This window comes from Actinokineospora inagensis DSM 44258 (genome assembly GCF_000482865.1).
GTDB lineage: Bacteria > Actinomycetota > Actinomycetes > Mycobacteriales > Pseudonocardiaceae > Actinokineospora > Actinokineospora inagensis.
In genome coordinates this window covers 1-56,174 of the sequence record NZ_AXWW01000005.1, presented here as the reverse complement: position 1 = coordinate 56,174, position 56,174 = coordinate 1, and the positions used below count along the sequence as shown (strand labels likewise).

Below are 56,174 nucleotides of genomic sequence, written 5' to 3'. Positions count from 1 at the left end.
AGGAGCGAGCCGATGCGCTCGGCGAGCACCGCGACCTGCTGTTTCTCGATGGTCACGCTGACGGTGCGGGCGCTCTCGACGGCCTGCAGGTAGAACGTGCGGTCGCCGGGCTGCCCGACTGTGCCCGCTATGAAGCGGTCGGGCTGACGGAAGACGTGGATGACACGGGCCATGGCACCTCCGACCTTATGGGACATCGCGGCGTCGAGCAGGCCGTACACGCCGTCGCCCCCGCACCGGTCCACCGTATCGGGCCGGGTGGAGCGGGTCGGTAGGGTCCTGCCTGTGGTGAAGATCGCTCCATACGGTACGTGGGTGTCGCCCCTGGCCGCGGCCGATGTGGCCCGCGGCGGCGGGCGGCCGGGTTGGCTGCGTCGGATCGGGTCGCGGACCTGGTGGCTGCGCGGGTTGCCGCACGAGAACGGGCGGGTCGCGCTGTTCCGGCACGACGGCCCCGACAGCACAAACGGCCCAGACGGCTCGGCAGCGCGGCAGGTGTTGGCGGCGCCGTGGAACGTGCGCAACCGGGTGCACGAGTACGGCGGCGCGCCGTACCTGGTGCTGGGCGCGCGGGTGGTGTTCACCAACTGGGACGACCAGCGGGTTTACGTCACCGACCACGACGGCGTCGATCCCGTGCCCATCTCCCCCGAGCCGCCGACGCCGCAGGGCTGGCGCTACAGCGACCTGGTGGCGGGCCCGGACGGCACCGAGGTGTGGTGCGTGCGGGAGGACGCCGTGGACCACCGTGAGCTGGTGGCGTTGCCGCTCGACGGTGGCGAGCCGCGGGTGTTGGGGCGCAGTCACCACTTCATGTCGTCGCCGCGCCCCAGCCCGGATGGCAGGCACGCGGCGTGGATCGGGTGGGAGCACCCGAACATGCCGTGGGACGGCACGCAGTTGTGCGTGGCCGCGATCTCGGCGGACGGGACGTTGGGTCCGCACCGGGTTGTCGCGGGTGGGCCGCGGGAGGCGGTGTGCCAGGTCGAGTGGGAGTCCTCGGACGCGCTGCTGGTGCTGACCGACCCGCAGGGCTGGTGGAACCTGCACCGGATCGGCCTGGACGGCACCGTCGTCAACCTCGCGCCCGGCGAGCACGAACTGGGCGGGCCGCTGTGGCAGTTGGGGTACCGGTGGTTCGTGCCGCTGGGCCAGGGTCGGTTCGCGGTGCAGCGCACGGAGCGGCTGGCGATCGTGGACGAGCGGTCCGGCACGGTCACCGACGTCGACACGGACCTGTCGGTGTGGGTGCACCTGGACGCCGGGGCCGATGGGGTCGTGGTCGCGTCGGCGGCGGGCCCCAAGGACAACTGGGCGCCGGTGAGCCTGGACCTGTCGACCGGGGAGCTGACCCGGTTGGCCGAGGTGGAGCGGCCGCCCGCCGCCGAGTACCTGCCGGAGCCCGAGGCGCGGGTGTTCGACAGCCCCGACGGGTACCGGGTGCCCGCGTTGTTCTACCCGCCGACCAACCCCGATTTCGCCGGTCCGGCCGGTGAGCTGCCGCCGCTGCTGGTCTACCCGCACTCGGGGCCGACGGCGAACTGCACGGCCGAGCTGGACCTGGACATCGCGTACTTCACCAGCCGCGGTTTCGCCGTGGTGACGGTGGACTACGCGGGGTCGACCGGGCACGGGCGGGCGTTCCGGGAGCTGTTGAACGGGCAGTGGGGTGTGGCCGACGTGCGCGACTGCGCGACGGTGGCGACCGCGTTGGTCAAGGAGGGTCTGGCGGACGCGGCGCGGGTCGCGATCCGGGGTGGCAGCGCGGGTGGTTGGACCGCGGCGGCGGCGATGACCAGCGTGGACACGTTCCGGTGCGCCACGATCAGCTTCCCGATCCTGGACCTGACGCCGTGGGCGGACGGCGGGGTGGAGAGCCACGACTTCGAGTCCCGCTACATGGAGGGCCTGGTCGGGCCGTTGCCGGAGAGCCGCGACCGGTACCTGGAGCTGTCCCCGATCAACCACGTCGACCGGATCGCCGGGCCGGTGTTGTTGTTGCAGGGCCTGGAGGACCGGGTGTGCCCGCCCGCGCAGGCGGGTCGGTTCGTGGCGGCGTTGGACGGGACCGGGGTGCCGCACGCGTACCTGACCTTCGCCGGTGAGCAGCACGGGTTCCGCAAGGCGGAGACGATCATCGCCGCGCACGAGGCGGAGCTGTCGTTCTACGGGCAGGTGTTCGGGTTCGCGACCGACGTGCCGCCGGTGGAGCTGACCCGGTGAGCCGGGTGCGGCCGCCGCGGCTGCGGCCCGGGTCGACGGTGGCGGTCGTCGCCCCGTCCGGCCCGGTGGACGCGGCGCTGCTGGCCGCCGGGGTGGCGGAGCTGGAGTCGTGGGGGCTGCGGGTGCGGGTCGGTGCGCACGTGCTGGACCGGCACCCGACGCTGCCGTACCTGGCGGGTACCGACGCCGACCGGGCGGCGGACTTCCAGCGCGCCTGGTGCGACCCGGCCGTGTCCGCGGTGATCTGCGCGCGCGGCGGTTACGGGGCGCAGCGGGTGCTGGACCTGCTGGACTGGCACGAGTTGGCGGCGGCGGCGCCGAAGGTGTTCGTCGGGTCCAGCGACGCGACCTGCCTGCACGACGCGATCGGTGCCCGGCTCGGGGTGGTCACGCTGTTCGGGCCGATGATCGCCGGGACCCTGTTCGACGCCGAGGCGCGTGCGCACCTGCGGGCGACGTTGTTCGAACCGGAGGGCGTGTCGCGGCTGACGGGGCCGAGGACGGCGACGGCCGGGCACGGTGTGGCGCGCGGGGTCACCGTCGGCGGGAACCTGTCGTTGGTGGTGGGTGAGCTGGGTGTGGCGGGCACCGACGCCAACCGGGCGCCGGACGGCGCGATCGTGCTGTTGGAGGACGTGACGGAGGCGCCGTACCGGGTTGACCGGATGCTGACGCAGTTGTTGCGGGCGGGCTGGTTCACCGGGGTGTCCGGGATCGCGCTCGGGTCGTGGGAGCGGTGCGGTGACCTGGCGGCGGTGTCGGCGGTGGTGGAGGACCTACTCGGCGGGCTCGGCCTGCCCATGGTGTGGGAGCTGGGGTTCGGGCACTGCCCTGGCCAGCTCACCGTCCCGCTCGGGGTCGACGCCGTGCTGGACGCCGACGACGGCACGCTGACCGTGGTGGGCGCGGCGTTGGCCTGACCCGGCCGCGGCGAGGGCGAGCAGGCCGAGGGCGGACATGGTGATGGTCATCAGGTAGGCGTCCCGGTAGCCGATCTTGGCGGCGATGCCGACCAGTGGTCCGGCGATCATGGTCCCGGCGACGGTGGTGTTGCCGAACAGGGCGGTGACCGCGCCGGGTCGGCCGGGGTCGAGGGACTGGAAGTAGGAGATCCCGACCCCCATGACCGCGGCGATGACCACGGCGTTGAGCACCTGCGCGGCCGCGACCTGCCCGATGGTGGTGGTCATCGCCATGACGCCGTGGTAGGCGATGGCGACGGTCATCCCGACCAGGACGAGGGTGTGCTGGCTGAACCGGACCGCCATCGCGCCGAACGCCACCATCAGCGGGATCTCCAGGGCCGCGCACAGGCCCAGCACCAGGCCCGCGTCGGCGGCGGAGCCGCCCATGTCGCCCGCGATGAACAGCGGCAGGTTCATGATCCCCAGCGACCCGGCGCCCTGGATCAGCACGAACGCGGCGACGGCGAGGACGACCCGCCTGCGTGGCGGGGTGTGGCCGGTGGCGGGTTTGTGCTGCTCGACGCGCGGCTCGGGCAGGCGCGAGACGACGAGGGTGACCAGCACGTAACAGCCCGCGACCACCCCGAACAGCCCGGTGAACCCGCTGACGGCGACCAGCAGGGCGGCCAGCGGCGGGCCCGCGACCCACGACATCGACACCAGCATCCGCAGCATGCTGATCACCAGCGGCGCCCGCGCGGTCTTGGACCGTTCCAGCTCCAGCCCGGCGTAGGCGAACACCTGCGACATCAACGACGTGCTGGCGGCCACCAACGTGACCGCGACGGCCAGCAGCACCCAGTACTCGCGCACCACCACGTACAACCCGTAGCCGACCGCGCCCGCGGCGGCCGCGCCCATCATCAGCTTGGTCCGGATCGCCCGCGCGTCCGACAACCGGCCCAGCAGGCTCGTGACCAGCACGCTGGCGATCGGTCCTGCCAACAGGAACGCCCCTAGCGCGAACGGGCCCGCGTGCACCTCGGCGGTCAGGAACAACGAGAGGAACGGCACCCCCAGCGCCGAGGCCACCCCCACTGTGGCGGTCGTCGTCCCCAGGGGGAGCAACGACCGCGCACGCGCCAGCGGGCCAGCGACACCAGACACACGATCATCCTCACCGCCCGCCCACCCTCGCCGCGACCCTATTGCACCGCGTTCTGCACCACATTCACCGCCTTGATCACCACGATTTCACGCCCACTGGGATAGCGCCGTTCGCAATCCGGACAGACCCACCGGCGCCGGTGGGCTAGTCGGGGTGTCGTCTCCGTGGGTGTGGGCGGTGTGTGAGGATCGACGGCGTGCCCGCCCCCGAGATCCACCTGCGTCAGATCGCCCGCTGGTGTGAGCGACGCATTCCCGAGCACGCACGCCACCAGGTCCGCGTCGAGCACACCGTGCGCGGGTCGAACGTCACGATCCTGGAAGCCAGGGCGCCCTGGCGCGAAGATCTCGGATCCGAGTGGACCCACCGGCCGATCGCGCAGTTGCGGCACGACGGTGCCCACTGGCGGCTGTACCGACCCGACCGCAACTCCCGCTGGCACCCGCTCGACGACGTCGTGGCCCAGAGCGCGCCCGGACCGCTGCTCGAGGTCATCGACGAGCCTGGCCGCGCGTTCTGGTAACCCGCCCGGCCCCCGGACAGAAAACCGCTGGCGCCAAGCCCGGGGGGACTTGGCGCCAGCGGTGGGTCTTCGAGGGTCAGACCTTCGTCGGGACCTTGACCTGGACCAACTCGTGGCGGTCGTCGAACAGGCGCAGCGGGTCTTGGCGGAGGAGGGAAACACCCGCCAGGACCGACACGGCGAGCGCGCAGGCGATGAAGGGCCAGTTGTAGAGCAGGTCCTCCCCCGCCGGCGAATACGTCAGCACCAGGAACACCGCGGCGCCCACCACGACCGCGAGCCGCGTGCGCTGCCACGGCAGGGCGGCGGCGATGACGAAGCCCCAGGTCAGGTACCACGGGAGGGTCGCGGGCGAGAGGACGGCGACGGCGAAGAGGACGAACGCGGCGCGGCGGACGGCGTCGGCGCCGCCGTGGCGGGCGCGCCACCACTGGCGGGCGGCGATGACGAAGAACAGGATCCCGCCGAGGACGCGGGTGGTGTTGACGAACCAGGCCTTGTTCGAGTCGAAGAACAGGTCGGCGACCGTGTGCGCGAACTCGCCGACGGCGGTCGGCAGCGACAGCCAGTTGACGATCATCGTCGGGGCCTGCAGCGCCTTGACCCAGCCCAGGTTGACCCCGGCGAGCAGGGTGGCTGCGGTGAAGGTGACGACGGTGGTCGCGACCGCGGCGGCGACCGCGCGGGTGAAGTTCTTCCAGAAGGTCGACTTCAGGTGCCCGGCCCACACCCACACCAGGAACGGCAGCGCCAGCGCGGCGGTGGCCTTGACGGCGGCGGCGAGGGTGACCAGCGCGATGCCGAGGACGTGCTTGCGTTCGAGCACGCACAGCACGCCCGCGGCGAGGAAGCCGACCATCAGCAGGTCGTTGTGCGGTCCGCCGACCAGGTGGACCACGGTCATCGGGCCCGCGACGGCCAGCCACAGCGTGGTGGGCAGGTGGCCGCCGAGGTGGCGGACCAGACCGGGCAGCGCCCACACGAGCAGCCCGAGGCCGATCATCAGGACCAGCCGCATGAGGATGACGCCGAGGATCATGTTCGTGCCGGTCACCCAGGCGACGCCCTTGGCCAGCAGGATGAACATCGGGCCGTACGGGGCGGGGGTGGTCTGCCAGAACGGGTGCACGTTCTGCACGACCTGTTGCAGGTTGAGCACGATCGGGCCGACCGCGTACGGGTCCTGCCCGTAGAGCGGGAGGGTGCCCTGCGCGAGGTAGGAGAACACGTCGCGGGTGAACACCGGCGGGGAGAACACCAGCGGGGCCATCCAGCAGGCGGCGGCGACCAGCACCGGTCGGGAGCCGACCCGCCCGGCGAGCACGTGCCTGCCCAGCCGCACCCACGCCCACACGACCAGGCCGAAACCGAGGTAGAGGGTGGCGGTGGCGAGCATCTGGCCGTGGCCGTAGCGGATCCAGGACAGCGCGCTGTTGCCGAGGACCGGGTCGCTGATGAGGGTGCCCGCCGCGCCGAACGCGCTGAGCAGGATCATCAGACTGCCCGCGGTGCCGAGCGCGATGGTGCGCACCGGCAGCGGGTTGGGCCGCGTGTCGACCTGGTCGTCACGACCGTCCGGGACGACATCGCCCACGTCGACGACCTTGATGTCGTCGATGCCGCCGACGGTTCCCGCGGTGTCCGCTTTGTCCGCGCCCAGGGGAGGTTCCACGTCCGGGGACGGTTCTGTACTGGTGGCCATCGTTGGTTGAGGTTACACAGGGCCGATCGATCCAACCGCGTACTGGTCGGTTCCGGCGCCCACGAGCCGCGTGCGACTGGTCACACCAGGTTGACGGCCGGGTTCGCGTTGCGGGCGGCGCGGGGGTGTGACCAGGGTTGAGCTGAACGGAGCACACGCAGGTGAGGGAGGGTGCGTCGATGGCGGAGCCGGTCGAGGAGCTGTGCGCGCGGATGATCCGGTTCGACACCACGAACCGGGGGCACGGGCAGGGCGAGGGTGAGCGGGAACTGGCGGAGTTCGTCGCCGACCTGCTCACCGACGCCGGTCTCAAGCCGGTCCTGCTCGAGCGCGCGGCTCGCCGGTCGAACGTGGTGGCGCGGATGTCGGGGTCACGCCCGGAGTTGCCGGGTCTGCTGGTGCAGATGCACTTGGACGTGGTGCCCGCCGATCCCGACGAGTGGTCGGTGGACCCGTTCGCCGGTGAGATCCGCGACGGCTACGTGTGGGGCCGCGGCGCGGTGGACATGAAGGACATGTGCGCGTCGGTGTTGACCGTGCTCGGCAGGTGGGCGGCGGCGGGCAGGGCGCCGGAGCGCGACATCGTGTTCGCGTTCGTCGCCGACGAGGAGGACACCGGGTACTACGGGGCGCACTGGTTGGTGCGCGAGCACGCGGAGCTGTTCGAGGGGTGCGTGGCCGCGATCGGCGAGTCGGGCGGGCACACGGTCCCGGTGCGGCGGTCGGACGGTGCGCTGGTGCGGATCTACCCGGTGGGGACCGCCGAACGCGGCACGGCGCACCTGTTGTTGACCGCGACCGGTCGCGCGGGCCACGGTTCCCGCCGCAACGACGACAACGCGGTGGTGAAGCTGGTCGACGCGCTGCACCGGTTGGCGGGCCACGAGTGGCCGGTGGTGCTGAGCCCGGCGGTGGAGGCGTTCATCGAGCGGGTCGGCGCCGCGCTGGGCGTGCCGGTTGATCTGTCCGATGTGGACGGCACAATCGCCCGGTTCGGCCCGGCGGCGAAGCTGGTGGAGAACACGGTGCGCAACAGCACCCGCCCCACGGTGTTGTCGGCGGGCTACAAGGTGAACGTGATACCGGGAGTGGCGCGGGCGCAGGTCGACACGCGGGTGCTGCCGGGCACTGAGGCGGCGTTGTTGTCGGAGATCGACAAGCTACTCGGCCCAGGCGTGCGGCGGGAGTTCCTCGCCAACCAACCCCCGGTCCAGGCCCGCGTCGACTCCCCCTGGTTCGACTCCATGGCCGCGGCGGTGCGCTCGCAGGACCCGGCCGCAGTCGTCGTCCCGTACTGCATGGGCGGCGGCACCGACGCGAAAGCCTTCAGCCGCCTGGGAATCGAGTGCTTCGGTTTCGCCCCCCTCCTACTACCCGAGGACTTCGACTACCGCGCCATGGCCCACGGCGTGGACGAACGAGTCCCCGTCACCGGCCTACGCTTCGGCGTGGAGGTCTTGGACCGCTTCCTGTCGTCCTAGCTGGGGTTAGGGTGCCGGAGGTGACCGTGTCGAAGTCTGGTGGGCCGACCGCCGCCTTGCCCGTGGACCAGTACGTGGCGGGTCTTGCCCGCAAGCGGATGGCCGCCGGGGTGTTGTTCCGCGACAGGGCAGACCGGGTACTGCTGGTCCAACCGTCGTACAAGCCGAACTTCGAAATCCCCGGCGGCGCGGTGGAGGCCGACGAGTCGCCCTGGGCGGCCGCGACCCGCGAACTGGCCGAGGAACTGGGCTGGCACCGCCCGCTGGGTCGGCTGCTGGTGGTGGACTACGTGCGTCCCCAGGACTCCCGCCCCGAAGGCGTCATCTTCATCTTCGACGGCGGCGTCCTGGACGAGACCGACCTGATCGGGACGGTCTTCCCCGACGGCGAGATCCTTTCCGCGGGCTTCCACACCCTCATCGAGGCACGGGCCAGGGTGAAGCCACTGTTGGCCGACCGCCTCACCGCAGCGTTGCAGGCAGTGGACCAGGGCGTCACCGTCTTGTGCGACCACGGCAGACGCACCACCTGAACCCAGCGACGCGCCTGCCCCCGCGGGTGACGCGGCTACGCGGTCGTCGAAGCGGGACGCGGCGCCGGGATCACACTGTCGTCCCCGGTGCCGGTGTGGCGTTTGCCCGCTGCCAGGAACAAGCTGTCGTGGATGCCGTCGGCGTAGAGCAGTCCGCTCAGATCGCGGCGGATCTTGGCGGTCTGGCAGTCGGCGCGGAACCCGGCCGCACCCAGCAACAACGCCAGTTCGGCGTCGCGATGTCCGGCGTCAGCCCGGTAGGAGGCCACGGCGACGCCAAGCAGCGCGGTCACGAGTTGCGCGTGCGCGGCCAACCGACCGTCCGGTGCCCGGAAGAACAACACGAACACGGCGGCAGATCGCCACGAGCCTGCTGCGACACCCGACCGCGAACACCCTGCCGGGCCTGCGCGCGTTCGCCACGCGCACCGGCACACCCACGTGACCCAACATCACGCCGCTGGGACCTGCCGATCAGGCCGTCCGTCCACGAGGAGCGTCGGTGGAGGGTGAAACCCGCGTTGCGGAGGTTGGCCGCGCTGACCGAGTCGGGGCGGGCTGTCGCGACGGCTGAGGTGGTTCCCGCTTCGGCGGCGATTTGGAGTCGGTGTCGCAGTAGCCGTGACTGGGCGCCTTGGCCCCGATGTTCGGGCAGGGTCGAGGCACCGCCGAGCACGGCGACGTCGCCGTGGATTGTCATGGCGGCCGCGGCGATCGACGTTTCCTGGTCTAGGACAAGGAAACGTCACATGGTCGGGAATTGGTGCTCGGCCCGGATGAACTCGGCGACAACGCCGTCGACCTGGTATCCGGCCACCCGGAAGCACCCGGGCACAGCGGCGTCCCCGGCCGCGTCGCAGGCCATCCGGTTCGGCGGTGAAGTGCCCATTCCGCGTTGCTCACGTCCGGCGGCACAACTCCGGCATGCTCGGGTTAGCTGGCGGAGAGGGCGAGGTGTTCGTGGGCGCGTTCGGCGTCCATGAGTGGGGGGCCGGCGCGGCGGGTGGTGGCGCCGATGAGGAGGGCGGCGCGGAGTTGTGCTGCGGTGGCTGTTGGGAACAGGGACCACAGCAGGGATGCCGTGTTGGCCACCACCGCCGCCGCCACCCCGTTGCCGGTGGTGTTGCCCCGTGGTCCCGGTACGTCCTCCCCCGGTGCCAACACTCCGCGGGCGTCCGGGTCGTGTTCGACGAACCAACTCGGTCGTCCGGATGACGTGCATGAGAGCACTGGCACTGTCCACGGGTGTTCGGCGACCACGCTGTCGCCGGTGGTTATCACCAGCACGTCTCGCGCCTCCACGTCGTCGAGGGCTGCGCGCAGTGGTTCTTCGTCGCCCTCCCCCACGGCCAGGCTTACCAAGGCGATCCGCGCCTCGACGCCGCGTAAGACCTCTGCCAGCTCTCCCGGTGGCCGCCCGTGTCCCAGTGCCTTCGTCGTCATCGGCGACAAGGGGGCGATGGCCAGGCCGCCTTGCCCGCCGACTCCGGTCAGGTATGGGGCGTCCGCTGGTGTCGACACCAGTTCGATCGGCACTGAGCCGCGTCCCCGCCGTACCACCGGTGTCAGGCGCACGAGGTCGAGCAGTGGCGATCGCTCTTGGCCGTTCAATGCGGAGATCACGCTCGAACCACCCCTGCCAGTGCACGATCGAGTGACATCCGTGGCGGAGACTGTAGTCCGCCCGTGCAGATTCACGTGCACGCCGAGGGAGCACCACTCGGACGGACCAGTCCCGCGACGAGGTCACTCAGGTGATGCGGACCGTGTCCTGGGAGAAGTCGCGCAGGGCGGTGAGGATTTCGTCGCGGGGGCGGGCGTAGAGACGGGTGTCGAGGGGGAGGCCGGGGCCGGAGGCGACGGGCCAGGCGTCGCGGCGGTGCAGGCCCTCGACGCCGGGGGTGGCGGGGGTGACGCTGGGGCGGACGCGGAAGCGCAGGGTGGGGCCGTCGACGACGACGGCGCGCAGCGCGTCCCAGGGCAGGTGGGCGGCGCCCTGGGCGGTGGGGAGGCGGACGCCGGTGAGGTCGATCATCAGCGGATCGGCGCGGCGTTTGCGGCGGGCGATGTAAGCGCCGACCTTGACGCCCGACACGACCACCCCCGCGGCCGCGACGACGAGGCCGAGCCAGCCGACGACCAGCAGGGCGAGGCCGGTCACGACGAGGACGGCGCCGGTGATCACCCAGGGGCGCAGCGGGCGGCGCCAGGCGTCGTGGTCGACCTCGGCGATGAACAGTTCCCCGATCCCCGGTGGCATCCGGCTCCTCCCCCCTGGTTGTTCGGCGTGAGGCGACCCTACTGCGCCGCCCCGGGCGGCTCACGGGGGAATGACCGCCGTCACCCTCGTCCATCCGGGCAGAAGATCACCGAGAGGTCGTCAGCCGGGCGTAGCGTGATCGCATGTCCGAGTTCCGCACGTCGTTCGAGGCGGCCGACCCGGTCCCCACCTGGATCGACGCGCCCGAATCGGGCACCACGGCCACGGACGTCACGTTGCGCACGCGGGTCGGTACCGGTCCGGCGAACGCCCCCGCGGCGAAGGCGGGCGTGGGGTTCACCGGGTTGCGGGCGTTGCGGTACGAGGGCGAGGCGGCGGCGCCCGGGGTCGCGGTGAACCGGTTGTTCTGGTCGGACCAGGTAGTCGACGCCGACGCGGAACTGTCCTACGTGGTCTTCCCCGAGTTCACCGACCTGCGTTACGCCAGCACGTTCGTCGCGGTGGACCTGGTGTTCACCGACGGCACGCGCCTGAGCGCACTCGACGCGAGGGACCACCTCGGCTACCCGATCGCCGCGCGCGAGCAGGGCCGGGCGTTGTTCCCCGACCAGTGGAACTTCCGGTCGATCAGCCTGCGCCCCGCGGCGGGCAGGACGATCGCGCGGATCTTGCTGGCCGTGGACATCCCCGAGGCGCCCACCGCGTTCGCGGGCTGGCTGGACGACCTGGTGATCGGTCCCGCGCGGCGGCACCCCACCGAGCCGGTCGAGCGGATCGTCACCACGCGCGGCACCCACTCCAGCGGCGGCCTCTCCCGGGGCAACACGATCCCGGCGACGGCCGTGCCGAACGGGTTCAACTTCTGGATCCCGGTCACCAACGCGGCGGTGACGAACTGGTCCTACGAGTACCACCGCGGCAACACGGCCGGGAACCGCCCGGCACTGCAGGCGATCGGACTCAGCCACATGCCGAGCCCGTGGATGGGCGACCGGCACACCTTCCACTTCATGCCGACCACCGGCACCAGCGTCGCCCGCAAGACCCGGGCGCTGACGTTCGACCACGCGCGTGAGCACGCCCGCCCGTTCCACTACGAGGTCGAGTTCGACAACGGGGTGCGCGCGGAGGTCGCGCCCGGTGACCACTCGGCGGTGCTGCGGTTCGGCTACCCGCCCGGACCGGCGAACCTGGTCCTGGACAACGTCGGCATCAAGGGCCGGGTCGAGGTCGACGGGACCACGATCACCGGCTACACCGATGTCCGAAGTGGACTGTCGGTCGGCGCGGGCCGGATGTACCTGCACGCCACGGTGGACCAGCCGGTGCTGCGGGCCGAGCACCGGTGGCGGTGGCTCTCGCGCGACCGCACGGTGCTGGTCCGGTTCGCCCCCGGTACCCGGCAGGTGACGCTGCGGGTGGCGACGTCGCTGATCAGCCCGGAGCAGGCGGCGGCCAACCTCGACGACCGCGACTTCGACCAGGTGCGCGCCGAGGCGCGGCGCCGGTGGTCGGCGATCACCGACCGGGTCGAGGTCGACGGCGGCACCGACGACCAGCTCACCACGCTGTACTCGTGCCTGTACCGGCTGTTCCTCTACCCGAACTCCGGTTTCGAGGACACCGAGACCGGTCCGCGCTACTCCAGCCCGGTGAGCCCACCCGCGATCAAGGACGGGCGGATCCACGTCAACAACGGCTTCTGGGACACCTACCGCACGTGTTGGCCCGCCTACGCGTTGCTCGACCCCACCCGCGCGGGGCGGTTGGTCGACGGTTTCCTGCAGCAGTACCGCGACGGCGGTTGGGTGTCGCGGTGGTCCTCCCCCGGCTACGCCAACCTCATGACCGGCACCAGCTCCGACGTCGCGTTCGCCGACGCGCACGCCAAGGGCGTCCCGGGGTTCGACGTGCGCGACGCCTACGACGCCGCGCTGCGCAACGCGACCGTGGTGCCGCCGGACGAGAGCGTCGGCCGCAAGGGCCTGGACCGGTCGATGTTCCTGCACTACACGCCGATGTCGACCAACGAGGGCTTGTCGTGGGCGTTGGAGGGCTGTATCAACGACTTCGGCATCGCGACCATGGCCGCCGCGCTCGGCGACGCCGACAATCACGCCTACTTCCTCGACCGCGCGCGCCACTACGCCAACCACTTCGACCCCTCGATCGGGTTCTTCCAGGGCCGCGACGGGGCGTGGCGGTGGACGCCGCAGGAGTACGACCCGCGCGTGTGGGGCTACGACTACACAGAGACCAACGGGTGGACCGCCGCGTTCGCCGTCCCGCACGACCCCGCCGGGCTCGCGGCGCTGCACGGGGGCGCGGACGCGTTGGCCGACAAGCTCGACGAGTACTTCGCCACCCCGGAGACGGCCACCTTCCCAGGCTCCTACGGGCGTGCCATCCACGAGATGACCGAGGCGCGGGACGTGCGGATGGGCCAGTACGGGCACAGCAACCAGCCCGCCCACCACATCGCGTACCTGTACACGCACCTGGGGCGACCGTGGCGCACGCAGGAGTTGGTGCGTGACGTGCTCGCCCGGCTCTACCAGGGCAGCGAGATCGGGCAGGGCTACTGCGGCGATGAAGACAACGGGGAGATGTCGGCGTGGTACGTGCTCAGCGCGTTGGGCCTCTACCCGCTGCGGGTCGGCACCCCCGTCTACGCCATCGGGTCGCCGTTGTTCCGCCGCGCCGTGGTGCACCTCGACGGGGGTGACCTGGAGGTCGTGGCGCACAACAACAGCCACGACAACGTCTATGTGCAGCGGTTGCTGGTCAACGGTGAGCCGCACGAGCACGCCTGGATCGATCACGCCACCGTCGCCGCGGGCGCGCGCCTGGAGTTCACGATGGGGCCGACGCCGTCGCGGTGGGCGGCCGACCGGTTGCCGGAGCCGCTGGGCGAGCGGCCGCCCCTGGTCGACCTCACCGCCGGGCTGCCGGGTCCGTTGTTCGACGACACGGCCCGCACCGAGACCACAGTGGACGGTGTGGTCGACCTGCCGGTCGCCGGTCGGGTGCGGCTGTACACGCTGACCTCGGCGAGCGCAGGCCCGGACCCGGTGTCGTGGACGCTGCAGGGATCATCGGACGGGCGGGTTTGGCGGGACCTGGACCGCCGGGTCGACCAGGTTTTCCGGTGGCGGCTGCAGACGCGCCCGTTTCACGTCACAACGTCCGAACACCATCGGCACTACCGTCTCGTGTTCAACGCGCCCGCCCGGCTCGCCCAGGTCCAACTGCTGGCCGAGGACGGGGGCCGCGACACGGACTGACGGCACAGACCTGAGGTGAGCCCATGCTGCGCGTGGAGGCGGTCAGCAAGCGGTACGGCGGCGGCAACTGGGTGCTGCACGAGGTCGACCTCACCGTGGAGCCCGGTGTGGTCGCCGCCGTGGTCGGTGGCAACGGGTCGGGCAAGACCACGCTGCTGCGGCTCATGGTCGGGGTGACCCGGCCGACGCGGGGCAGCGTCACCGGCCGCCCGGAGGTCGTCGGCTACGTGCCCGAGCGGTTCCCGCCCAACGAACGGCTCTCCGCGCTGGCCTACCTGCGCCACCTCGGCCGCATCCGCGGCATGAGCGCCGAGGACGCCGACCGGCGCGCGGAGGAGCTGCTGGAGCGGCTCTCGCTGCAGGGCGGGTTCGACTCCCCGCTGCGGACCCTGTCGAAGGGCAACTCGCAGAAGGTGGCCTTGGCGCAGGCGTTGATCCGGCCACCGGGGCTGCTGGTGCTCGACGAGCCGTGGTCGGGGCTCGACGTCGACGCGCACGGGGTGCTGGCCGCCATCATCGCCGAGGTCGCCGCCGACGGTGGGGCGGTGGTGTTCACCGACCACCGCGAGTCGGTCACCCGCGCCAACGCCTCCCTGGTGCACCGCATCGCCGACGGGCGGGTCGCCCCGGCGGCGGACCTGGAACGCGAGGTCATGGAGGTCGCGCTGACCGCCACTGGGGCGAGGGAGACCGAGGACCCCGAGTGGTCCGGCCTCGACGGCGTGCTCACCGCCGCCACCCACCAGGGCAGGCTGTTCGTCCGGGTCGACCGCGAGCACTCCGACGCCCTGCTCACCGTGGCGCTGCGGCACGGCTGGTCGGTCGACAGCGTCACCCCCGAGAAGGCCCATCCCGCGAAGGCGGGCCCCGACGAGGCCACCACTGAGAGAGCCGCCCGATGAACGCGCTCATCCGCTACAGCTTCGCCACCACCGTGCACAACCAGCGCTTCCTCGCCCCGGTCGTGCTGTTCTTCGCCTGCGCGGGTGTCGCGTCCGGCAACAACTCCGGCCCGCTGCCCGGGGTGTACGCGCTCAACGCGGGCGCGCTGCTGCTGTGCGCCGCCTGGCTGACCATCGCGGTGATCAGCGTCGAGGACCCCGCGCACCGGGCGATCACCGTCGTCGCCGCGAACAGCCACGCCAGGGTGCTGGCCGCCTCGGTCGCGGTGACCTGGTTGATCTCGCTCGCGTTGACCGTGCTCGGACTGGCGCTGCCGCTCGCGCTGCAGCCGCGCCCCGTCGGCGCCGGTGACCTGCCGGTCGGGCTGCTGGCGCACCTGCTGTGCGCGTCGATGGGGATCGCGATCGGGCTGCTGTGCTCCCGGCTGGTGTTCACCCGCCCCGGCTACGCGCTGCTCACCGCCATGGTGCTGGTCGCCGCGTCGCTGCTGACCACCGGGTCGCCGCCGAACACCGTGTTCAAGCGGATGGCGACGGCCACCGACTCGCTGACCGTGCTGCCCACCGTCGCCGTGCTGCTGCCGGTCGGGCTGGCCGTGCTGGCGGTGGCCGCGGTCGCCACGCACCTGGTCTCCGTGCGGCGGGACTGACTCCCGGACCGGCGAATTACGCCCTCGATCGGGTGTTCGGCCGGGTTGTGACCTCCTCACCCGACGCCGAGCGGGTACGTAGGAAAGGTACGTTCGCTGAACTACCTGAGGAGTTGTCCTCGATGCGTACCGTGTTCACCGGCGCCGCACTGCTCGGCGTCGTCCTGGGGGGAAGCGTTCTCGGGGGAGGTGCCCTGGCGGCCACGGGGGTGAGCGGAGCCGACTCCGCCCGACCCGACGGCGTCGGACTGGCCACCGCCCCCGGCGCGTCGTTGACCCTGACCATCCACTGGGACCGGGCAGCCGGCGGCCAGGACAAGACCGCCCACCTCTACTGCGACCCATCCGACGGCAGCGACCACGCCGACCCGGCCGCCGCCTGCGCCGCGCTCACCGCCGTCCGCGGCAACCTCGACGCGCTACCCCGCGACGAGAGCAAGATCTGCACCTACAACTACGACCCGGTCACCGTCACGGTGAAGGGCACCTGGCGCGGCACCGGCATCGACTTCAAACGCCGCTACGCCAACCAGTGCGAGGCCATCGCCGAGAGCAACCAGGTCTTCGGCTTCTAGCCCCGCGTCACCGAGCAGTCGACGATCGCGGGGCCGGTCACCACCTGACCGGCCCCGCTTCCTGCCATGAACACGCGTCACTGCCTGCCGGGCCAGTTCGATCGGCAGCAGCATGGCCGCGGTGGGCAGCACGGCAGTCGAGCCGGCGGCCGCCACCATCCGCCGCTGAACACCGGATGCGGCGGCGACCTGGTGGGCAGCAGTCTGATCGCGATGGGCCGGCAGGCTGCCCGGGTTCCAGCCCGCCAGCACCGGCAAGCGCCGACGGACGCCTCGGCGACCACGACATCACCCACCTCGTCGCGTCCCGCCGCTACGCCAACCAGTGCGAGGCCATCGCCGAGAGCAACCAGGTCTTCGGCTTCTAGCCCCGCGCGATTCGCTCTCGCTGTGCGTGCCCGGTCACCGCGACCGGGCACGCACAGTGCTTCTGGCGGCGATCAGCTCCGGGGTGTCAGCGGCGGGGTGTCAGCGGCCGGTGGAGCCGCCCACGGTGGCGTCGCCGGAGTCGCCCGGGGTCTCGTCCGGTGTGGGCTCGGGGGGCACCACCCCGGCGAACTCGCGGCCCGCGTCGTTCATCCGCAGCACGAACGGGCGGGTCTCGGTGTAGCGGACCACGCTGACCGAGGCCGGGTCCACCACGATCCGCTGGAACGTGTCCAGGTGCTGGCCCAGCGCGTCGGACAGGATCGACTTGATCACGTCGCCGTGGCTGCACAGCAGCCACACCGCGCGCTCGCCCTGTTCGGCGGTGATCCGGGCGTCGTGCGCGCGCACCGCCCGCACCGCGCGGGCCTGCACGTCGGCCAAGCCCTCCCCGTCCGGGAACACCGCGGCGGACGGGTGCTGCTGCACGACCTTCCACAGCGGCTCGGCGAGCAGGTCCTTGATCGCCTTGCCGGTCCAGGAACCGTAGTCGACCTCGGCGAAGGCGTCGTCGACGACGGGGGTCAGGCCGCGGGCGTCGGCGAGCCCGGCGACGGTCTGCGCGCAACGGGGCAGCGGGGAGCGCACGATCGCGCTCAGCGACACCGCGGCGAGCCGGTCGACCAGTTCGGCCGCCTGACGTTCGCCGGTGGGGTCGAGGAAGACGCCCTCGCTGCGGCCCGCCAGCACACCGGAGCCGTTGGCGGTCGAGCGGGCATGTCGGAGTAGGACGACGGTGGCCACGGCCGAACAGCCTAAGCGGTGCCGATCAGGTCGCCGGGACTACCCCGGTCGCGAGCAGTCCGCACAGCAGCGCGCCCACCGCGATCCGGTACCAGACGAACAGCATCAGGTTGTGCTTGGAGACATACCGCAACAGCCACGCGACGCAGGCGTAGCCCACGACGAACGACACGACGGTGGCGGCCACGGTCTGCGGGACGCCTGCCTGCACACCGGGGCCGCTGCGGTCCATGACGTCCGGGATGGAGAAGATCCCGGCGCCGAACACCGCGGGGATGGCCAGCAGGAACGAGTACCGGGTGGCGGCCTCGCGGGTCAGCCCGATGCCCAGGCCCGCGGTCAGCGTGCCGCCGGAGCGGGACACGCCGGGGATCAGCGCCATCGCCTGGGCGAAGCCCATGACGAGGCTGTCGCGCAGGGTGAGGGTGTCGCGGCGCTGCTTGGCGGTCTCGTCGGCGATGGCCAGGAACACCGCGAACACCATCAGCACGGTGGCGGTGATCCACAGGTTGCGCAGGTCGGTGCGGATGACGTCCTTGAGCGCCACGCCCAGCAGCGAGATCGGGATCGACCCGATGATCACGTACCAGGCCAGCTTGTAGTCCGGCTCGCGGCGCGCCGCGGCGGAGAACACGCCGAGCACCCACACCTTGAGCAGCCGCCAGATGTCCTTGGCGAAGTAGATGATCACCGCGGTCTCGGTGCCGAGCTGGATGACCGCGGTGAACGAGGCGCCCGCGTCGTCACCGAACCAGAGCTCGGAGACGATCCGGATGTGCGCCGAGGAGGAGACCGGCAGGAACTCGGTCAGCCCCTGGACGATGCCGAGGACGATTGCTTGAAACCAGGTCAACTACCGACTCCCGCGAGATCCAGAGCGTCCACGGCGACCCGCAGGGCCGCCTTGCTGCGCTCCAGATCTTGCAGGACCGGGGAAACGGTGAGTGTGGTGACCCCCGCTTCGGCCAGCGCCCGCATCTTCTCCGCGATCCGCTCCTTCGGGCCGAGCAGCGAGGTCGAGTCGAGGAAGCCGAGCGGGACCGCGGCGGCGGCACCGGCGTAGTCGCGGGCGAGGTAGCGGTCCTGGCACTCGGCGGCCTCGGCCTCGTAGCCCATCCGGCAGGCGAGGTTGTTGTAGAAGTTCTGCTCGCGGCTGCCCATGCCGCCGACGTAGAGGGCGGCGTAGGGGCGGACGGTGTCGGCGGCGGCGCGCCAGTCGTCGTCGACGACCAGCGGGCTGGTGGGCACCACGTCGAACCCGGCCATGGTCTTGCCCGCCTTGGCGCGGCCCTTGGCGATCAGGTCGAGCGACTCGCGGCCGTGCTCGGCGGAGAAGAAGATGGCCAGCCAGCCGTCGGCGATCTCGCCGGTCAGCTCCAGGTTCTTCGGGCCGATGGCGGCCAGGTAGATCGGCAGGTGGTCGCGCACGGGGTGCACGGTGAGCTTGATGGCCTTGCCGGGGCCGCCGGGCAGCGGCTGGACGAAGTGCTCGCCCTGGTAGTCGACCCGTTCCCGGCGCAGCGCGGCGCGCACGATGTCGACGTACTCGCGGGTGCGGGCCAGCGGCTTGTCGAACTTGACCCCGTACCAGCCCTCGGAGACCTGCGGGCCGGACACGCCGAGGCCGAGGCGGAACCGGCCGCCGGAGAGGGTGTCGAGGGTGGCGGCGGTCATCGCGGCCATGGTCGGGCGGCGCGCGGGGATCTGCAGGATCGCGCTGCCGATGTCGATGCGCTCGGTCTGCGCGGCGACCCAGGCCAGCACGGTGGGCGCGTCGGAGCCGTAGGCCTCGGCGACCCAGGCCACCGAGTAGCCCAGCCGGTCGGCTTCCCTGGCCAGCTCCAGGTTCGCCGCGTCGTTCCCGGCACCCCAGTAGCCCATGTTCAGTCCGAGTCGCATGGGCCGAGGTTACTCACCAGTAGACCGGGTTGGCCAGTGGGTCGGCCGGGCTGGATCCCCCCGGCACGGCCTAGGCTCGCTGCTCGTGGAACAACGACACCTCGGGCGCAGCGGACTGCGGGTCTCCCGGATGGGCCTGGGCACGCTGACCTGGGGCGCGGACACCGACGCCGACGCGGCCGCCGCGCAACTGGCGCTGTTCACCGAGTCGGGTGGCACCCTGCTCGACACCGCCGACATCTACGCCGACGGCGAGGCCGAGCGGATGCTGGGCGCCCTGCTCGGCGACCTGGTGCCGCGCGAGCACGTGGTGCTGGCCACCAAGGCCGTCGCCCGCCGCCACGACGGCCCGTTCGGCGGCGGCGCCTCGCGGGGCGCGCTGCTCTCGGCGCTGGAGGGGTCGCTGCGGCGGTTGCGGGTGGACCACGTCGACCTGTGGCAGCTGCACGCGTGGGACGAGTCGGTGCCGCTGGAGGAGACCCTGGCCGCGGTCGACACGGCGGTGGCCGCGGGCAAGGTCCGGTACGCGGGCGTGTCGAACTACTCGGGCTGGCAGACCGCGACGGCGGCGGCCAGGCAGGCCCGCGCGGGCGCGCTGGTCAGCACTCAGGTGGAGTACTCGCTGCTGGAGCGCGGCATCGAGCGCGAGGTGGTCCCGGCGTGCCTGCACCACGGACTCGGGGTGCTGCCGTGGGCGCCGCTGGGGCGTGGCGTGTTGACGGGCAAGTACCGCGCGAACACCCCGGCGGACTCGCGGGGCGCGTCGGCGGTGTTCGCGCCCTATGTGGAGCGGCACCGCACGGACCGGGCGGCGCGGATCGTGCAGGCGGTGGCCACGGCGGCCGACGGGCTGGGGACCTCGCCGCTGGCGGTTGCGCTGGCGTGGGTGCGGGACCGGCCGGGGGTGGTGGCGCCGGTGGTGGGCGCGCGCGACGCGGCCCAGTTGCGCGGGTCGCTGGCGGCGGAGGAGTTGACGCTGCCCGCCGCGATCAGATCGGCGTTGGACGACGTCAGCGCCGTGGAGTTCGGCTACCCGGAGCGGCGCCTGCACTAGGCCCGCCGTCGAGGTCGTCGATCGTGTCGTCGGCGGTCTCGTCCGAGCCGGGGGTGAAGTAGTCGCGCACCTCGGGCCGGTACAACAGGTGCCCGGCGGCCAGCACCAGCAGCGCGGAGAGGGCCAGCGCGGCGACGCCGAGGGGGCCGTCGACCACGCCGAGCATGAGCAGCAGCGCGATCCCGGCGACCAGCAGCGAGGCGACCCTGGCCCAGTCGCGGCCGCCGCGGATGGCCAGCGCGAAGCCCAGGGCCAGGCACAACGGCAGCAGCGCCGCGGACACGTCGTGGTCGGTGCGGGCGCTGATGACGGCCAGGTGTGCGGCGGTGAGCCCGACATTGAGCAGGAGCAGCACGCTGGCGGCGCGGACCGGGGCGGGCGGGTCGGTGGGGTCGAGGTCACCGAAGATGGGCAGGTGCATGGGGTCTATCGCCATCGCCGCCTCCCTGCGCTCGTGCCTGCAGGGTCGGCCCGGACACAGCCCGTGTTACGGGTTGGTGACGACATCACTCTTCAGGCGTAACAAATGTCCCTTGGTCAGTGAAATCCGGCCGTCATGGCGTAGTGACCCCGGGCCGTCCGACCCGAAGTGTGCCGACACACGCGGACGGACGTGGCCGCGACGGGCCGGGTGCGGGATGCTGGACAGATCCGTCCCCGCCGTGCCCGGAGGTCTGCTTGCCCCGCGTGGTTGTCCTGGCTGTGTCGGCCGCCTTGGCCTGTGCGCTCGTCGCGGGCTGTTCGTCGGATGACCAGCCCAGTGACGAGCTGATGGTCACCGACAACCCGGTCGCCGCGACCCCGGCCCGCTCCCCCGCCGTCGCCACTCCCCCGGCCGGGACGGTGCTGCCGCTCACCGACGCCGTCACCGCCCTGGCCACCGACCCGTCGTCGCGCACCCTGGCCGTCGCCACCGGCGCGCAGGTCCGCCTCTACGACCTCGACGCCCTGTCCACCGCGCCGCGCGTGGTGACGCTGCCCGGCCCGACCGGTTCCCTGACCTCCGGTGGGGACGGTGTGCTGCTGGCGGCGGTGCCCGGCAAGGTCGTGCGGATCTCGGTGCCCGGCGGCGGTGTCAGCGAGTCCGCTGTGGACGGGTCCGTGGTGGACGCGGCGGCCTACCAGGGAGGCACGCTGGTCGCGGTGCGCGACCGCAAACAGGTCACGGTGCTCGACGGCGACAAGACCCGCACCATCTCCGGTGGACTGCTCAGCGCCGACCAGGTTTACAGCGTCGGCTCCGGCGCGGCCGTCCTCGACCGGCTGCGCAACGCGGTGTTCCAGCTCGACGTGGCCAACGGGACCATCGGCCAGGGCCTGCGCGCCGGGCAGGGCGCCACCAACGGCGTCGTCGACAAGTGGGGCCGGGTCCTGGTCACCGACACCCGCGGCGGCGCCCTGCTGGCGTTCTCGCTCAACCCGCTGCTCATGCGCCAGCGCTACCCCGTACCCGGCTCCCCGTACGCGATCGCCTACGACCCGAACCGCGACCTCGTGTGGGTGACGCTGACCGCCACCAACGAGATCGTCGCGTTCACCGCGGGCGGCGACGAACCCGTCGAACGGCACCGCTACCCCACGGTCGCTCAGCCCGACGCGGTCGCGGTCGATCCAGCGAGCGGACGCGTGGTCGTCGCGTCCGGCAACGGAGGAGGTGTCCAGGTGGTGCAACCATGAGCGACGCGGTCACCGACGGCGACTGGGAGTACCTCCCGCTGCGGCTGCCCCCCGACGTGTCCCGGGTGACCGCGGCCACCCAACTCGCCATCCACGCCGAGTTCAGCGGCTGGGAACTGTCCACCGTCCGCCTCTACGCCGACGGCACCCGCAAGGTCTGGCTCCGCCGCAAGGTCCGCAAAGCGGGCCTGCCCGGCGTGATCGTCTAGCCCCGGCTCAGTCGCCGTCGCCGCCGGTCCGCTCCGGCTGCTGGTCGATCCCGTTCCACACGGCCTTGGCGCCCGCGTCCCCCACCCGGTACACGTGCACCCCCGCCGCCACCCCGGTCGCGATGCTCAGCACGGCCAACGCGATCACCGCGGGCTTGGTCCACGCCCGCGCCGGGATCGTCTCCACCACCATCAACGCCGCCACCGCGATCAACAGGCCCAGCGCGAACCAGATCAGCAGGTCCCCGAGCTCGCTGTGCGCCTTGATCAGGTCGCTCTCCGGCAACCGCCGCTCCAACGACTCCCCACTGTCGGTCGCGATCGGCGTCAAGATCGTCCCCACCGCCGCGAACCCCACCACGATCCACCCGATCCGCCGCCGCGCCGCAGGCCACACCGCGATCACGATGGCGCCCAACACCGCCAACGGGATCAACACCACGACCGCGTGCACCACCAACGCGTGCACGGGCAGCCCATTGATGAACTCCGGCATGCCTACCTCCCACTCGCGGATCTTGCCCAGCCTTACGCATCACCGTGGGGACCGGTTCACCATGCTTCCACGGCGCAGTCGGCCGTCCAATTCAGCCGCGCGGTCAACTCGTGAACGGGGTACCAGATCGCTCCGCGCATTTCCCATTCGCCCGATTCCGGCGCGGCTAACGCACCGACGCGACGATGGCCGCCATGTCCGGGTCGGCCCCCGCCTGCTCCAACGCCGTCCGCAGTGCCCGTTCGTAGGCGGGTTTGGCCGCGCGTTGCCGGTCGCGGCCCTCGTCGGTGATCACCGAGTAGATCCCGCGTCGGTCGTCGGCGCACATCGACCGGGCCGCCAGGCCCGCCTGCTCCAACCGGGACGCCAGGCGGGACACCGAGCTCTGGTTCAGTCCGATCGCCTCGGACAGCGACTGCATCCGCAGCTCCCCGTCCGGCGCCACCGCCAACCGGGTCAGCGCGCGGTACTCCGACAACCCCAGCCCGTGCGGCGCGAGGGCGCGGATCAGCTCCTGCTCGACCCGGCTGTGCAGGGCGACCAGCCGGTCCCACGACATGCTCACGGTTCATCTCCCAGGATGCGGTTGAACCCAGGATAACTGCATGAGCAACCTCTGCACGTGCACACAGTCGGCGCTGCCACACCCACCCCGAAGTACGGATGATCTTGCTGTCCGCGCAAACCCGACGAAATCCACCACTCGGGTGAGTGTCACCTACCCGGTGGCGGCCACCCAGGCGCGCAGGGCGTGCAGGCGGGCTTGGGCCGGGGCGGACAGGGCACCCCGGGCGAGGGCGTCGGCGATCGCCAGGTCCACTGTGGAGCGGTGGCCGGTGCGGATCAGCCAGTTGGTGGCGGTGAAACCGGGTCCGGTGGCCTCACCGTGGTGCAGGGCGATGTCGATCCAGAGCCGGACCGCCTGCGGGAGGGCGCCGAACTCCGCGACCTTGATCGATACCTCCAGGCGGAGCGGGGCGGGCAGGTCGCGGTCGAGGACTTCCCGCACGACGTGATCGGCGGCGTGCACACCTTGAGCGGTGAGCCAGGCGGCGGTGATCTTGGGGAGTTCGGCGTTCTCGGTGTTCATGGCGTGGAACAGGGCTCGGCGGAACATGTCGGCCGCTTCGGGGCGACCCGCTTTGTCGAGTTGCACGGCCAGTCGGTTCAGGTCGCGACACTCACCGCCGTCGATGCGGGCCACGCAGGCAGCGAGGAGTTCGTCGCGCAGGTCGGGCGGGGCAGTGGTGCCGAGGTCGTCAACAACCTCCAGCAGGACGCGCGTTGGTGGGCGGCAGGCGATGACCTGACGGAGGAGCCGGGCCGCCGTGGCGGAATCCCCCACCCTGTGCAGCACCGGTGCCGCCTGTGCGATGTGTTGGGGTGACCGGTGTTGAACATCCGCGAGGACGTACTCGCGGTCATCCGCTGTGCCACCACGCACGAGTGTGTCGACGACCCACCAGTACTCGTACCGGTCGAGAGAACCTCGTTCGACAAGTTCACGCAAGTACGCGCGCACCTGGTCACGGTGGCCTCGCACGGACAGCGCATACGCGAACTGGGCGCGGTCGTACACCTTCAGGTACTGCTCGGTGAACACCGACGTCGCCAACTCGTCCGGCTCATATCCGCCTGCCAATGCGATCGTGACGGCCTTGTCAGTCTGAGCGCGAGTCAGGTCACCGGGGCAGGTGAGGCTGCGGGCGGCGAGGTGCGCGGCGACAGGAGGGTTGTGCTCGCGGATCAGGTCGGCGCAGGCCAGCAGGTGCTGTATCGAACGGGCGGCGGCGTTCTTGACGATGGTGGACACGGCGGTAGCACCCTCGACCGCGAGTAGCACGGTCGCCGCCTCGGTGAACTCCGAAATCCGGTTCTCGGCGGATAGTGAGCGATGCGCGGCCCACGCGGCATCGTCGGGAAGGTTCAGTTCTTCGAGTCGCGCGGCGATGCCTGCCCAGGTGTACCGGTCGTCTTCCGAGACTCGGCGTCCCCAGGAGTCCCGGAATCGCATCGGCACGGACACGGTCGAGTCGCAAAGGGGAACAAGGTGCGGGTCGGTGTCGGTGCGTGGGTCCGCCCGGATGGCGGCGACGAACTCGCGGGCCAGTTCGGTGGCCTCGGTCGTCAACTTGGCGTCCGCCAGGACCGCGATATGGGCGAAGGTCACCACATAGTCGTGACGCCGGGTCCGGGCAAGTCGGCTGACCAGTCGCTCAATCCGGCGACCGCTGTCGGCGGTGAGGCTGTTGATGCCGTCCGCGATCCACACTAGGACGTCCGGCTCGACATCGGTAGCGAACTCGGTCAACCAGTCCGCCGCAGCGACGCGGTCGTCAAGCAAGCCAATCGTAGTGGCCGCCTCGACGCGCGTGTTCGGAAGCAGGTCTGCGTTGTCGCGCACGCGCGCCACTCGCCGCAGCACGATTTCCCGGTGCACACCGACGGTCGAGAGCACATCGCGCACCCGCCGCATAGCGGTATCAGGATCAGCCAAGACCGCGCCCGCGACCACGAGCGCGTCCACCAAGCGGTCGATGATCTCGGTGGCGACGTGGGCGTCCACCGGAAGGTCGCCGGTCAGCAGTTTGCCCGCGAGGAGCACGTGGTCGGTGCCGCGTTCCAGGAGTCTGCGCAGCACCAAACCCAGTTCATTGCCCCGGAGTCCCCACAGCAAGAAAGTGAACAGGGCGTGGTTCTGCCTGACAGGGAGCAGGCCGCGCGCGATCCAGTCGTCCATGTCGGTGAACTCGGGGCCGATGGCGCGGGCGTGGCTGCGGGCGGCGAGGAACTCGGCGAACGACTGGTGGGAGAAACGCAGGGTCTCCTCGGTGCGGACGAACACGCCGCTGCTGGTCAACAACGCGCGCATGTCCTCCTCCCAGCCTGACGGCGGCTCCCCGGTCTGGGCGGCCAAAACCCAGTCGCGCGCCGCGTCGAACAGGGGTGTGTCGGTGTCGAGGCGGACGACGGCGAGGGCTTCGATGAGGTCGACGCGGTGGTCGTCCACCCAGGTGGCCAGCGCCAGCCGGTCCGGGCTGTGTTCGAGTGTCCGGCGCAACTCGTCGCGGGTGCGGCGGCCGCTGGTGTCGTCGGTGAGCAGGTAGTCCATGAAGCGTTGGTAGAGGCTGGCCGTGCTGCGGGGCAGTTCGCGGTGCGGTTCGAGGGTGTGCGCGATGGCGGTGATGGTCGCCAGCAGCGGGTTGCGGACGAGTTCGCGCAGCCTGCCGTCGCCGACCTGCCGGACGAACTCGGCGGCGCGGTCCCGTGCGGTCAGCGCGTTCTGGGCGCGGAACCAGGCGGTGGCGAACTCGTCCAACTCCGGCGCCCCGAACGGTTGGATCGTGTACGCGTGCGCGCCGACCTGGTCGAACGGGGCCATCTCGGTGTTGGGCAACGGGCGGGTGGTCACCACCATGCGGTAATGCTCGGACCGACGCATACGTATGGTGATCGCCCGGATGACCTGCTCCCGGGTAGCCCCGTCGGCGATCTCGTCGAGCCCGTCGATGAACACCAGCCACCGCGCCCCGAACGCGCGACGGGAGAACAACGCCGGGTCCGGCGCGCTGGTCAGCAACCGCCCAACGGTGTCGCGAACCCCATCGGCGAGCAGTTCACTCCACGTCCGGTCAGCGGCCAACGCGCGGGCGGGCACCCGCAGCGGCAACACGGGTTCGGTCAACGGCGGTTGGGCGCCCTCGACACCGAGCCAGCAGTCGCAGATCTGCTGCACATACATGTGCCCGAGCGTCGACTTGCCCGCCCCGGGCTCTCCCATGACGATCAGGTGCCCGCCCCGGTCCAGCGCCTCCCCCGCCGACAACGGCCGCTCCGCGCCCTCCCCCGACCCGCGCCCGTCCTCCCCGACCCCGGCGTCGTCACGGGCCCGGATGCGTTGCTGCACATACACTTTGGCGAGCTCGGGCCGTCGCACCCCGAGCAACCGGTACGGCAGCGTGTCCACGGCCTCGCGCTGCGCCTCCAGCAGATCAGCCAACGCAGGCGTGATCTCCGGCAACGCCCCCCACCCCGCCAACGGCGGGTATTCGGCCGGATCCACCGGCCCCGCGTTGACCACAATCCGGCCAATCCGCCGCGCTTGCACAACCGGACCGCCGAACTGCCCACCACTGATCTCGTTGTGCGTGTCCGCCATACCAGACCCCCACCGTGTGCCAGCGGACTTCACCGGATCAGAAGTCGCTGTCGGTTGACGACCATTTCCTTGGGTGAATCAACCCCCTTGTTCGCCGGCAAATCAATGTCGAAGCGCCGGCAGGGGCCTGAGCCCCCACCGGTCGCGTCAGCAGGTGCGCAGGAACCGGTCGAGTACCCGGGTGCCGAACTTGAGCGCGTCCACCGGCACCCGCTCGTCGACCCCGTGGAACAGCGCGGTGAAGTCGAGATCAGCCGGGAGCCGCAGGGGGGCGAAGCCGAAGCAGCGGATGCCCAGCGCCTGGAACGACTTGGCGTCGGTGCCGCCGGAGAGCATGTACGGGACGGTGCGGGCGCCCGGGTCCTCCGCCATGATCGACGCGGACATGGCGTCGACGAGGGCGCCGTCGAAGGTGGTCTCGACCGAGGGAAGGCTCGTCACCCATTCGCGTTCGATGTCCGGGCCGAGGATGTCGTCGAGCTCGCGCTCGAAAGCCTCCCGCCTGCCGGGGAGGACGCGGCAGTCGACCACGGCCTCCGCGACCGACGGGATCACGTTCGCCTTGTAGCCCGCGTTGAGCATGGTCGGGTTGGCCGTGTCCCGCAGGGTCGCGCCGACCAGCCGCGCGACCGCCCCGAGCTTGGCCACCGAACCGTCGAGGTCGTCTTCGTCGAACGCCATGCCGGTCATCTCGGTGACGGCGGCGAAGAACTCACGCACCGAGTTCGTCAACACCAACGGGAACTTGTGCGTCCCCAACCGGGCGACAGCCTGGGTCAGCTTGGTGACCGCGTTGTCCTCGTGCACCATCGACCCGTGCCCCGCGCGCCCCCGGGCCCGCAACCGCATCCACGCGATGCCCTTCTCGGCCGTCTCCACCATGTACGCGCGCACGCCGTCCTTGACGGTGATCGAGAACCCGCCGACCTCGCTGATCGCCTCGGTCGCCCCCTCGAACAACTCCGGCCGGTTCTCCACCAGCCACTGCGCCCCGTACTCGCCCCCCGCCTCCTCGTCCGCGACGAAGGCGAAGATCAGATCCCGCGGCGGCACCACCCCGTCCCGCTTGAACCGGCGGGCGGTGGCCAGGGTCATCCCCAACATGTCCTTCATGTCGACCGCCCCACGCCCCCACACGTACCCGTCCTGCACGGCGCCGGAGAACGGGTGCACCGACCACTCCGACGGATCGGCGGGCACCACGTCCAGGTGCCCGTGGATCAGCAACGCCCCCCTACCGGGGTCCGCCCCCGCCAGCCTGGCGACGACGTTCCCCCGCCCCTTCCCCCCCGACTCCACATAGGTCGTCTCATACCCCACCTCGGCGAGCTTCCCCGCCACATACTCCGCCGCGGCCCGCTCCCCCACCACCGTGGCCGGATCCCCGGTATTCGTCGTGTCAATCCGGATCAACTCACTGGTCAACAACACCGACTCGTCCTCGGCCAGGGTGCTCTGCTGCTCACTCACCCCGCCTTCCTACCACCCCCACCCCCACCCCAGCGCCCCGGTTTGGGAGTGGTCCACAGCATCGGATAAGGTATGCCCACACCACGCGGGACACCCCGCGAGTCCGGGTGGCGGAATGGCAGACGCGCTAGCTTGAGGTGCTAGTGCCCTTAACGGGCGTGGGGGTTCAAGTCCCCCCTCGGACACGCACGCTATTCACCCGTGGAGCGGCCGTCATCTCGACGGCCGCTTCGTCGTTGAAGTACCTGATCTCCAGCCCCATCGCGTCGTACAGGCTGGCCAGGTTGCCGGGGTCGGCGTTGTCCACCATGGCTTGGACGTCGCCGAGTGAGTCGATCATGGCGTAGATCTCCGCCGCGCTGACCGTGCCCGGCTCGGGCGCCTCCCTTAGTTCTGCCTGTGCGGCTGCCTTCTCGGCTTGGGCCTGGTTCATCGCGTCAACCAAGGCGGTCGGGTCGATCCCGGCGCCGATGGCCTCCTGGTAGCGCCGCAACCGCCCTTCGGCGTCCTTGAGCCGCTTCCGGGCGGCCTCGTGGTCTGCCGCGCCGCTTGGTGTCACCTGGGCATCGAGAAGGGCCTGCACGGTGGCATCAACCCGGGCCGGGTGCAGGACTTCCACCAGCCATTCGTTGACGATCTTCTGCAACGGCTCCTCACGCAGGTACACCGTGGGCGGGTGGCTGGCCAGTGCCGGTGAACCGGGCGCGAGAGTGCGGGCGGGGCAGCGGTAGTACATGCCGTGCTTACGCGGACTGCCTTCCATCTTCCGCGTACACACCGCGCAGCGGAGATGCCCACGGAACAGGTAGGTGCGTTTCGTCGGCCGCTCGGCGCGTTCGTTCCTGGCTGTGGTGCGCAATCCACCGGCGGACTTGCCGCGCCTGCGCAACTGCACCTCAGTGAACACCTCAACCGGCACGATCACCGGGTGCGCCTGCTCCCGCGACCGCACCACCTTGTCCGCGTCCGCGCGCTTGAACCGCACCACGTGACCCGCGCCCACGTCGTCCGGGTCGAGCAGCATTTCCCGCCGCATCCACCGACCGAAGAACGCATAGCCGGTGTAGCGCGGATTCTCCAGAATCGACCGAACTGTGGTGGCCTGCCAGCCATCCGCGATCCGGTGCCGGTTCTGCTCCGGCCGCGCCGCTGACGGGCACGCGATGGCCTCCCGGTTGAGGGCGTTGGCGATGGCTCGGTCGCCTTTGCCGTTGAGGTAGTCAGCGAAGATCCGCTCCACCACTTCGGCCGCCTGTTCGTCGAGTGCAAGCACCCGCAGGCGGAACCCTTCGGCTGCTTTGCGCGGGTTCGGGTGTGGACCCGCGTCGACCACTCGATATCCGTAGGGCGCCCGACCGCCCTGGTAGCGGCCCTCGTTGACCACCTGCGCGTCCATCGCCGCGCGAACCCGGGCCTGGACGTGCTGGCGCTCGGACTCGCTCATGCCACCGAGGACGCTCATGAGCATCTTGTGGGAGGGGTTGCGCGCGTCGTACTTGCCACCCAACTCCGGCACCCACAGGTCCACGCCATAGGCGGCAAACCGGGGTGCGATCAGCGAGAACTGATTGCCGAACCAACACCGCGTGCCCTCACCGACCACCACACCGGTCCAGGCACGGCGCGGGTCCTTCAACGCCGCGAGCAACCTCGACGCCGCCTCCCGCCGCTCCCACGGCACCGAACGAGACTGACCGATGTCGAAGAAGTCCGCCACGATCTGTCCGCCCAGCGGCCCCACGAACTTCTCGGCGTTGCCGCGCTGCCAGCCGTGAGACGTCTCGGGGTCCTGGTTGTCCTCGGTGGAGCACCGGCCGTAGAACGCCAGATTCCCAACTGCGTCGCTCATCGGGTCTGCGGTGGCCTCCACACCGAACAACTCATCGAACCGCGTCCATGGGCTACTGGTCATCGCGATGCCTCCCCTCCGGATCTCCCATGGTGGTGTAGTCGACGAGAATCGCAAGCAGGATCAGGTAGGCCCTCCTGTTGAGCACAGGAGGTTCACTCGGACGACGCACCGTCAAGCCGTGGCGGTACACGGTCAGCATTCGGGGCTCTACCCGCCTACCGCCCTGCTCAGAGCCAATTCCGGTGGCTCTACCGGCCTCTACCCGAGTAGACCTCATCGGCCACCCCGGTAGGCGTCCCACGCCTCGCGGACGAACAGGCGCCGGTACCCGTTGCGGTTGCGGCTACCGATCTTCACCTGACCCGGCCGCACCTCCAACGGCGCCAGCACGGCGGCCAAGTCCTCCGCCGTCCAAGCCCGGTAGCGCTCGTGCAGGGTGGCCAACCTGGACAGCAGTGTCTCGGTCCACACGCGATCATCGGCGCCGAACGCCGTCAACACGTCGTCGACAGCGCTGCGGTCCACCGAGTCCGTCTCGACTTGCTTTGCCAGGGTGGCAACATCTATGCGGGGCAGCCCCCGCGCGGCACGGTGCGAACCGTTGAGCCGCGCACGAGCGGCAGGCACCAGACGGATCTTGTTCAGGATGGGGTCGCGAGCCCCGGCGGCGTGGACGTAGCAGACCCCCGCGTCCTCGGGTGTCTCACCGGTCGCGGGGTTGAGCCGGTCCGGGCGCCAACCGTCGGCGATCATGTTCGCGCCGAGGACCAGGCGGACGTCCGCATGTCGGCAGGCGTGCAGGATCTTCAAGGCGGCGATCTCCGCGACGGCAGCACCGAGCGCATCCGAGGTGGCCTCGCTCGCGGCCAACACCAGCGTCACCCGAGCCTTGCGGCCGATCCGGATCAGGTCGACCGCGAGCGCCTTCGCCTGGTCGGACAAGCGCGGGTACTCGTCGCAGAACACCACCACGGCGGGGCGCTCCGGGGACACGTCCCACGCGTCGCCCATGCCCAACTGGGTCAGCAGCCGGGGGCGGACCTGCGCCATCGCCACCGCCTCCCAGAGCGTCCTCGATACCCGCCCGATCCCGTTCGACTCGGCTGACACCGCCGCCGAGTACCTCAAGTCCGTTGCCGGCTGGGTCCAAGTCCCACACCACCGCGTCCGCGCAGGCAGACACCACGTCGGCCAGCGTCCGCAGGGTTTGCGACTTGCCCGCACCGGGGCCGCCGATGACCACCGCATGCACGCCGTACAGGGACAACCGCAGGTCATCGCCGCTCATCCGCGCGCCGACCACGTGGGAATCCTTGATCGACAACGACGCCGGGGCGTGGTCTGGTGCAGTTGTCACCCCGGCAAACGGGTCTCGCTCGGCGAGTCGCAGCACGACACGAGCACGTCGGCCGCGATCCGGTGCGGCGAGCACCCCGCCGGACGGGAGATCAAGGGTGGTCTCCAGCTCGGCGACCTTGGCCACCAGCCCGGCCGGTGTCCCGCGCTTGAGCACCACGGCGGCCTCCCACCCCCACGGTGTCCGCCGCGTGCTCTCCACCCCGCGCAACTCGATCCCCTCGGCGCCCACCGCACGTGCCACGCAGTCGGCCGCCTGCCCCCGGGTATGGGCGTCCGCGATCGGGAACGGGTCCCTCGGGCCTGGGGCCTGCTCAGCCTCGGGACGCACCGTGGGTGGCCTTCGCGTCCTGCCAACCAGGGCAAACACGCCTGTGACCAGCGTCAACGCCGACCAGGAGATCGCCGATCCGTACCGATGTGCCAGAACCGCCGTGGCTCCGACCAAAGCGACGATCAGACCTACGACCAGCCACAACCGCCGATACGCGGTCCGTCGCCAGGCGTCACGAGCGCGCTTGAGCCGATGCGCCCGCGCACCCTCCACCTCCAGTTCCCGCACCAGCGGCCCGTACTCGCGATGAGCCAGCACATACCGACCAAGGCACGACGCCAACCACGAGGCGCCGACGACGGCGAGCCACAACACCCTGGCCAGCCACGGCATTCCGCGCAGAACGATCCACCGTGCACCTCGCCATAGGCCGTGCCACACCAGGCCCGGAGCGACGTACAGCAACCAACCGCGCGCTTCCAGCCAGCCGGAACGGACAGGCCGTCCAATGATGGCCGGGTACGCCAGCGACGACCAGCCTTCACAGGCCACCGTCCGCGTAGTAGGTCGACGCTTGTTCGACCTCGTCGATGAACTCGCGCGCGACCTTGGCCGCTTGGGCCGCTTCCCGCGCGATCTGCCGGTACAGCCAGGCACCACGGCTGGTGCCTGCGAAGCACTCGAGTTCCTCACCCAGGTAACCCAGGTGGAAAAGCCAGCTCTGAAGGTGTTCCCAGCGTTCCACGGTTCGATCTCCGTCTACTCGGTTCGAACCGGCGTTGTCGCCAGCTCGTGAATCCGAGTAAACGGTCGGAACAACCTCGATTAGGCCAGTCGCGCGCATTATGTGTATGCGCGCGAGTTCTCGCTCAATGCGCATGAAACTTATGCGCGACTCGCATCAGATCGAGAGCGCGTCCAGTGTCTCACGGAACGACTTCGCCAGAGAATCGAGCGCCTTGCGCCCCTTCTCGGCCGATGCCTTCGATGGGAATCCGACAATGCCCGACTTCGTGTAGCCCGCCATGCCGATCAGGTGCAGGTGCGGCCTGTCTACGGCGTCATAGTCGGCATCGGCGTAGCCAACACGGACAAGATCCGAGTGCGCGTGGAGCAGGATGGAGGTCTCCCACTCACCGCCGTGCATGTCTTCGTGGGAGTCAGTCTCCATGCCCGCCGCCTCCCGAGCAGCGTCAACGTCGTGCTTCCCGGGGAACAGTGCCACCGCCGGACCGGCTGTGTTGGCCTCTTGGGCGATGTTCGACAGCACGTAGTTGCCGCCGTGGCCGTTGACGAGCACCAGGCGGGTGATCCCGGACGCGGCCAACGACGCACGGACATCGGCGATGACCGCGATCAACGTTGCCGCGCTGATGCTGACCGTTCCGGCAAATCCCGCGTGCTCGTGAGAACACGACATCGTGATCGGCGGCAAGCGGAACAAATCGTATTCGGCGGCAAGCCGACCGGCGATAGTCTCAGCGACAACCGTATCCGTGATGAGTGGCAAATGATCGCCGTGTTGCTCAAAACTCCCGACGGCGAGAATCGCCACCCGCGCGCCGCGCTGGGCCTCATCGGTCGACGTCGCCGCAGTAATCACGCGCACCTTCAATCGCAGACTCTATGACCCCAGCGACTTTACCAGCCGTCGAACTCGCATCGCTTCCTCATCGGCACCCGACGACTCCAGCGCGGCCGGAATGCGCCCCAACTGCACCGCGATCCGATGTGACCTGGTCTCCAGCCCGATCGTGGTCGCACTGCGTGCCACCTGCACCGCGTGATCTGCCTGAGCCTCGACAGCGTGCGCCATGGCCAACCTGGCCAGGCACAAGCCCAGATCCCGCCGGAACTCGGCTTGCCACCCTGACAACCCTTGCCTGAGTGAGTCGATCGCCTCGTGCGGACGCCCCAACTCAACCCAGCACTGGGCCGCCTCCATCTCCAAGTACTCCGGCGTGCAGTAGTGCCCCAGGTCCATCTCGGAGTCCGACGACCGCTCGGCCAGCTTGAACGCCACATCCAGGACCCGCGCACACCCCGCCACATCACCCTTCTGCGCGTACACGTGGGCCTGCTGGCGCAGCGCCAACGCACGCAGTCGGGCGGTGAGCTTGGTGGACTGGGTCAGCGCGGCGTTGGCCAACTTCAACGCCAGGTCGTGCCGCTTGGCATCGGCCGCGATGTTGCTCCGGCGCATCAGGATGTAGGAGGCCAACTCGTCGTCCTCGGCCTCCTGCGCGAAGTCCAACGCTTCCCCGGACACCTGCATCGCGGCGTTCAGCGTGCCGGTGTCCTGGTAGATCCAGCCCGCGAACTCCGCGTACCGAGCCGCGACCCGGAGCAACTGCGCCCGATCCCTACCCCGCGCCTTCTGCAACAGTTCCTCGATGAATCGCAATTGTTGCGGTACAACCTGAACCAGCGACCGGGGCCCTGCAAGGTTGTCCGTGCTCGCGTAGTGGTCGAGCGTCTTCAGCAATGTGTCGGCGATGGCAGACCCAGTGTTGATGCTCGCGGCCGGGACCAGCGGCCCGTCTGGCAAAGCCAGGACTTCGTCCGAGCGCGGCAACGGGATCGAGCCAGGCTCATCCGGCAATGAAAACCACAGAAGATTTGCGGGCATCTTCAGTGCACGCGCGTAGTGGATCAATTTTGCCAGGGTGTCAACTTTGTTCCGACCCGACTCGATCCGGCTGAGTTGAGATTGCGTCACGGTGCCCAGCCACCGGCTGACCGTTTCCTGCGGCAGCGCCTTGTGCCCGTGCGCTGGGTGGTAACGGTAGGCGCGCACCACCGCGCCCATCTCCCTGGTCGCGAACGCGTCCTTCATCTGGTCGGTCGTCCAGAAGTCCAACCCCAGGTCCGGCGCGTGGTCGGTCCCAACGCCGCTGACCTGCCGGCACGGCGCGCACATGCTGACCCGCGTGTCCCGCGCCAGCCTGCCGCCGCACCTCATGCAGTACCGGCCCGACATCGGCTCTCCCACCCGCTGCGGTGATCTCAACTCCACATTAGACCCGAGAAGCACACACTATGCGTTGCGCGCATAAAGATCATGCCTTCGGGGTGCCGAAACACATCGGCGCTGTTCATAACGTCGCATCAGTTCCCGTTGGACAACCCGAACAGGCGCCGATGCGACACCACAACAACGCCCTCCGCGATTATCGCCTGGCGTTTGCCCTCACACTTTCGGAGTACCGCAGCGCCACTGATACCACCGTGCGTGAACTCTCCGAGACCTGCGAGATTCCCGAACAGACCATGCGCAGCTACGAGAAGGGCACCCATCATCCCGACCTGCCGCGCATTGTCACCCTGGCCCCGGCCTTGAACGCGCGTCCGGCCGCCCTGCTCTTGGCCGTCGCCGACCGCATCCACCGCGCCAACGGCCTCGAACCGACGTCCAGCATCCTCCGCGCCGTCCTCCTGCACGGCGGCCTGTCGCTTGACCAGGTGGCGGCCTTCGATGCCTGACACCCGTATCCACGTCCCCTACATCACCTCGTGGAGCACCGAGACCCCCGTCATCCCGACGGTGATCCGTCACCCGAACGGCGTCGGCATCGCCTACGCCGACGAAACGATGGGCGATCGCGACCGCTCGGGCATCCTCTGGGTCCGCGTCCCCTCCACCCCCGGCACCGGCCGCCCCCTCTTCGGCAAGGTCCACTCCCTCCGCCAACGCCGCGCGATGCGGCGACTGCTGTGCCAGGTCTGCGGTGAACCCGCCGACCAAGCCCCCGACGGCGTCCTCTGGCTCCTGCTCGACCACCGCGCCGACTGGCCGGGCTGGCCCAACCGCATGGGCGTCACCGAACCCCCGATCTGCCGCCCGTGCGCCGAACTGTCGGTCCACGCGTGTCCGGCCTTGCGGGACGGATATGCCCTCGTGCGGGCGCAGGTGTACGACATCGCCGGGGTCCAAGGCATGCGCTACCGACCCGGCAACACCGGCGTCGCCGCTGTCGATCTCGCCATGGTCGCCCATTCCGACGCGGCCGCACCCTGGGTCTTGGCATCCAACCTGGTCCGCGAACTCCGCGACTGTGTGATCGTGGACTGACCGATGTCGCCGCGCGGACGACTCCTCGGCCTCTCCCATGAGGCTGAAGCGTTGATCGTCCGCCACGGCCCCGTCTACGGCCTGTTCGCCCACCGGTGGTGCCTCAAAGGCGAGCTGCCGGACGGCACGCACGCGACCACGATTTTCGACCTTGCCCATGACCAGCGGGCAGTGTGGATTCACCCCGCTGCGGTCTCCACCTTCAGCGTCGTTCTCAATCCAGGAGCAGTGAAGGCACTCGCCTCGACCTGCGCCATCCCGGGATCTGACGTCGTGTTCCGTCACGCCACCGCAGTTGTCGCCGTGGCCCAACCAGCACAAGGACACATCACCATGGCCGCCACCAGCACCTGCCGCCGGCTGGACCTGACCTTCGGGGGCACGCCGCCGCCGCGCTCTCGATCATCGCCGCCGAACTCACCGAGGCGCCGCGTCATGCTCACTGACCGCCGGGCCAACCCGGCCCGCTCGTTGCCGTCGTGGTTGCTGGGCCAGGAAATCGGTCGCCTGATGCGAGCCGCCGGGTACAGCAACGGCGACCTCGCCGCCACATTGGGCTGGACCCCCACCAAGCTGTCCCGCCTGATCGGAGGTCAACGAGGCGTCGCGCCTGCCGACCTGGTCCACCTGCTCGTCACCTGCGGCCTTACCGATCCCGCCGACCGCGACCGGCTCCTGGCCCTAGCCGCCAACCATGGCGCGTCTTACCACTGGTTCAACCAGCGCGACACCAACCACTACGCGGACCTGTTCACCGATCTCGAACTCCACACCACCGTGATCACCTGCTACGCCCCCACGACCCTGCCCGCCATCCTCCGCGGCACACCAGGAACCTCACTACGCCGGTACACCCCTACCGACCGATCGCCGCTACTTGATCACCCCTCCCTGGCCCGGTTGACCCTGCTCACCACCAGAAGCGCCCTCACCGCACCCGACGTCGACCAAGACCGCGTCAACGACCTACTTGGCCTGGCGAGCAGACCCCACATCGCCATCCGTCTCTGTTCCCCCAGCGTGACCCCACCCTGCTGCGACACCCCCTTCACCCTGATCAACACGACCGCCTGCGGCGCGCTTGTCCGCCTGCGCATCAACGGAGGCGCGCTCTACCTTTCCGACCGCGACTCCCTCCGCGCCTACGAGTCCACCGCCGCCCTCTTGCGCGTCGACGCGCTCACCGCCGACCAGTCCCACCACGCCATCACCCAGTTGTCGACAACCGCGAAGCTGTCAACCATCACCGGAGAGCAGACCTCATGAGTCACACCACCGTCACCCACGACCTGGTCACCTTGGCCGCTGCCCTCGGCCACCACCTGGTCACCTACGCCCTGCCCAACCCATTTCAAGTCGACCTGTCCGTCCGCAACAACAAGAAGTTCGACCACGAAATCACCGTCACCATCAACACCGCATCTCTCGCCGAAACTGCCACCCAGCTCCTACACTGGAACAACACCCTCCACAAATCCCTACCCACCCTCACCGGCGACACCGAATACAAATCCCCTCAAATCACCATCTCAGGCAACATCGCAGACAAGATCACCCTCTACGTCACCGCCACCCTGGCTGCCGACATCGTTGAGGAATACCGCGACCGAACCATCACCGACACAGCGGTCATCACCTGGCTGCGCGACGCCGCACGCGGAAGCAAATGACCACCCAAAACTGGAGTGCCGTCGCCCACACCATCACCCAGAGAATGGAATTTCTCAACCTCAGCCAAGAAGAACTCGTCTACCGATCAGGCGTCTCCAAAAACGTCATCCGAGAACTACGGCGCGCCATCATCCGCCGCCGAGGCACCCGCACTCTCGAAGCCGTCTCCACCGCCCTCGGCTTCCACCCCACCCACCTCGACGCCATCGCCCACAACCGCCAACCACCCATCCCCCGCGAACTCGCCACCCTCGACCCCTTCGCCGACAACCTCCGCCTACTCCACAACCACTTGGAACAAGCAGCCCACTACATCACCAACCTCATCAACCTCCTCGACAACCTCATCGGACGCCCCGAACCCACCGAGCACGACCCTGACCGCACGGAACGACCTGGATGATCACCCAGAGACTCGAACGAGTCCGCGCCAGCAAACCTGCTATTCCCGACCGCCGTTCCACGCGATATCCCACACAGAAGCCGAGGAGCAGTGGACGACACTTCGGAGCTCATCCTCAATGGTGATCTCCGGCCAGATGCGACACGGCACGACAGTCCAGATGCTTGCAGTAAGGGCGACGGGTGAGTAGTGCGTCCCTCGCTCCTCGGACACGCTTACTACCCCTACCAGACCGGATGCTGACATCGAGCATCCGGTCTTCTGCGTTGTATAGCAGTTCCAGGTCAAGAGCGGTGTACAACTCCTGCAGCCTGGCGGGGCTGGCGTCGTTGATCTCACGGCCGATGGTGTCGAGGTAGTCAATCATGGCGTCGATCTCGGCGGGACCAACCGCGTGGCTGATGGGCAGGGCGTCCAGTTCGGTGCGGGCGGCGTCGTGTTCGGCTTGTCCGCTGTTGACGGCATCGACAAACGCCGCGGGGTTGGCTCCGGCCTCGATCGCGGCGCGTAGTCGCCGGAGGCGGGTCTCGGCGTCCTTGATCCGCTTGCGAAGCTGTTCGGTGCGGGTATCTGGCGCGTTGCCGTGGACACCGACGAGTGCGGCGACAGTCGCATCGCGGTTCTCCGGTGCCAGAAGGCCGCCGATCCAGCCGTTGAGTTGCGGGAGAACAGCGCTTTCGGGCAGGTAGATGTTCTTGGGGTGAGTGACCAGAATCGGCGAGCCGGGCACGATGGAGCGGGCCGCACATCGGTAGTAGATGCGGCTTTGCCGGGGTGTGCCTTCCATTCGGCGCTCGCAGTGAGCACAGCGGACTCGGCCACGCAGTGCGTAGACCCGCTTGGTCAGCTTCGGACCGCGTTCCAGCTTGCACCGCGATTGCAGGCCACCGGCTCCCTTCGAGCGGCGGAGCAACTGAACTTCGGTGAACGTCTCCACCGACACGATGGCCGGGTGGGCTTGGGTTCGGGACCGAACGACGCGGTCCGGCGAAGCGCGTCGGAACTTGACGACGTGCCCGGCGGCGACGTCGTCCGGGTCGGCCAAGACCTCGTGCTTCACCCAGCGTCCGAAGACGGCAAAGCCGGTGTAGCGGGGGTTTTCCAGGATCGCGCGCACGGTGCCGGGCCTGCCAGCCGTCGGCCAGGCGGTGCCGGTTCTGCTCCGGTCGCAGGGCAGAGGGGCACGGGACGTCGTCCTGGTTCAGGCCGTTGGCGATCGCACGGTCGCCGTTGCCGTCGAGGTAGCTGGCGAAGATCCGGCGCACGACCTCGGCCGCCGGTTCGTCGACCGTCAGTACCCGCAGGTGAAACCCTTCGGCGGCCTTACGTGAGTTCGGATGCGGGCCGCCGTTTACGGTCAGGTAGCCGTAGGGTGCCCGGCCGCCCTGGTGGCGGCCCTCGTTGACGACCTGGGCATCCATCGCCGCGCGGACCCGGGCCTGGACGTGTTGGCGTTCGGATTCGCTCATGCCGCCGAGGACGCTCATCAGCATCTTGTGGGAGGGGTTGCGCGGGTCGTACTTCCCGCCGAGTTCGGGCACCCACAGGTCAACGCCGTATGCCTCGAACCGAGGTGCAATCAGGGAGAACTGGTTGCCGAACCAGCACCGGGTGCCTTCACCGACCACCACACCCGACCAGGTGCGGGCCGGGTCCTTGAGCGCGGCCAGCAGCCGGGAACCCTGGTCACGGCGTTCCCAGGGCACGGAACGGGACTGGCCGATGTCGAAGAAGTCCGCCACGATCCGACCACCGAGCGGCCCGACGAACTTCCCGGCGTTGCCGTGCTGCCACCCTCGGGACGTCTCCGGGTCCTGGTTGTCCTCGGTGGAACACCGGCCGTAGAACGCGAGGTCACCGATGCCGTCGTCGACCAGGTCGGTGACCTCGATGCCCATCAACTGGTCGAGCGTCGCCCATGGGTCGGGGCTGATTTCAAAAGTCATGATCGACCTCGTCGGCAGGCTCGGTGGTGGTCAGTTCGACCAGTATGGCAAGGAGTGCTCGGGATGCGCGCTGGTTAAGTGGAGGAAGCTCGACAGGAACGCGTACCTGGACCTCGTCGGTGCTGCTCATGAGTCGTGCCCGGGTGAGCTGAAATCGGTGGATGATGCCTGGGTGATGGCGGTACGGATGTCTGCCGTGAGGTAGCCGCGGACGCGGCGGGTCTCGCCGTCGTCCGTGGGGGTGCGGTTGCGCAGTGGCTTGCACCCGAGAGTGGCCATCTGGCGTGCGAAGGCGGTGGGTTCGACGTCGAGGGCATCGACGAGTTCGGCGGTGGGGACGAACTCGCGGGTGTCCAGGTCGTCGCCGAGGTAGCGCACGACGGCGTCCAGGGGTTCTGGGAGATCGTCCGGGGGTGTGCTGGCCTCGATGGCCCTGACTGGGACGTGGTCGAGTGCTGGGGTGGTGTCGGGTCCGGCGGCGTGGCCGGTGAGGGTGCCTGCGGCTTCGCGCAGTTCTCGGCCGCGCACGCAGATGGTTCGCCAGTCCTCGTTGGGCATGTAGTAGGTCCGGACCGTGACGGCCAAGCCGTCCGAGTGGGTTTCGCCGTCCGGGCGGAGGATGCCGACGCCTTTGTGGGCGGCGAGCAGGCGGCTGCTGTCATAGCCGCGGGTGTTCATCTGTTCGCCGAGGACGATGTTCGAGTCGCGCCAGTCCATGACGCGCAGGGCGAACCGGGAGCCGAGTACGGCGCGCAGGCCGGAGGGGATGGTCTTGGAGTCGGGGCGTTGGGTGGCCAAGACCAGTACAAGCCCGGCGGCGGGGCCTTTCTTAGCCAGCCACGTCAGCAACTCGCCGATGTACTCGCCTGCGGTCGCACGGCGGTCCTCGATCTTGATCGGTGTGCGGTCCTCTAGTGGGACCTGGACCTCATCGACGAACAACGCGGTGATCGGCATGTCCCGCGACATCGCTGGTGTCACCTTCGACTCCGGGCAGATGGTGTCGTCCAGAGTGCGCATGTGGCGGAAACGGGCCTGCACCTCGCTGACCAACTCGATGAGCCAGCCGACCAGGGTGAGGATATGTTCGGTGTCGTCGCCGGACATGAAGCGGTGGGCGACCTGCGCCGAGGCGTCCCAGTCCTTTCCGGCCTTGAAGTCGGCTACGTACAGGCGGGTGTGTGGATCGAGGACCAGGCCGGCGGCGGCGAGCCGGGCGGCGAAGGTCTTGCCCTGTCGAGGAATCGCGCCGATCAGGAGGGACGTCCACACCAGAGGCAGATCGATGCGCCGGTCTCGCGCGTCGCGTCCGAATGGGACCGGTTGCCAGGCGTCCCACTTGGCAGCGTCGACCAGCGGGGTTCGGACCGGTGGTGTCGCGTAGGGATCTGCGTCGGCGACCCACATCGCGACCCGGCCCGCGTGTCCGCCGTTGCCGCGAACCCGTTCGACGCTGAGCTGGACCTCGTCGACAGCCAGCGCGGACGCCAGCGCGTCCCGGTTGCGGATGACGTCGGCAGCCTTGCGGGTTGCCGGTAGGTCAACGGTGACCGACCAGCCCGCGCCGTCGCGCCGGGCGCGTTCGACCAGTCGCAGCGTCTCGTCCTTGCCGATGAGCTTGGCGTCTCGGAAGGCGTCGATCAGGACTTGCGGGTCCATTGTCCAGGTCAACGCCCGCGGTCCGGCCAGGACCGCGCGGCGTCCAGGGCTGCCTTCCTTGCGTCGGCCGAGCATGGCCAAGCCGACCGCCGCTCCGGCGATGACCTCCCACAGGAGTCCGTAGAGCAGGTCCAACACCGCCAACAGGACCACGCTGACCACAGTCACGGCGGCGGTGACCTTCCAGCGGAATAGGGTCAACGCCCGAATCGGCTCGAACTTGTCGGCCAGCTTCTCCGATGCCTCGGCTGCCGCGCGGTAGTCCCGGACCGTCACCCAACCCCGCCACCACCGGACCACGGCGACCGCGCCGCGAGTTGTCGCCCCGGCAAACAGCCACGGCGCACGAATCAGCAGCGCCAGGGCATCGCGCCAGGACTTCAACCACACCGGTATCCAGGGTGAACGTTGCCACCACGACAACTTGGTGTTCATCGGCGCCGCCTTGAAGACGTGTCGACGGTGGTGACGGTCAGCGCCTTGGTCAGGGCATACGCGGCGAACAACGCGGGCACCCCGAGCACGGTGAGCAGCAACCACGGGCTTCCGGGGGGCGTGATCACCACCCATTGGACCGACACGATCACGCCGGCGTTGAACAGCACTCGCCCGAACAGTGACAACAACCGAGCACCACTTCGGGTCGCCTCTGCCGCCGCCTGGGCACGTCGCGCCCCGGACCGCCAGACCGCGAACAGGACCAGCAGGACGCCCACACCAGCGCTGACCTGGGTAATCGTCAGGTTGATCATGCCTGCGGCCCTCGCTCATACCGCTCGCCCCGGCGCAACCAGTGCAGGTGCAGTGCCCGGCGGTCCTCATCTGTCATCCCGCCGAACACACCGACAGTCGACTCGCCGGACGTCCGCAGTTCCAGTTCCAGGCACTCGTCCTGCACCGGGCAGCCCGCGCACAATCGGCCCGCGATCTCCCGATCTGTCCCCGACCAGTCCGGCGAACCGGTGTTCCATGCTCCGTCTCGCCGGACCGCCGAGTCCAACACCGATGTCGGCACCCAGCGCAGCCGGTCCAGCCGCCACGCGATGCCGATCAGCCACAGGTCATCCACGGCGCACCCCCGCCGCGTCCAACCACCGCGCGACCTCGCACGCGGGCACCACCAGCCACCCGCCTCGCCGTGTCGACCGCAATGTTCCCAGCCGGATCGCCCGGTGCACTCGCCATTGCGGTGCGCCGAATATCCGAGCCGTCTTCCGAATGGAGTAAAAGCCCACGATTGACCCCAAAGGTTGAATGATTTCAGCAGATTTACGCTGAAATCAGCTCCGTAACCGACGTGTTAGTCCGACGCGCCGCGCGAAATGGGCGGGCGTCGCCGCGAGAAGGCGTTAAGGCGCTAATGTCAGCGCTGACGGCGGAGCGCGGAGGAATGCGTGTCGGAAGACTGGGCGGCGGTCGCGAAGACCATCAACGAGCGCGTCAACGTGCTCGGGTGGCGGCAGCGGGAGCTCGCGGAGCGCTCGCAGGTGTCCCAGGCCACCGTCCGCGAACTCCAGCACCACACGGTGGAGCGCCGCCGCAGCGCCCGGACCCTGGAAGCCCTGTCGATCACGCTCGGCCTGCACCCCCAGCACCTCGACGCGGTGCTGCACGGGCGAACACCGCCGAGCGCGGACGAACCCGCCGACCGCGAGGACCGCCTGGTGTCGCGTTTGGACTCGCTGGAACAGCGCATCGCCGAACTGTCCGAAGTACTCAACGGCATGCGAACCGACTTGACGACCGTCGTCCGCAACACCAGCGACGAGTGAGATCCGGGTGATTTCCACACCACTGATTCAAGGCTGAAACCGCGGTCATCCCCATGCACAAGCACTGCACGAATACCGCAGGAACACCGCACAAGTCGGGGGAACACACATGGCGAATGCCAGCGCGTGGACCGGTCGAACGGCGTGCGCGCTGCAGGATTCCTTGCGGTTGAGCCAGGAAGCATTCGCGACGCATCTGGGGATTTCGGCTCGCACGGTCGCGGCCTGGCACCAGAAGCCGAGCCTCAAGCCGCAGTCGGAGATGCAGCAACTCTTGGACACGGCGCTAGCGCAGGCACCGGCTGACGTCCGCGCACGGTTCGCCGAACTGACCACCGCGGCCAAGGATGATCGCCTCACTCTCGACCCGCACATCGTCACAGCCCTGGAATGGGTTGATGATCGGGTCGACTGGCACCCGGGAACGGCACGAGCGCGCGTCTCGGCTCGCGCGAACCAGCTCGACGCGCACCAACTCCGCGATCGTGGCCACCAACGGTCCCGCGTCACTCAACGGGACATCGCCGACGCACTCACCAGCTACTACCGCAGCGCACCCACCTACCGAGCCCAGTTTGCCGACCTGACAATCTCCACCAGCATCGCTACCAGGCCAGGCTGGCTGGACAGCGCCTGCCCGCTGCTTCCTGGGCATGACCGTCTGCGCGCAACCACAACACCCGGTACCGGAATCGCCCTCGACGCTGACGCCGCGGTGAATCGCCTGGCCGAGACGCTGACGCTCGGAACACGGATCATCAACGCGCCGCTGTACCGGCTGACCAGCATCGACATCGGTCCCCAGCACATCGACGGCACCGTTGGCCTCGTCCCGTTCGCTGAGTACGTGCTGAGCATGGACCTGCTCGAATCGGAGTTGGTCGACGCCATCGCCGCAGGCCGGACGTCGCTGCCGCTGCGGGACCGCTACCTCCCGGACGTCTCGACCGTGTTCGACGTCGGTAGTCGGCTGTGCGCCGGCGGCGCCCTGGCCCTGACCGCCATCGCCCGACCGGCCGACCCGTTCCGCGGTGGCCCGGACTACCTCCTGCTGATCCAGGAACGCTCCGGTCACGTCATCAACGCCGCCCGCCGCTTGGCCGTCATCCCCAAGGGCTTCCACCAGCCCGTGACCGACGTCCGCGCCGATGCCCAGGTCGGCGCGACCCTGCGCCGCGAGATGGAAGAGGAACTGTTCGGCCGCGCTGACGTCGACTCCACCTTGGGCGATCAGCGCAGCGCCGACCCCATGCACCCCAGCCGCCTGTCCGACCCGATGCGCTGGCTGCTCGCCGAACCCGGCCGCCTGCGCACGGAGTGCACGGGATTCGGCTTGAACCTCGTCAACGGCAACTACGAGTTCGCCAGCCTCATCGTCATCGAAGACGAAGACTTTTGGCCACAATTCGGCGGAATGGTCGAAGCGAACTGGGAATCGACCACCCTGCGTCGCTACTCCACACAGGACCCGGACATGATCGGCGAACTCCTGGGTGATGTAGCGTGGAGCAACGAAGGACTCTTCGCCGTACTGCAGGGCCTGCGACGCCTCACCGAAATCGGCGGCGAGCGGGTGAGAATGCCACCGATCCACTGGGAGATCACCGAGTGACCACCGCCTGGTCCAGCGGCAACGCCGCCGACGACACCACCGACACCCGCGGCTGGCTCGTCGGCCACTTCATCGACCCGTCCCAGGGCGTCCGGTTGTCTCGCGACGTTGAGGTCAAGTGGGGCACGCACCCGGAAGGCGACAAGCGACCCGAGTGGACCTCCGATGATCAGCGCACCACCCTGGTTGTCCTGGTCGAAGGCCACTTCCGCGTCGACCTGACCGGCGGCAGCCAGACCATGACCCGACCCGGCGACTACGTCATGTGGGGTCCGGGAGTCGATCACTCCTGGGAAGCCATGGCCCCGTCGATCGTCATGACCGTCCGGTGGCCGTCCGCCGCGAGCTAGCCGACCCGCCACTCCACAGGCGGCAGGCGTACCCGGTTGCCACCGATCTCGGCAAGGCGCCGGACCCCTTGGAGCATCGCGAACAACCCTTCATTGCTCCATGAATTATCGGCGATCAGTTCTTCGAGCGAATCGCCGTCACGGGATGAGTACTGCCTGAGTCCGGCGGACTCCCAATTGGCCTCGATGTGGCCCCCGAATCGCTCCCAGAACTCTTCGTCCTCGATGACAATGAGACAAGCGAACTCGTAATTGCCGCTGACCAGGTTGAGCCCGAATGCCGTGCACTCCATGCGCAGGCGGCCGGGTTCGGCGAGCAGCCACCGCATAGGTTCGGACAGGCGGGTGCGGTGCATCGGTTCGGCCGCCCGGACCGGGCCGCCGGTGATGTCGACGTCGGCGCGGCCGAATAGCTCCTCTTCCAGTTCACGGCGGAGCGTGGCGCCGATGCGGCAGTCGGCGCGGACGTCGTTCAGCGGACCGTGGAAGCCCTTGGGGATGACCGCCAGGCGGCCAGCAGCGTTGACTACCTGCTTCGATCGTTCCTGGACGAGCAGCACGTAGTCGGCTGCGCCCCGGTACGGATCGGCTGGACGCGCCACGGCGAACAGGGCCAGCACGCCACCCCCACACAGGCGATTCGGCAGGTCAACGACGGATTCGAGGGTCGGCATCCGGGCGTCTCGGAGGGGCAGGTTGGTTGTGCGACCGGTCAGTACGTCCAGCAGCTCCTGTTCCAGCAGGTCCACGGTCAGGGCGTAGTCGAGGAAGGAGGCGACTTCGAACCGACCCCGGATGGCGACGGTGCTCGGCGAGATGTCGACCAGCCGGTACACCGGGGCGTCCGTGAGCCGGGTGCCCTTTGTGACGGCTTCGATGAGCTTGCGGGTTGCCACTCCGGCGGCGTACTCGTCGAACTCGGTGTTTGCCGATGCCCCGGCCGACGTCATCAACGCGTCACCCGTTGGTGAGAGTGCGCAGCCAAGGTCAAGCCAGTCGGCCCGGGTGAATACGCTGGTCAAGACATCCGCGCTGCCGAATTGGGCCGCGTATTGGTTCGCGCCCCCGTAGTAGTTGGCGAGGGCGTCCGCCAGGTGTCGACGTCCTACTGCGGCGGCGGGTACGGGCCGGGCCAGCCCTTCGCCCACCCGCTGACGAGCCGTTCCGCTTGCCCACCCCGCATGCCTGTCCAGCCACGCCAACGCCGGGTCCAGGTCGGGCCGTTCGAACGCGACGGCCCTCGACCGCTCCCCCAGCAACTCCTCAAGCTGCTCGGTCGACCGCTTCAGCACCCAAGCCAGCCTCGGCCGGACATGCAGCGTCGGCGCGTGTGTCCCGGCTTCCCACGTCATCACCGTGGTCCGGTCAACGCCCAGCGCTTCGGCAAGCGACTCCTGGGAGAACCCCGCAGCCCGCCGCGCCGCCACCAACTCCATCCGCCGACGCCTCACTGGAACCACCTCCTAGCAGCACAGCCGAAATCAGTCTAGCGGATTGCTCACCCGACAGACCTCCCACACGCCTCCGACACGTATCCCGTGTTCGACGAAGCCCGCTGCTCATAGGCTGATGCATAGGCAACAACGGCGAGGAATCGCCCTCGCTGCACAGTCGAACCGGAGATGGAACCATGATCCGCACCCGTCTAGTTGCGCTGTTTTCAGCCGTGCGCGACTACCTCATGGCCGAGTACTCACACCGCCCCCAGGGCGTTCCCTACCTCGCCAAGGACCTCGACGAGCTCCACCAGCACATCCAGGCGCTGAAGACCGCCCTCGAAGCCAACACCCTCGGCCACGGCCCCGAGATCGACAACTTCGAGGACGCCACCACCAACATCACCGCCTGCTGCCGCTGGCTGACCGGCCAATGACCGACGGCTTCCTCCTCGCCAACCTCGCCGCCGCCAACCAGGGCATCGCCCATTACATCCTCACCACCCTCGACGCCGACGCTTACCTGAAGCCCCCGCCCGCCGTCGAAGAGGAGGTCCAACTCGCCGAGGATCTTGTCCTGGTCGCCCAGCAGCTCACCGCTCGAGCCCGCGCCCGCCAATCCCCTGACTAGTAAAGGCCGGTCACATGTCGTTCAAGGTCATCACCATGGTCGCCATCCGCGACAACTGCAAAATCCTCACCACCGTCCACCCCGACGCCGACCAAGTCGACTTCCTCGTCGGCCCCACCGCCGAGGCGTTCGAATTCGGCTTCGACCGCGCCTGCCTCACCCGCTTCGTCCAACTCGCCCAAGCCGCCCTCACCCAACTCGACGCCGCCTAGGACAAGCTCACCCGTCCCAGCGCCCGCTCCCCGGCTCGGCCCGATTCAGCCAGGCCAACGCCCTGTGGGACACCTCGCGATGTACCTGTCCCCAGAGAAACCCCAGCTAGACGCGCCTGCCAGCCGTCCCAAGCCGACGGTCTTGTCCCCACGGCCCTGTCCCGGACTGGACACCCATCAGCCGTGCAGCACAGGCCCGTCACACCCCAAGATCCCGCGCGGAAGGCTCGCCCATGCCCGCCCACAACAAGCCCGGCCCCGCCAAAACACTCCGCTCCTGGATCGTCGGCCAGGAGATCCGCCACATCATGAACGCCGCTCAACTCACCCACAGGGCTCTCGCCAAGGCCCTGGACTGGGACGGCTCCAAACTCTCCCGCCTCATCAACGGACAACGCCGAGTCTCCGCCGCCGACCTAACCCACCTCCTCATCGCCTGCAACCACACCAACCGCCTCGACCGCGACCGCCTCCTAGCCCTCGCCGCCAACGACCGCGCACCCCAGTTCTGGCACGACGACGACAACACCGACCTCTTCACCACCACCATCGCCGACCTCGAACACGACTCCACCGCCATCACCTACTACGCCCCCACCACTCTCCCCGACATCCTCCACACCCCCGAATACCACCACCACTTCCTCACCACCTCCCCTCTCATCCCCGCCCACACCGTCCAGGCCCGCACGACCATCTACGAATCCCGCCGCGCCCTGCTCACCCGGTACAACCCGCCCACCTTCACCTTCGTCATCGGCCACCCGGCCACCTGCGGCACCCCCAAGCACCTCGTCAACGACCAAATCAGCTACCTACGAGCGCTCTCCAAGAAGTCCCACATCACCATCCATGCCCTCACCCACCAGCGCATTCTGGCCCTCTACGCAACTTCCCCCTTCCAGCTACTCGACACCGCCTGCCGCGGCAAAATCGTGCACATCCCGCTCCACACTTCAAGCCTCTACCTCGAACAACCCCACATCATCGCCACCTATCAGAGCCTCATCACCCACTACCTGACACAGATTTCCGGCCCGCACCACAGCCTCAACAATTCGGCAGTCTCCCCTCCGGAAACACGCAAGCTCGCCTGACGCCAACCCGGCGGCACTCTATTGACCTCTCAACCATTTCTTCCCAGCAATCCTCTCGCCTGCCCAGTTCGCTGCGAACGGTAGCCCGCTCAAAATCACGTTGGGAGCCCGCCTGATGACCCACACCACCATCTCTCACAACTTCGTCGAGCTAGCCGCGACACTTGGCCTCCACCTGGTCACCTACGCCCTACCCAACCCGTTCCAAGCCGACCTGTCCGTCCGCGGCAACAGGAAGTCCGACCACGAGATCACCGTATTCATCCAGACCGACTCCCTCGCCGAAACCGCCTCCCAAGTCCTGCACTGGCACAACACACTCCAAAACCCCGACGTCACCCTCACCGGCGAAACCGACTTGGATTCCCCGAAGATCGGCATCAACGGCAAAATCGCCAACAACGCGACAATCTTCGTCACCGCAATCCTGCCTCCCGACACCGTCGACGAGTACCGCGCCCAAACCATCGCAGGTGCGGCGGTTATCACCTGGCTACACATCGCCGCCCAGGGCGGTAAATGACCACCGAACCCAAATGCCGTCGTCCACCTCATCAACAAATGGACGAATTCTTCCGCCTCTCCTAGGAAGACATCATCTACCGATCCTTCGTCTCGAAAAACCATCGTCCAAGGACTACGACACGACGTCGCCCGCCGCCGCGGCGCGCCCGCTCCTCCATCGGCGGCCGATGACTTCTCGCAGTCGACCAAACCCTCCGCGACTGCCGCCGAATACTAGGCGCGAATCACTCATTGACATCCGTGATCCCAAGTAACCTTCGGGCAGCACAAAACGTAGATCCGGAAGCCTGGGCGCGTAGGGGTTATGCGCAGAACCGTTCTCGGACACGCTTACGCTTACTACCCCTAGCCGGATGCTGACGTCAAGGTGTGCGCCAGGTCCAGCGGTTTCCTGGCCAGTTCGCCCTCGGCCCAGCGCGGCCAAGCGCAGAGTGGCCGCGTTGCAGTCCAGGCCGCTGAGCTGCTGCAGGCAGACGATGACCTCCGAGAGCGGGAACCGGGTCGCAGCCAGGTCGGCGACTCCGGGTTTCGACCGTGAGTGCCATGTACCCACTTGGCACTGCGGCGCTCGTCGCGGTCGACGTGCTGGGCATCGTGCGGATCGTCATCGCCACCGAAACCAATACCCGCGCTGGTGATCGCGCTAGGCGCCGAGGTCGTCGGATTCCTCGGCGTCGGCTACAGCTCGAACGCGGTGACTGCCCGATTCTCCCTGGCGCTTAACGGTTCGCCACCGCGTCGTTCAACATCGTCGCGACCACCGTGCGGCGACAAGTGGTCCCCCGGTGACCTACTCGGCCGGGGCTTCATCCCCCTGGGCGCCCTCGCCAGCGGACTAGTGGCGAGGGCACTGGACCTGCGGGCACCGTTCCAACTCGTGGGTGCCATCCGCGGCATCGCGCTCGCACTGCCCTACCTGTGTTGGTGGTCGCCTTCCGGGCAGTCGCTCGAACCAATAAGACGTGAGGAAACGAAGCGATGGCGTCGGCCGCCCTACTCGACCGGCTCGTTCAGACCAAGCGGTTCATCCGGGGTGCCTGTTCTCGCCTACCACGCACGAACTCTAGGTGCGGCTCGTATCAGCTTGAGAGCGACCGTGGGGTGCGGCCTGATGGCTGCCGCTCCCCATCTTGTTGTCAATCGCTTCGTCTGGCTTTCAGCCAGCGCACCAAGCCGTAGCCGAGGTATCCGCCAAGTGCGCCGCCGACCAGGGCCGGGGCTATTGGCACGCGGTCCTCGACGAGGAACGCCACCGCCAGCAGTGCGGCGAGTACGGCGATACCGACCAGCACCCGCCTCGACTCGTGTCTTGTTCGCTGCTCCGCCATTCGGCTCCTTACTTCACTCTGGCCCACGGGAATCCACCGAGCAGGCCGCCCCAGACTCCGTCGAGCCCGTCGTCTGCGACGCCCTTGTCGTCATCGCCGTTCAACTTCGCGCCGAGGGCGCTACCCGTACCGCCGGTCAGGCCGCCGACCACGGCTCCGGCGACAACGCACGCCACCCCGCCAGTGGCGGCACATCCTGCCGCGACGAGCGCCGCACCCGCGGCTGTTCCGACGATCCCGCCGACCGTGGAAAGGAAACTCCCACCGGTCGGATCGCTGTTGTTGATCGGATCGGATCCGGCGTAAGCGTAGGCGTTGCGCTCCCGGTTCGTCGGGTCCGGGTTCGTGAACCGGCCGAGGGTAGGGGTGTAATAGCGGTAGCCGAACACCGATTGACCGTTGACCAGGGTATAGCCGCCCAGGTATCGGAAGGGATTGGTGTTCGCGGCAGATCCGGTCGCGGTGGTGACGCCGTAGGGGCTGTAGGTGTAGGTCGCGGCGACCGCGCCCGCTGTGTCCACCAGGCCGAGAACGCTGCCTTGATAGTCCGTCACCACGTTGTAGCGGCCGGTACCGATCTTCTCCGTGATCAGCGCACCGTCCGGATCGCGACTGACACTGGTTCGCGTGCCGCCGCGGACGACACTGCTCGTGCCGAGCGCCGTCTGGCTGAACACGTGGTCGGTGCCGGGTTCGGCTATCGTGCGCGGCTGGGACTGATCGACCGTGTCATAGCTCGCGACGAAGGTCTGCGCGCCGCTGGTCGTCGAGCGCACGAGCTGGTTCGTCACCGAATACTCGTGCGCAGTAGTCGGATTCGTAACCGAAGTCAGGTCCCCGGCGCTGTTGTAGCCAAAAGTCTGACTTCCATTGCCCGTCAACTGGTTCACGACGTTGACCGTCAGCGCGGCCCCAGCGAGGTTCGTGATGTTGTCGGCCTTGTCGACGGTGAAGGTCGCACTGCCCGCCTTGGTCAGGTGACGCTGGGTGTCGTAGGTGTAGTCGGTGGTGACACCGGCGATGGTCTTGGACTGCAGCAGGTCGCTGTCCGCGCCGCCGGAGGTCTTGTAGTTGTAGGTGGCCTTGATCAGTTCGGTGCCACCGGTGTTCTTCACGCTCAGCGCGGTGAGTCTGCCCGCGGTGTCGTAGGTGTTGGTCTGAGTGCCCGCGCCCGGCCAGGTGATGCCGGTGCGGTGGTCGGCGTTGTCGTAGGTGAAGGTGGTGGTTTGGCCGAAGGCGTCGGCCAGGGAGGTGAGTCGGTTGGCGGCGTCGTAGGTGTAGGTCGCGGTGCCCGCGGGGTCGGCGAGGGTCTTGAGGTTGCCTGCCTTGTCGTAGGTGTAGGAGACGGTCTCGACGGAGGTGCCCTGGGTGCGTTGGGCCGAGGTGGGCAGGCTGCCGATCGGGTAGGTGTCGTAGGTGAACGCGGTGGTGACCGTCGGAGTGGCGCGGGTGATCAGGTTGCCGTTGCCGTCGTAGGTGTTGGCCTGCAACACGGTGCCGCCGGAGCTGATGGCCACGACGCGGTCGAGTTTGTCGTAGGCGTAGTCGACCTTCTTGCCCGCGCCGTCGGTGATGCTGGTGATCCGCGAGAGCGAGTCGTAGCCGTAGCGGGTCACGCCGAGCGGGGCGGGTGGGGTCACGGTGATCAAGTTCCCCGCGCTGTCGTAGTCGAACCGGGTCTGGTTGCCGTTGGCGTCGGTGCGGCTGGTCACCACCCCGGTCGGGCTGCTGCGCAGGCGGACGTCGAGATCGGCGGCCAGAGCGGTCGAGCGGACCTTGTAGAGATTGCCCGCGTCGTCGTACTCGCGGGTCACCTCGTTGCCCGCCGGGTCTTTGACCGAGGTCGGCAGGTTCGGCAGGGCGGTGTTGGTGTACCCGACGGTGGTTTGGGCGCCGGTGGGCAGCTTCACCGAGATCAGGTTGTCGGTGGTGTCGTAGGACGCGGTGGTCGAGTTGCTCAGCCCGTCGGTGGTGGTCTGGACCTGGCTGTTGGCCGTCCAGGTCTGCGCCTTGCCGTGCCCGAGCGCGTCCTTGACCGAGATCGGCCTGCCGCCGGAGTCCAGGGTGTAGGTCGCGGCGTTGCCGTTCGGGTCGGTCTCCACCCGCTGATCACTGGTCGCGCCGTTCGCGAACAAGGTGTCGACCGCTCCCGCCTGGCGTGGGGTGGTGACCTTGAGGAAACCGGGCCAAGCCGGACATGCCGCTGTATCTGGTGGTCATCGAGGAAATCCAGTCGATCTGGGAGAGCCCGGGCAAGGAGTTCGAGTCGTTCCTACAGCTGACCGGCTTCCCCGAACCCGAATGGACCGCACCCCCCGTCGACGCGGCCACGCTGAAGAAGTTCCTCACCGCCCAGGTCACCAGGGCACGCCACGTCATCGCCGGCCGAGCCAACCCACCGGTACCCGAGGTGTCCTCAGTCCACCGCTCCGTCCTCGCCGTCAAAGCCGCCCTACAGACAGACACCGACACCACAGTCGTACTCATCGGCGCCGCACACCTCGACGTCATCACCTCGATCCTGCTCAGCCTGCGCTGGCACACACTCGTCCCCCAGGTCAAGACAGTGCTGCGCCAGGCCACCGTCTCCTGACCAACCCGACCCAGAACCCCCCCACAGGCGGCGAGCGCGCCCACACACCACAACGCTTTCCTGATCCGGGCATGGGGCATGAGCGCTCGCATCGCCGGCATCCTGATCGCCCTCTCGTCACGGCCCCTGTCGAGTCCCGACCCACTCGCGGAACTCGACAGGGCCGTCACGCCCGATCCACCCACACCAAGCCGATCCCCCGCCCGGACCTGCTTGCGCAAACATCCCGAAAGGACAGTCGAGTGAATGCCGCTGCCCACCTTCACATCCCCGACCACGGGTAGGCGCCACCAACCGCCGGCGCCGCGGCCACCGACAGTGGCCTGGTCCACACTCGTCCGAATGAGGATCCCCTCGTCGACGCGCTGGCCGCAGTGGTCGCCACGGCGACGCGGATGCCGCGCAGACCCCGGGACGTATCAGCGACGGCCAGACCCTCGTCGCCGTTGCGCGCGGGAGGTCGGCAGGTTGATCGCCCAGACGCGTACTGCGCGCGGTCGAGTCACGGGTGAGCGAGAACGTCGATCTTGATTGGAAGCAAGCGCTGCCCGCGGCTGACGAGAAGAAGCTCCTGGAGTTCGCCAAGGACGTTGCGATGTTCGCGAACACACGCGGCGGGTTGATCGTCTACGGGGTCCGTGAGGAGAACGAGCAGGCTGTCGAGTTAGCCCCGGTGCCGAATGGAGAGCGGGAGCGTCAACGGCTGCGGGCGCTGGCGTATGGGCGTGTGCGACCGATGGTGAACGGCTTGGTGATCGAGCCGCTCAGCGATGAGAACGGTGAGCGTGGGTTGGTCGTGGTGTCCGTACCGCTCAGCTCGGATGCTCCGCATGTGATCGGTGAGAAGAACGCTATAGGTGTGCCGTATCGGGATGGGACCGACACTCGATGGATGACCGAGCATGTGCTAGAGCAGGCATACCGCGATCGCGTTGCTCGTCGGTCCGACGATCGGGCGGCGTTGAGCGGGCCTTGTCGAAGGCCTGCGTTCCGAGATCGATGTGACGAAGGGGGTCTGGCTGGCGGTGTCGGCGCGCTTGGCGGCGCCTGTGCCGTCCCTGCTCGGGCAACCTGGTCGTGATCGGATGGTGCGGGCGATCGACGAGACACGAACATCGGTGACTGCGATTCTGGGACAACCGTCCCGTGATCTCCGGATGATCACCGGACTTCCCGAGGACGTGGTACTCAACCCGCAGGTTGGGCTGCGCCGGTGGGTTTTCCGTTCCAACTTCTACTCGTCGGACCACCACGAACTGGTGAATTGGGCCATCGTGGAGTTCCATCACGACGGCTCGGTGGCGGCGGGGGTCTGGTTGGAAGGGGTCTTGCCCGCTGGGGCTTCCGATGTCCGGCGGTTTCCGTTCAGGTACGCTGACGTCACCATCGCGGAGATGGTCGCGTTGATCTCGTCGCATGTCCGCGGTCTCGGCGGTGCCGGGGCGGTCCTGATCCGTGCCGAACTTCTGCACGACGAAGCAGATCCGAAGCCGTTGGTGGCCGTGCATCCTCGACGACTGGCCAGTGTCCATCCACGCGAATGGTGCCGTGCGCACGCCCCACTGGCGTGACGGTACGCGCCGGTGACTAGAACACGATACCGTGCCTGTGGGGTGAAGGCTTTGCGGCTGCGTGGGGACTGCACGCCGTCGAGGTGGTCGAGGCCGCGGTGCCTGGTGGCGCAGGCCTGTTCGATGGCGCCGAGCGTGAGGTGGCTGGTGCCGCTGGAGATCAGGTCGAGGCGTGATACCGCGGGCGGAGGTGTCGCCAGGGCGGGGCGTTGTATCACCTGCAGGTCCACCAGCCAGGCGCGGCGCGGTACCTGGGAGGATCATCTCGCTGTTCGACACCTCGCTGATCAAGGGCAGACCGGTCACCCTGTACGGCCTGTGGCAGCCCGTTTTCCCTGGTTTGCGCCCGAGAGATCAGGTGAGCGTGTCGTTGGGCCAGCGGGTCATGAACGCGCCCAAAGCGCTGTCGATTCGCTTGCCGGTCTCGTCCGGCTCGTGTCCTGGCCCATAGTGCTCACTGAGCGCGTTGATGAACGTTTCCTCCACGATCTCCCAGGCTTCCTGGGTTGGTGTGGTGCTGGTGCGGAGGGTGTGCAGGAGTGCGGGGTTATGGTCTTGCAGCACCCTGATAAAGGTGGCGCGGTGTTCGTCAGGAATCTCGTCAATGACGCTCATGGTGTTCTCCATCCCGCGCTGTTGCGTGCCCGCCGTGACGACCTGGCCAGCCTCGTTCAGATTGACAGTGGCGTTGTGACCGACGTACCGGTAGGTGCCGCCGTACTTGTCGGGAATGAGTCCTTTTCATCCTCGCCGAGATGTGTTGGCGGGTGGGGGTTTGTGTTGATCACGGGGTTGGCAGCGGTCGACGTGGCGTGGTGTGGACGTGGCGAAGCCCCTGTTAGCAGAGGCATCGACCAAGATGTTCTGTTCGCCAGTGGCTTCAAGATGCTGTTCTATCGTGCCGCGCTGCCGTTGTCACCTCGGACCCTGAGGTTCGTTCCGGCCTGATTCGTGCTCATCGCAAGGAGCTGGGTTCGGTCTGGCGCAAGCTCGACCCGGGCCGCCAGGCCCTGCTGGTGCTGGTCCACCTGCGCAAGGGCGAGCCGTTCGCCGAGATCGGCGCCGGACTCGAGGTCTCGACCACGACCTGCTGGCGTTACGTGAATGAGACCGTCGACCTGCTCGCCCGGCGCGCGCCCAAGCTGCAAACGGCGTTGCGGACACCCAAGCGCCGCGGCCACGCCTACGTGGTCGTCGACGGCACGCTGATCCCGATCGACCGCATCGCCGCCGACCGGCCCTTCTACTCCGGCAAGCACCGCACCACCGGCATGAACCTTCAGGTCGCGTGTACATTGTCCGGCCGGTTGGCCTGGGTGTCGGACCCGATTCCCGGAAGCCGACACGACTCGCACTGCCTGAGAGAATCCGGAATGCTGGATGACCGTGACGTGACCGCCTGGATGGGCGACAAGGGCTATGTCGGCACCGGGATGCTGACACCGATCAGGAAACCCAAACACCGCGACCTGCTCGACTGGGAGAAGGACTTCAACCACCACCACAACAAGAA

56 protein-coding genes, 1 tRNA gene and 4 pseudogenes (1 of these 61 running past the window's edge) are annotated in these 56,174 nt (G+C 68.9%); 31 read left to right on the top strand and 30 right to left on the bottom strand.

Annotated elements, in window-relative coordinates; genetic code table 11:
• A protein-coding gene (locus tag H504_RS0100290; RefSeq protein WP_026421124.1) for a DUF3090 domain-containing protein crosses the window boundary here: on the bottom strand, positions 1-173 show its start. 394 nt of this gene lie to the left of the window's left edge; the window shows 173 of its 567 coding nt (coding positions 1-173); the start codon lies at positions 171-173; its stop codon lies off the left edge, out of view.
• A 112-nt stretch (positions 174-285) separates the two neighbouring features.
• On the opposite strand from H504_RS0100290, the gene H504_RS0100285 reads away from it, so the two are divergent.
• Positions 286-2,223, top strand: a complete 1,938-nt coding sequence (locus tag H504_RS0100285; protein WP_026421123.1) for a dipeptidyl-peptidase 5 — start codon at positions 286-288, stop codon at positions 2,221-2,223.
• Complete coding sequence (locus tag H504_RS39265) at positions 2,220-3,143, top strand: S66 peptidase family protein (RefSeq protein WP_084467255.1); 924 nt, start codon at positions 2,220-2,222, stop codon at positions 3,141-3,143. The genes H504_RS0100285 and H504_RS39265 overlap by 4 nt, the downstream gene beginning before the upstream one ends.
• A 150-nt stretch (positions 3,144-3,293) precedes the next feature.
• Here H504_RS39265 and H504_RS42740 read toward each other — a convergent pair.
• Positions 3,294-4,226, bottom strand: a pseudogene (locus H504_RS42740) (MFS transporter); the annotation flags it as partial.
• 266 nt (positions 4,227-4,492) lie between these two features.
• Between H504_RS42740 and H504_RS0100270 the strand changes: the two are divergent.
• Complete coding sequence (locus tag H504_RS0100270; protein ID WP_035302923.1) at positions 4,493-4,819, top strand: DUF3024 domain-containing protein; 327 nt, start codon at positions 4,493-4,495, stop codon at positions 4,817-4,819.
• Positions 4,820-4,895: 76 nt separating this feature from the next.
• Here H504_RS0100270 and mptB read toward each other — a convergent pair whose 3' ends face one another.
• Positions 4,896-6,491, bottom strand: a complete 1,596-nt coding sequence (mptB, locus tag H504_RS0100265) for a polyprenol phosphomannose-dependent alpha 1,6 mannosyltransferase MptB (RefSeq protein ID WP_425394022.1) — start codon at positions 6,489-6,491, stop codon at positions 4,896-4,898.
• Between the two features lie 209 nt (positions 6,492-6,700).
• Between mptB and H504_RS0100260 the strand changes: the two genes are divergently transcribed.
• Complete coding sequence (locus H504_RS0100260) at positions 6,701-8,002, top strand: M20/M25/M40 family metallo-hydrolase (protein WP_026421119.1); 1,302 nt, start codon at positions 6,701-6,703, stop codon at positions 8,000-8,002.
• Between the two features lie 20 nt (positions 8,003-8,022).
• Entirely contained in the window at positions 8,023-8,535 is a 513-nt protein-coding gene (locus H504_RS0100255) for an NUDIX domain-containing protein (protein ID WP_245614015.1), read from the top strand.
• A 35-nt stretch (positions 8,536-8,570) separates the two neighbouring features.
• Here the strand turns inward: H504_RS0100255 and H504_RS0100250 are convergent, their stop codons facing one another.
• The 5 genes and pseudogenes from H504_RS0100250 to H504_RS0100235 form a co-directional block, all read right to left on the bottom strand.
• Positions 8,571-8,885, bottom strand: a complete 315-nt coding sequence (locus H504_RS0100250) for a hypothetical protein (RefSeq protein WP_026421117.1) — start codon at positions 8,883-8,885, stop codon at positions 8,571-8,573.
• Positions 8,825-9,256, bottom strand: a pseudogene (locus tag H504_RS43930) (GNAT family N-acetyltransferase); the annotation flags it as partial. The pseudogene H504_RS43930 and the gene H504_RS0100250, both read right to left, overlap by 61 nt.
• A gap of 24 nt (positions 9,257-9,280) precedes the next feature.
• Positions 9,281-9,424, bottom strand: a complete 144-nt coding sequence (locus H504_RS40710; protein WP_157440122.1) for a hypothetical protein — start codon at positions 9,422-9,424, stop codon at positions 9,281-9,283.
• A gap of 44 nt (positions 9,425-9,468) precedes the next feature.
• A complete protein-coding gene (locus H504_RS0100240) occupies positions 9,469-10,071 on the bottom strand; it encodes a S8/S53 family peptidase (RefSeq protein WP_026421116.1) in 603 nt (200 codons plus the stop codon).
• Between the two features lie 214 nt (positions 10,072-10,285).
• Positions 10,286-10,795: a hypothetical protein gene (locus tag H504_RS0100235; RefSeq protein ID WP_026421115.1), complete on the bottom strand. Its 510-nt coding sequence runs from the start codon at positions 10,793-10,795 to the stop codon at positions 10,286-10,288.
• 143 nt (positions 10,796-10,938) lie between these two features.
• On the opposite strand from H504_RS0100235, the gene H504_RS0100230 reads away from it, so the two are divergent.
• The 5 genes from H504_RS0100230 to H504_RS40705 all read left to right on the top strand — a co-directional run bounded on the left by H504_RS0100230 (position 10,939) and on the right by H504_RS40705 (position 16,535).
• A complete protein-coding gene (locus H504_RS0100230) occupies positions 10,939-14,040 on the top strand; it encodes a GH92 family glycosyl hydrolase (RefSeq protein ID WP_084467252.1) in 3,102 nt (1,033 codons plus the stop codon).
• 23 nt (positions 14,041-14,063) lie between these two features.
• On the top strand, positions 14,064-14,942 hold the full coding sequence (locus tag H504_RS0100225; protein ID WP_026421113.1) for an ABC transporter ATP-binding protein: 879 nt from the start codon (positions 14,064-14,066) through the stop codon (positions 14,940-14,942).
• Positions 14,939-15,592 carry a hypothetical protein gene (locus H504_RS0100220; protein WP_026421112.1) on the top strand — a complete coding sequence of 218 codons (654 nt, stop codon included), beginning with the start codon at positions 14,939-14,941 and terminating at the stop codon, positions 15,590-15,592. Before H504_RS0100225 ends, H504_RS0100220 begins: the two co-directional genes overlap by 4 nt.
• A gap of 122 nt (positions 15,593-15,714) precedes the next feature.
• Positions 15,715-16,167, top strand: coding sequence for an SSI family serine proteinase inhibitor (locus H504_RS0100215; RefSeq protein ID WP_051385339.1), 453 nt, complete (start codon positions 15,715-15,717; stop codon positions 16,165-16,167).
• Positions 16,168-16,343: 176 nt separating this feature from the next.
• Positions 16,344-16,535, top strand: coding sequence for a hypothetical protein (locus tag H504_RS40705; protein ID WP_157440121.1), 192 nt, complete (start codon positions 16,344-16,346; stop codon positions 16,533-16,535).
• A gap of 100 nt (positions 16,536-16,635) precedes the next feature.
• Here the strand turns inward: H504_RS40705 and H504_RS0100210 are convergent, their stop codons facing one another.
• The 3 genes from H504_RS0100210 to H504_RS0100200 are packed head-to-tail and all read right to left on the bottom strand — an operon-like array spanning position 16,636 to position 19,236.
• Complete coding sequence (locus H504_RS0100210) at positions 16,636-17,337, bottom strand: histidine phosphatase family protein (RefSeq protein ID WP_026421110.1); 702 nt, start codon at positions 17,335-17,337, stop codon at positions 16,636-16,638.
• Between the two features lie 25 nt (positions 17,338-17,362).
• Positions 17,363-18,190, bottom strand: a complete 828-nt coding sequence (locus tag H504_RS0100205; protein ID WP_026421109.1) for an undecaprenyl-diphosphate phosphatase — start codon at positions 18,188-18,190, stop codon at positions 17,363-17,365.
• On the bottom strand, positions 18,187-19,236 hold the full coding sequence (locus H504_RS0100200) for an LLM class F420-dependent oxidoreductase (RefSeq protein WP_026421108.1): 1,050 nt from the start codon (positions 19,234-19,236) through the stop codon (positions 18,187-18,189). Before H504_RS0100200 ends, H504_RS0100205 begins: the two co-directional genes overlap by 4 nt.
• Positions 19,237-19,321: 85 nt before the next feature.
• Between H504_RS0100200 and H504_RS0100195 the strand changes: the two genes are divergently transcribed.
• The gene (locus H504_RS0100195; protein ID WP_026421107.1) at positions 19,322-20,290 is read left to right on the top strand and encodes an aldo/keto reductase; all 969 of its coding nucleotides are present in this window, start codon (positions 19,322-19,324) and stop codon (positions 20,288-20,290) included.
• On the opposite strand, the gene H504_RS0100190 is transcribed toward H504_RS0100195, so the two are convergent.
• Positions 20,247-20,726: a hypothetical protein gene (locus H504_RS0100190; protein WP_026421106.1), complete on the bottom strand. Its 480-nt coding sequence runs from the start codon at positions 20,724-20,726 to the stop codon at positions 20,247-20,249. The genes H504_RS0100195 and H504_RS0100190 overlap by 44 nt on opposite strands.
• Positions 20,727-20,977: 251 nt before the next feature.
• On the opposite strand from H504_RS0100190, the gene H504_RS0100185 reads away from it, so the two are divergent.
• Positions 20,978-21,967 carry a YncE family protein gene (locus H504_RS0100185; RefSeq protein ID WP_157440120.1) on the top strand — a complete coding sequence of 330 codons (990 nt, stop codon included), beginning with the start codon at positions 20,978-20,980 and terminating at the stop codon, positions 21,965-21,967.
• Entirely contained in the window at positions 21,964-22,176 is a 213-nt protein-coding gene (locus H504_RS0100180) for a DUF5703 family protein (protein WP_026421104.1), read from the top strand. The genes H504_RS0100185 and H504_RS0100180 overlap by 4 nt, the downstream gene beginning before the upstream one ends.
• 7 nt (positions 22,177-22,183) lie before the next feature.
• Here H504_RS0100180 and H504_RS32550 read toward each other — a convergent pair whose 3' ends face one another.
• The 4 genes from H504_RS32550 to H504_RS0100160 all read right to left on the bottom strand — a co-directional run bounded on the left by H504_RS32550 (position 22,184) and on the right by H504_RS0100160 (position 28,301).
• Positions 22,184-22,672 carry a DUF2231 domain-containing protein gene (locus H504_RS32550; RefSeq protein WP_035302855.1) on the bottom strand — a complete coding sequence of 163 codons (489 nt, stop codon included), beginning with the start codon at positions 22,670-22,672 and terminating at the stop codon, positions 22,184-22,186.
• Between the two features lie 166 nt (positions 22,673-22,838).
• Positions 22,839-23,231: a MarR family winged helix-turn-helix transcriptional regulator gene (locus H504_RS0100170; protein WP_035302918.1), complete on the bottom strand. Its 393-nt coding sequence runs from the start codon at positions 23,229-23,231 to the stop codon at positions 22,839-22,841.
• A gap of 159 nt (positions 23,232-23,390) precedes the next feature.
• Positions 23,391-26,831, bottom strand: a complete 3,441-nt coding sequence (locus H504_RS0100165) for an NACHT domain-containing protein (RefSeq protein ID WP_026421102.1) — start codon at positions 26,829-26,831, stop codon at positions 23,391-23,393.
• A 147-nt stretch (positions 26,832-26,978) separates the two neighbouring features.
• Entirely contained in the window at positions 26,979-28,301 is a 1,323-nt protein-coding gene (locus H504_RS0100160; RefSeq protein WP_026421101.1) for a M20/M25/M40 family metallo-hydrolase, read from the bottom strand.
• 101 nt (positions 28,302-28,402) lie between these two features.
• Here H504_RS0100160 and H504_RS0100155 point away from each other — a divergent pair.
• A tRNA-Leu gene (locus H504_RS0100155) sits at positions 28,403-28,486 on the top strand.
• Here the strand turns inward: H504_RS0100155 and H504_RS39255 are convergent.
• The 5 genes from H504_RS39255 to H504_RS0100125 form a co-directional block, all read right to left on the bottom strand.
• Positions 28,468-30,150, bottom strand: coding sequence for a recombinase family protein (locus tag H504_RS39255; RefSeq protein ID WP_245614014.1), 1,683 nt, complete (start codon positions 30,148-30,150; stop codon positions 28,468-28,470). The genes H504_RS0100155 and H504_RS39255 overlap by 19 nt on opposite strands.
• A gap of 276 nt (positions 30,151-30,426) precedes the next feature.
• A complete protein-coding gene (locus H504_RS0100140) occupies positions 30,427-31,263 on the bottom strand; it encodes a DUF3631 domain-containing protein (protein ID WP_169735298.1) in 837 nt (278 codons plus the stop codon).
• A gap of 1,061 nt (positions 31,264-32,324) precedes the next feature.
• Positions 32,325-32,528, bottom strand: a complete 204-nt coding sequence (locus tag H504_RS0100135; protein WP_026421098.1) for a hypothetical protein — start codon at positions 32,526-32,528, stop codon at positions 32,325-32,327.
• Between the two features lie 156 nt (positions 32,529-32,684).
• Entirely contained in the window at positions 32,685-33,392 is a 708-nt protein-coding gene (locus H504_RS0100130; RefSeq protein WP_026421097.1) for a creatininase family protein, read from the bottom strand.
• A 15-nt stretch (positions 33,393-33,407) separates the two neighbouring features.
• Positions 33,408-34,763, bottom strand: a complete 1,356-nt coding sequence (locus tag H504_RS0100125; protein ID WP_026421096.1) for a helix-turn-helix domain-containing protein — start codon at positions 34,761-34,763, stop codon at positions 33,408-33,410.
• Between the two features lie 59 nt (positions 34,764-34,822).
• On the opposite strand from H504_RS0100125, the gene H504_RS0100120 reads away from it, so the two are divergent.
• Genes H504_RS0100120 through H504_RS38195 form a run of 5 tightly spaced genes read left to right on the top strand, consistent with a single transcriptional unit; the run spans position 34,823 to position 37,929 of the window.
• Positions 34,823-35,266 (top strand): helix-turn-helix domain-containing protein, encoded by a 444-nt coding sequence (locus H504_RS0100120; protein ID WP_169735297.1) that lies wholly within the window; start codon positions 34,823-34,825, stop codon positions 35,264-35,266.
• Entirely contained in the window at positions 35,259-35,855 is a 597-nt protein-coding gene (locus H504_RS32540; protein WP_051385338.1) for a hypothetical protein, read from the top strand. Before H504_RS0100120 ends, H504_RS32540 begins: the two co-directional genes overlap by 8 nt.
• 3 nt (positions 35,856-35,858) lie before the next feature.
• Positions 35,859-37,121 (top strand): Scr1 family TA system antitoxin-like transcriptional regulator, encoded by a 1,263-nt coding sequence (locus H504_RS0100110; RefSeq protein WP_084467251.1) that lies wholly within the window; start codon positions 35,859-35,861, stop codon positions 37,119-37,121.
• Positions 37,118-37,525 (top strand): hypothetical protein, encoded by a 408-nt coding sequence (locus H504_RS0100105; RefSeq protein WP_026421093.1) that lies wholly within the window; start codon positions 37,118-37,120, stop codon positions 37,523-37,525. Before H504_RS0100110 ends, H504_RS0100105 begins: the two co-directional genes overlap by 4 nt.
• A 44-nt stretch (positions 37,526-37,569) precedes the next feature.
• A complete protein-coding gene (locus H504_RS38195; RefSeq protein ID WP_157440117.1) occupies positions 37,570-37,929 on the top strand; it encodes a hypothetical protein in 360 nt (119 codons plus the stop codon).
• A gap of 115 nt (positions 37,930-38,044) precedes the next feature.
• Here the strand turns inward: H504_RS38195 and H504_RS42735 are convergent, their stop codons facing one another.
• From H504_RS42735 to H504_RS0100080, 5 genes and pseudogenes are all read right to left on the bottom strand, one after another.
• Positions 38,045-39,046, bottom strand: coding sequence for a recombinase zinc beta ribbon domain-containing protein (locus H504_RS42735; protein WP_281173572.1), 1,002 nt, complete (start codon positions 39,044-39,046; stop codon positions 38,045-38,047).
• Between the two features lie 349 nt (positions 39,047-39,395).
• A pseudogene (locus tag H504_RS43790) lies at positions 39,396-39,827 on the bottom strand (recombinase family protein); the annotation flags it as partial.
• 174 nt (positions 39,828-40,001) lie between these two features.
• Positions 40,002-41,969 (bottom strand): FtsK/SpoIIIE domain-containing protein, encoded by a 1,968-nt coding sequence (locus H504_RS32525; protein WP_245614013.1) that lies wholly within the window; start codon positions 41,967-41,969, stop codon positions 40,002-40,004.
• Positions 41,966-42,286, bottom strand: coding sequence for a hypothetical protein (locus H504_RS42725; protein ID WP_026421092.1), 321 nt, complete (start codon positions 42,284-42,286; stop codon positions 41,966-41,968). Before H504_RS42725 ends, H504_RS32525 begins: the two co-directional genes overlap by 4 nt.
• The gene (locus tag H504_RS0100080; RefSeq protein ID WP_026421091.1) at positions 42,283-42,603 is read right to left on the bottom strand and encodes a WhiB family transcriptional regulator; all 321 of its coding nucleotides are present in this window, start codon (positions 42,601-42,603) and stop codon (positions 42,283-42,285) included. Before H504_RS0100080 ends, H504_RS42725 begins: the two co-directional genes overlap by 4 nt.
• 325 nt (positions 42,604-42,928) lie before the next feature.
• On the opposite strand from H504_RS0100080, the gene H504_RS0100075 reads away from it, so the two are divergent.
• The 3 genes from H504_RS0100075 (at position 42,929) to H504_RS0100065 (ending at position 45,268) form a co-directional block, all read left to right on the top strand.
• Positions 42,929-43,306, top strand: a complete 378-nt coding sequence (locus tag H504_RS0100075; protein WP_026421090.1) for a helix-turn-helix domain-containing protein — start codon at positions 42,929-42,931, stop codon at positions 43,304-43,306.
• 109 nt (positions 43,307-43,415) lie between these two features.
• Positions 43,416-44,918: a helix-turn-helix domain-containing protein gene (locus tag H504_RS0100070; RefSeq protein ID WP_026421089.1), complete on the top strand. Its 1,503-nt coding sequence runs from the start codon at positions 43,416-43,418 to the stop codon at positions 44,916-44,918.
• Positions 44,915-45,268 carry a signal peptidase I gene (locus H504_RS0100065; protein ID WP_026421088.1) on the top strand — a complete coding sequence of 118 codons (354 nt, stop codon included), beginning with the start codon at positions 44,915-44,917 and terminating at the stop codon, positions 45,266-45,268. The genes H504_RS0100070 and H504_RS0100065 overlap by 4 nt, the downstream gene beginning before the upstream one ends.
• Here H504_RS0100065 and H504_RS0100060 read toward each other — a convergent pair.
• On the bottom strand, positions 45,265-46,704 hold the full coding sequence (locus H504_RS0100060) for a helix-turn-helix transcriptional regulator (RefSeq protein WP_084467248.1): 1,440 nt from the start codon (positions 46,702-46,704) through the stop codon (positions 45,265-45,267). The genes H504_RS0100065 and H504_RS0100060 overlap by 4 nt on opposite strands.
• A 230-nt stretch (positions 46,705-46,934) precedes the next feature.
• On the opposite strand from H504_RS0100060, the gene H504_RS0100055 reads away from it, so the two are divergent.
• The 5 genes from H504_RS0100055 to H504_RS0100035 all read left to right on the top strand — a co-directional run bounded on the left by H504_RS0100055 (position 46,935) and on the right by H504_RS0100035 (position 49,167).
• On the top strand, positions 46,935-47,141 hold the full coding sequence (locus H504_RS0100055; RefSeq protein WP_157440115.1) for a hypothetical protein: 207 nt from the start codon (positions 46,935-46,937) through the stop codon (positions 47,139-47,141).
• A complete protein-coding gene (locus H504_RS0100050) occupies positions 47,138-47,335 on the top strand; it encodes a hypothetical protein (protein ID WP_026421085.1) in 198 nt (65 codons plus the stop codon). The genes H504_RS0100055 and H504_RS0100050 overlap by 4 nt, the downstream gene beginning before the upstream one ends.
• Positions 47,336-47,349: 14 nt before the next feature.
• On the top strand, positions 47,350-47,547 hold the full coding sequence (locus H504_RS0100045; protein WP_026421084.1) for a hypothetical protein: 198 nt from the start codon (positions 47,350-47,352) through the stop codon (positions 47,545-47,547).
• A gap of 233 nt (positions 47,548-47,780) precedes the next feature.
• Positions 47,781-48,644 carry a Scr1 family TA system antitoxin-like transcriptional regulator gene (locus H504_RS0100040; protein WP_026421083.1) on the top strand — a complete coding sequence of 288 codons (864 nt, stop codon included), beginning with the start codon at positions 47,781-47,783 and terminating at the stop codon, positions 48,642-48,644.
• 115 nt (positions 48,645-48,759) lie between these two features.
• Complete coding sequence (locus H504_RS0100035) at positions 48,760-49,167, top strand: hypothetical protein (RefSeq protein WP_026421082.1); 408 nt, start codon at positions 48,760-48,762, stop codon at positions 49,165-49,167.
• A gap of 1,138 nt (positions 49,168-50,305) precedes the next feature.
• On the opposite strand, the gene H504_RS40690 is transcribed toward H504_RS0100035, so the two are convergent.
• Together H504_RS40690 and H504_RS32520 are read right to left on the bottom strand one after the other, a co-directional pair.
• Positions 50,306-50,497 (bottom strand): hypothetical protein, encoded by a 192-nt coding sequence (locus H504_RS40690; RefSeq protein WP_157440114.1) that lies wholly within the window; start codon positions 50,495-50,497, stop codon positions 50,306-50,308.
• An 8-nt stretch (positions 50,498-50,505) separates the two neighbouring features.
• Positions 50,506-52,599: an RHS repeat-associated core domain-containing protein gene (locus tag H504_RS32520; protein ID WP_157440113.1), complete on the bottom strand. Its 2,094-nt coding sequence runs from the start codon at positions 52,597-52,599 to the stop codon at positions 50,506-50,508.
• Between the two features lie 95 nt (positions 52,600-52,694).
• On the opposite strand from H504_RS32520, the gene H504_RS0100020 reads away from it, so the two are divergent.
• From H504_RS0100020 to H504_RS0100015, 3 genes are all read left to right on the top strand, one after another.
• On the top strand, positions 52,695-53,090 hold the full coding sequence (locus tag H504_RS0100020) for a hypothetical protein (protein WP_026421081.1): 396 nt from the start codon (positions 52,695-52,697) through the stop codon (positions 53,088-53,090).
• A gap of 508 nt (positions 53,091-53,598) precedes the next feature.
• A complete protein-coding gene (locus H504_RS39245) occupies positions 53,599-54,171 on the top strand; it encodes an AlbA family DNA-binding domain-containing protein (protein ID WP_169735296.1) in 573 nt (190 codons plus the stop codon).
• A 4-nt stretch (positions 54,172-54,175) separates the two neighbouring features.
• Positions 54,176-54,661 carry a hypothetical protein gene (locus H504_RS0100015; protein ID WP_169735295.1) on the top strand — a complete coding sequence of 162 codons (486 nt, stop codon included), beginning with the start codon at positions 54,176-54,178 and terminating at the stop codon, positions 54,659-54,661.
• Between the two features lie 354 nt (positions 54,662-55,015).
• On the opposite strand, the gene H504_RS0100010 is transcribed toward H504_RS0100015, so the two are convergent.
• On the bottom strand, positions 55,016-55,276 hold the full coding sequence (locus tag H504_RS0100010) for a hypothetical protein (RefSeq protein ID WP_157440111.1): 261 nt from the start codon (positions 55,274-55,276) through the stop codon (positions 55,016-55,018).
• 270 nt (positions 55,277-55,546) lie between these two features.
• Here H504_RS0100010 and H504_RS32515 point away from each other — a divergent pair.
• Positions 55,547-56,174, top strand: a pseudogene (locus H504_RS32515) (transposase family protein); the annotation flags it as partial.

Excerpts from the sequence above, each read along its gene's own strand:
- H504_RS0100260 (WP_026421119.1), top strand. The coding sequence starts at position 6,701 with ATGGCGGAGCCGGTCGAGGAGCTGTGCGCGCGGATGATCCGGTTCGAC.
- H504_RS40710 (WP_157440122.1), bottom strand. The coding sequence starts at position 9,424 with ATGGGCACTTCACCGCCGAACCGGATGGCCTGCGACGCGGCCGGGGAC.
- H504_RS0100235 (WP_026421115.1), bottom strand. The coding sequence starts at position 10,795 with ATGCCACCGGGGATCGGGGAACTGTTCATCGCCGAGGTCGACCACGAC.
- H504_RS0100230 (WP_084467252.1), top strand. The coding sequence starts at position 10,939 with ATGTCCGAGTTCCGCACGTCGTTCGAGGCGGCCGACCCGGTCCCCACC.
- H504_RS0100225 (WP_026421113.1), top strand. The coding sequence starts at position 14,064 with ATGCTGCGCGTGGAGGCGGTCAGCAAGCGGTACGGCGGCGGCAACTGG.
- H504_RS0100220 (WP_026421112.1), top strand. The coding sequence starts at position 14,939 with ATGAACGCGCTCATCCGCTACAGCTTCGCCACCACCGTGCACAACCAG.
- H504_RS0100215 (WP_051385339.1), top strand. The coding sequence starts at position 15,715 with ATGCGTACCGTGTTCACCGGCGCCGCACTGCTCGGCGTCGTCCTGGGG.
- H504_RS40705 (WP_157440121.1), top strand. The coding sequence starts at position 16,344 with ATGCGGCGGCGACCTGGTGGGCAGCAGTCTGATCGCGATGGGCCGGCA.
- H504_RS0100200 (WP_026421108.1), bottom strand. The coding sequence starts at position 19,236 with ATGCGACTCGGACTGAACATGGGCTACTGGGGTGCCGGGAACGACGCG.
- H504_RS0100190 (WP_026421106.1), bottom strand. The coding sequence starts at position 20,726 with ATGGCGATAGACCCCATGCACCTGCCCATCTTCGGTGACCTCGACCCC.
- H504_RS0100180 (WP_026421104.1), top strand. The coding sequence starts at position 21,964 with ATGAGCGACGCGGTCACCGACGGCGACTGGGAGTACCTCCCGCTGCGG.
- H504_RS32550 (WP_035302855.1), bottom strand. The coding sequence starts at position 22,672 with ATGCCGGAGTTCATCAATGGGCTGCCCGTGCACGCGTTGGTGGTGCAC.
- H504_RS0100170 (WP_035302918.1), bottom strand. The coding sequence starts at position 23,231 with ATGTCGTGGGACCGGCTGGTCGCCCTGCACAGCCGGGTCGAGCAGGAG.
- H504_RS0100165 (WP_026421102.1), bottom strand. The coding sequence starts at position 26,831 with ATGGCGGACACGCACAACGAGATCAGTGGTGGGCAGTTCGGCGGTCCG.
- H504_RS39255 (WP_245614014.1), bottom strand. The coding sequence starts at position 30,150 with ATGAGCGACGCAGTTGGGAATCTGGCGTTCTACGGCCGGTGCTCCACC.
- H504_RS0100125 (WP_026421096.1), bottom strand. The coding sequence starts at position 34,763 with ATGTCGGGCCGGTACTGCATGAGGTGCGGCGGCAGGCTGGCGCGGGAC.
- H504_RS0100120 (WP_169735297.1), top strand. The coding sequence starts at position 34,823 with ATGCGTTGCGCGCATAAAGATCATGCCTTCGGGGTGCCGAAACACATC.
- H504_RS32540 (WP_051385338.1), top strand. The coding sequence starts at position 35,259 with ATGCCTGACACCCGTATCCACGTCCCCTACATCACCTCGTGGAGCACC.
- H504_RS0100110 (WP_084467251.1), top strand. The coding sequence starts at position 35,859 with ATGTCGCCGCGCGGACGACTCCTCGGCCTCTCCCATGAGGCTGAAGCG.
- H504_RS0100105 (WP_026421093.1), top strand. The coding sequence starts at position 37,118 with ATGAGTCACACCACCGTCACCCACGACCTGGTCACCTTGGCCGCTGCC.
- H504_RS38195 (WP_157440117.1), top strand. The coding sequence starts at position 37,570 with ATGGAATTTCTCAACCTCAGCCAAGAAGAACTCGTCTACCGATCAGGC.
- H504_RS32525 (WP_245614013.1), bottom strand. The coding sequence starts at position 41,969 with ATGAACACCAAGTTGTCGTGGTGGCAACGTTCACCCTGGATACCGGTG.
- H504_RS42725 (WP_026421092.1), bottom strand. The coding sequence starts at position 42,286 with ATGATCAACCTGACGATTACCCAGGTCAGCGCTGGTGTGGGCGTCCTG.
- H504_RS0100070 (WP_026421089.1), top strand. The coding sequence starts at position 43,416 with ATGGCGAATGCCAGCGCGTGGACCGGTCGAACGGCGTGCGCGCTGCAG.
- H504_RS0100060 (WP_084467248.1), bottom strand. The coding sequence starts at position 46,704 with ATGGAGTTGGTGGCGGCGCGGCGGGCTGCGGGGTTCTCCCAGGAGTCG.
- H504_RS0100050 (WP_026421085.1), top strand. The coding sequence starts at position 47,138 with ATGACCGACGGCTTCCTCCTCGCCAACCTCGCCGCCGCCAACCAGGGC.
- H504_RS0100045 (WP_026421084.1), top strand. The coding sequence starts at position 47,350 with ATGTCGTTCAAGGTCATCACCATGGTCGCCATCCGCGACAACTGCAAA.
- H504_RS0100040 (WP_026421083.1), top strand. The coding sequence starts at position 47,781 with ATGCCCGCCCACAACAAGCCCGGCCCCGCCAAAACACTCCGCTCCTGG.
- H504_RS0100035 (WP_026421082.1), top strand. The coding sequence starts at position 48,760 with ATGACCCACACCACCATCTCTCACAACTTCGTCGAGCTAGCCGCGACA.
- H504_RS40690 (WP_157440114.1), bottom strand. The coding sequence starts at position 50,497 with ATGGCGGAGCAGCGAACAAGACACGAGTCGAGGCGGGTGCTGGTCGGT.
- H504_RS0100020 (WP_026421081.1), top strand. The coding sequence starts at position 52,695 with ATGCCGCTGTATCTGGTGGTCATCGAGGAAATCCAGTCGATCTGGGAG.
- H504_RS0100015 (WP_169735295.1), top strand. The coding sequence starts at position 54,176 with ATGGTGCGGGCGATCGACGAGACACGAACATCGGTGACTGCGATTCTG.
- H504_RS0100010 (WP_157440111.1), bottom strand. The coding sequence starts at position 55,276 with ATGAGCGTCATTGACGAGATTCCTGACGAACACCGCGCCACCTTTATC.